Raw genomic sequence first — 52,052 nt, forward strand, 5'->3', positions numbered from 1 at the left:
CACCCCCGGCACCGCGCCCACGCTCGGCACAAATTACCGCCAGCCCTACGGCACCACGGCGCAGGCCGCGCCGGCGCCCGGTTATGACGCCGATGCCGCCGCCGTTCTGGCCGGCACGCCGGCCACCAGCCGGGGCCCCGGCAGCTTCGGCACCATGAAGGGCGCGCGCACCACCATCGGCGAAACCAATGTCCGCTCCGGGCCGGGCGTCGAATATTCCGTCATCAAGACCCTGCCGGACTTCACCAAGGTCGAGGTGCAGTCCTGCGCCAATACCTGGTGCCAGACCGACGAGGGTTATATCAGCCTGTTCCACCTTTCGCGTGGCCCGGTGCAGCAGATCCTGAGCTCGGCCGCGCAGCCGCTGCTCCCGGGCTCGGGCTCGCGGGATTCGGCCTATTACGCCGACAATCTCGCCGCACAGGCCACGATGGGCTATGGCGCCGCCGGGCAGGGTGTCGCGATCGGCGGCGTGCCCACCGGCGTTCCCGGCATCGCGGCGCCCTATGCTGCCTCGAACACCAATTACCGCGTTCCGGTGGCCCAGCGGCTGGCGGCGCAGCCGGTGGCGAACCTTGCGCCGGGCTACGCGCCCAACGCCTACGGCGCCACGCCCTATGGCGTCGCCGGCGGCCAGGCCACCGTGCGCGCCAATGTGAATGTCCGCTCCGGCCCCGGCACGCGCTTCAATGTGGTCGGCTCGCTGCCGGCCGGGGCGCCGGTCGACATCATGAGCTGCACCGGCAGCTGGTGCCAGACGCAATACGGCTATGTCAGCGCCCGCCTCGTGTCGCAGGGCACGCTGTATGCCGGCGCGCAGCCGGCCGCCGCCCGCGCCTATGGCGCGCCGAACTACGCGCTGGCCTCGCCCGGCACCAATTACCGCCAGCCGGTGGCGCCCCAGCTCATCGCGCAGCCGGCCGTGCAGCAGCGCCCGTTCCTCCCGGCCCAGCCCGGCGTGACACCCGGCATCACCCCCGGCACCGCGCCCACGCTCGGCACAAATTACCGCCAGCCCTACGGCACCACGGCGCAGGCCGCGCCGGCGCTTCCGCAGGCCTCCGGCTATCCGGCCGCCGGCTATCAGGATCCGCGCCGCTACGGCGTGGCCGGCGTTGCGGCCGGGCAGGGCTATTCCGCCGTCACCGTCGCCGCACTCAATGTGCGCAGCGGCCCCGGCATCGGTTACGACATTCTCGGCACGCTGGCCGCCGGCTCGCCGGTGAACGTCGTTTCCTGCGCGGGAAGCTGGTGCCAGACGCAATATGGCTATGTCAGCGCCCGCCACATCTCGACCGGCTCCGCTGGCGCGAGCTACCAGGCACCGGCCGCACAGCCCGCCACCTATGCCCGCGCCAGCTACAGCGCGCCGGCCACGGCGCCCGTCTATGCGCAGCCGACCTACTCGCAACCCGCCTACGTCCAGCCCGCCTATGCGCAGTCGTCCTATGGCAATGCCTACGCGCCGGATCCGACCTTCGGAGGCGCCTATACCGGCTCGCGCTACATTCCCGGCGCGACCTACCCGACCTATACGCCCTCGCTCGGCAATCTGGCGGCCGACATCGCGGCGCCGTTCGAGGCTCTGGCCACCGCCGCCACCTACAGCTTCGGCGAAGGTGGCTGGGGCGGCGGCTGGTACAACGCGCCCGCCGAACCGCTCGGCAATAACTGGCGCGTGAGCCGTGGGCCGCAATTTTCTTACGGCACCCGCGACCGGGGGCCGGGCTATTGGGGGCCTTCGCTCTACGGCCGCAACATTCCCAGCAACTGGGGCGCACGGCCGAGCTACTGGGGCGGGCGTCCGACCTATTGGAACGCGCATCCTGGCTACCCGGTGCAGGCGTATCGCGGTGATCGGCGCGGGAACTATTACTGGTCGACCCGCAATGCCGGCCTGCGGCCGCAACCGGCGCGCTGGTACACCGGCGGATCCAGCGGGCTCGGCCCGCGCTGGCAGGGTCCGTATGATGCCGGACCCCGTTACAACGGCCGTCCTGTAGTCTGGCGTCCGCGTGCGGGTCTGTTCTGAGTGCTGGCCAGCTGTCGCAGGGGAAGCTGCAACAAATTTCGCCTGAAATAGTTGCCATGCTTATCAGACGCATGCGTCGACGCGTCCCGATCCGGGACGCGGGGGCGTCGCGGCGCGCGCCGCGCTGGTGAGGAGAGTGCAATGCGGTTTCCCAGATCCCTTTTGCTGGTGGCGGGCTTCCTGCTCGCCGGCAGCCTTGCCGCCTCGGCGCGGCCGGCGGTTGTCACCACCGATCTCAACGTGCGTGCCGGCCCAGGCACCGGCTATCGCGTCATCGGCTCGCTCCCGGCGGGCTCGTCGGTGGATGTCGGCTCCTGCACCGGAAGCTGGTGCCGCGTCGCGGGCGGCTTCGCCAGCGCGCGCTTCCTCGCCTTCGGCGCGGGCACCCGTGTCGTGGTGCAGCCGGCACCGGTCTATTACGACGATTATTACGATAACGACCTCGCCCTAGGCGTCGGTGCCTTCGCGCTTGGCGTCGGCGTCGGCAATGCCTGGGGACCGGGCTATTGGGGCCCCGGCTGGGGCGGGCCGGGCTGGCGCGGCAATTACTGGGGTCCGCCACCGCGTGGCTGGCGCGGCCCTGGCTGGCGCGGTCCGCGCGGGGGCTGGAATCGCCCCGGCTGGAATGGCCCGCGTCGCGTGTGGAACAACAATCCCGGCTGGCGGGGACGTCCGGCGTGGAACGGCAATCGCGGCCCCGGATGGCGCGGCCCGCGCATGGGTCCCGGCCCGCGCATGGTCGGTGGCCCCCGCATGGGAGGCCGGCCTCCGATGATGCGGGGCGGCTATGGCGGAGGCATGCGGATGCGCCCGGTTGGCATGGGCGGCGGACGCGGCTGGCGCGCACGCTGACAGCGACTTCCGCAGAATTCACACGATTTCTGCGGAAGTCCGTCTAACGCATTGATCGATCACGCCCGGCCGAAGACCCGTGTGAAGATCGTATCGACATGCTTGAGGTGATAGCCGAGATCGAACTTCTCGGCGATCTCCTCCGGCGTCAGATATTGCCGAACCTCGGAATCGTTGGTCAGCAGGTTCTGGAACTCGCCTTCGCCGCGCCACACCGGCATGGCGTTACGCTGCACGAGCCGGTAGGCATCCTCGCGGCTCGCGCCCTTCTGGGTCAGGGCCAGCAGCACGCGCTGCGAATGAACGAGGCCGCCGAGACGGTCGAGATTCTTCTGCATGGTCTGCGGGTAGACCAGCAGCTTCTCGACCACGCCCGCGAGGCGGTTCAGCGCGAAGTCGAGCGTCACCGTCGCGTCCGGGCCGATGCCGCGCTCGACGGAGGAGTGCGAGATATCGCGCTCATGCCACAGCGCGACATTCTCCAGCGCCGGCGTGACCATGCCGCGCACGAGGCGGGCGAGGCCGGTCACGTTCTCGGTCAGCACCGGATTGCGCTTGTGCGGCATGGCGGAGGAGCCCTTCTGCCCTTCGGAGAAGAACTCCTCGGCCTCCAGCACTTCGGTGCGCTGGAGATGGCGAATCTCGATCGCTACGCGCTCCATGGAGGAGGCGACCACGCCCAGCGCGGCGAAATAGGCGGCGTGGCGGTCGCGCGGGATGACCTGCGTCGAGACCGGCTCGACCTTCAGCCCGAGCTTTTCGGCGACATATTCCTCCACGCGCGGATCGATCTGCGCGAAGGTGCCGACGGCACCCGAAATGGCGCAGGTCGCCACTTCCTCGCGGGCGGCGACGAGGCGCGCGCGGTTGCGCTGGAACTCGGCATGGGCCTGCGCGAGCTTGAGCCCGAAGGTGGTGGGCTCGGCGTGGATGCCGTGCGAGCGGCCGATGGTCGGGGTGAGCTTGTGCTCGAAGGCGCGGGCCTCCAGCGCGGCGAGCAGGCGATCCACATCCTTGATGAGAATGTCGGCGGCGCGCACGAGCTGCACGTTGAGGCAGGTGTCTAGCACGTCGGAAGAGGTCATGCCCTGATGCACGAAGCGCGCTTCCGGCCCGACGATCTCGGCGAGATGCGTCAGGAAGGCGATGACGTCATGCTTGGTGACCGCCTCGATCTCGTCGATGCGGGCGACGTCGAAGGTCGCGTCCTTCGCCATCTCCCAGATCTTCGCCGCCGCCTCCTTCGGCACCACGCCGAGTTCGGCGAGCGCGTCGGTCGCGTGCGCCTCGATCTCGAACCAGATGCGGAAGCGGGTCTGCGGCTCCCAGATGGCAGCCATTTCGGGACGGGTATAGCGCGGGATCACGGGCGGCTCTTTCGACTGTCGAGGGACAGCCGCGCTCTAGCAGATTAGGCCAGATCCCACAAATACCGGCCTCAGACCAACTCGCCCCGCGCGCGCGCCGCTGCCTCGCGGATGGCCTTGATGTTGGCGGCGTAAGCGTCGGGGCCGCCCTTGAACACGGCGGAACCGGCCACCAGCGCATTGGCGCCGGCATGGGCGCAGATGCCGGAATTTGACGGGACGACGCCGCCGTCGATCTCGATGTCGATCGGGCGGTCGCCGATCATCGCGGAAAGCTGGCGCACCTTGTCCATCACCGGCGCGATGAAGGCCTGCCCGCCGAAGCCGGGATTGACCGTCATCACCACCACGAGGTCGATCACGTCGAGCACATGCTCGATCGCCGTCGCCGGGGTCGCGGGATTGAGCGCGACGCCGGCCTTCTTGCCGAGCGCACGGATCGCCTGAAGCGAGCGGTGCAAATGCGGGCCGGCCTCGGCGTGGATCGAGATATGATCGGCGCCCGCCTTGGCGAAAGCCTCCAGATAGGGGTCGACCGGCGCGATCATCAGGTGCACGTCGAACGGCTTGTCGCTGTAGGGGCGGATCGCCTTCACCACATCCGGGCCGAACGAGATGTTCGGCACGAAATGCCCGTCCATGACGTCGATATGGATCCAGTCCGCACCGGCGGCATCGACCGCGCGGACTTCCTCGCCGAAGCGGGCGAAGTCGCTGGCAAGGATCGAGGGAGCGATGATCAGCGGGCGAGGGGGCATGGCAGGTTCTCCGAATTGCCGCGCCCGTAACATGACGGAACCCCGGCGGCAAGAAAGCCGACAAATCCGAGCGAGACCAGATGCGCCGGTATTGAGGGAGGACTAAGCTGCTGCGAGTCGCGTCGATCAAGGATACTGCGCCGGCGGGCGCGGGCGGCGCGACGGACGAGGGGAGCCTGCTATGAAGAATGTTCGATATCTGGCGGCGGGTGCCGTCGTCGCAGTCGCCGGCCTGCTGGCGACCATGCCTGAGGCCAATGCCTGGCGCGCCGGCGCCTGCGGTGCGCGCGGCTGCGTAGGCGCCGCCGGCAATCCGGGCCACTACTACGGCGCCGGCCGCTATTACGGCCCGGTGCCGCGCGGCGGCGGCGTGGTCGTCGTCAATCCGCGCCGCTACTGGCCGCCGGGCGGTGCCGTGGCCGCGGGCGCGGCGCTCGGCTTCCTGACCGGCGTCGCGGCCGCCAATCTGGTCGGTCCGCCGCCCCAGCCCAATTACTGCTGGTACTACACCAACCCGCAGCGGACCCAGGGCTTCTGGGAGCCGTGCCCCTGAGGCACGCAGCTCTCGCCGGGTGAAAACAGGACGCGGCCGGGAGCTTTCCGGCCGCGTTTCAGTTTCAGGAGCTGGTATCGGCGGAGGTCACTTCGACCAGGCGTCGACCTTGGCCTTGTTGGCGGCGACCCAGGCCTTGGCGGTGGCCGCCGGATCGGCGCCGGGCTTCTCGTTCTCCACCATGAGCGCCTGCTCATCGGCGAGGGACAGGTTGAAACCGTCGAGGATCTTGTAGGCCTCCGGGGACTCTTCCTTGAGCTTGGTCGAGACGATGGTGTTCACGGTTTCCTCGCCGCCGAACACACCCTTGGGATCGTCGAGATATTTCAGGTCCCAGGTCGCGAACATCCAGTGCGGCGTCCAGGTGGTGATGACGATCGGCTCCTTCTTGGCGTAGGCGTCCTTGAGCGCGGCGACCATGGTGGCGTCCGAGCCCTCGACCAGCTTCACCGGCAGGCCGTATTCCTTGATCGCCTTCTCCGACGCCTTCATCAGGCCTGCGCCGGGATCGATGCCGATCACCTTGCCGCCGAACTTGGCGGGGTCCTTCTTGATGTCCTCGATGGTGGTGATGTCGACATAGGTCGGCACCGCCCAGCCGATCTTGGCGCCGGTGACGTTCGGCCCGAGATTGTCGACCTTGGCTTTGAGCTTGTCGTAATAGGCCGCGTGCGTGCCCGGCAGCCACGCCGCGACCATGGCGTCGGCCTCATCGGTGGCGACCGCCTGCCACATCGCCGCGCCCGAAAGCGGGACGATCTTGACCTTGTAGCCCTTATCCTCCAGCGCCGCCTTGATGACGTTGGTGGCGACCACGGCGTCGGACCATTCGACATAGGCGATGGTCAGGTCCTTCTTCTCCGCCTGCGCCGCGCTGAGCGTGAGACCGAGGGCGGTGGCGGCAACCGCCGTGCCCTTGAGGAATTTCGAGAGGATCGACATTGACGGATACTCCGGTTCTGAAAGGATAAGGTTGTCAGCGGAAGTCTTGTGCTTCCTTTGGGAGGTTCGGAGGCCTAGCCGGCGCCCCGGTCCGTGCGCATGCGCCGGGCGATGTGCTGGGTGATGCGGTCGAGAATGACGGCGAGCACCACGATGGCGATGCCGGCCTGGAATCCCTGTCCGGCCTCCAGCCGCTGGATCGCCTTCCACACCTCGCCGCCGAGCCCGCCGGCGCCGATCATTGCCGCGATCACCACCATGGAGAGCGCGAGCATGATGGTCTGGTTGATGCCGGCCATGATGGTCGGGATAGCCAGCGGGAGCTGGAGCTTGAACAGCTTCTGCCAGCGCGAGGAGCCGAAGGAATCCGCCGCCTCCACCAGTTCCGGCGGCGTCTGCATGATGCCGAGCGCGGTGAGGCGGATGGTGGGCGGCATGGCGAACACGATGGTGGCGAAGCACGCCGACACCGCGCCCAGCCCGAAGAACGGGATGGCCGGGATCAGGTACACGAAGCTCGGCATGGTCTGCATCATGTCGAGCCCCGGACCCACCACGCGCCAGAACCGGCGGCTGAGCGCGGCGGCGATGCCGATGGGAATGCCGATCATCAGCGCGAACAGCGTGGAGACCAGCACCAGCACAAGCGATTGCAGCGTCGCGCGCCAGAGTTCGAGATTCCACAGGAAGGCGAAGCCCAGCATGGTGAACAGCGCGATCCGCGCCGTGGTCAGCCGCCACACCAGCAGGCCGAAGGCAAGGATCACCAGCCATGGCGGCAGGTCGACGAGGAAATCCGTGGTGGCCTCGATGCCGGTGCCGATCACCGCGCTTATGGCGCGGGTCACGCCGGAGAAATGCTCGGTCGCCCAGTCCAGCGCGGCGTCGCACATTTCCGCGAGAGGGATTCGGGGGATCTCGAAGTCCATCGCCGGCGCCCTCAGTGCATCGGTTCGCCGCGGCGACGCGCGAGCGCGGCCACGAGGTCGGTATTGCTGATCACGCCGCGCAACTCGCGCCCGGCGCCGATCACCGCGATCTCGCCACGCCCGGCGGCCAGTCGCGACACCGCGTCGTTGAGCGTCGCGGTGTCGGAGACGCAGGCGTCGCGGTCGCTGGCCAGCAGGCGGATTTCCGTCGCCCCGGCACCGCGCAGCACGCCGGCATCGACCGTGCCCTGAAACAGCCCGTCCTGACAGACCACGGTGGCGGCGGGATCGCCGGACTGTTCAAGCCGCACCAACGCCTCGGCGGCGGGAACATGCCACGGCACCACGCAGGCCGGCGCGCGCATCGCGGCGCCCGCCGTCACCACGCCGAGCACGTCGATATGCTCGACGAAGCGGCGCACATAATCATCGGCCGGATTGGCGAGGAAGTCGGAGGCATAGCCCTGCTGGACGACCGCGCCGTCCTTCATCAGCACGATCCGCCCGCCAAGCGCGATGGCCTCGTCGAGATCATGGCTGACGAAGACGATGGTCTTCTTCAGCCGCTTCTGCAGCGCCACCAGTTCCTGCTGCATGTCGCGGCGGATCAGCGGGTCGAGCGCGCTGAACGCCTCGTCCATCAGCAGGACGTCGGGCTCCAGCGCCAGAGCGCGGGCAAGGCCGGCGCGCTGCTGCATGCCGCCGGAAAGCTGCGAGGGCAGGTGAGCCTCCCAGCCCTTCAGCCCCACGGTCTCCAGCGCGGCCATCGCGCGCTCGCGGCGCAGCGTCGGGGCGACGCCCTGCACCTCCAGCCCGTATTCGACATTGCGCAGGATGGTCCGGTGCGGGAACAGCGCAAATTGCTGGAACACCATGCCGAAGCGGGTGCGGCGCACCGCCATCAACTCGCTTTCGGAGAGCTTCGTAAGGTCGGTGTCGTCCAGCAGCACCGACCCGGCGGTCGGCTCGACGAGGCGGTTGATGCAGCGCAGGCAGGTCGACTTGCCGGAGCCGGAAAGCCCCATCACCACGAGAATCTCGCCCTCGGCAATGTCGAAGCTGACATCGTGCAGGCCTACGACCGCGCCGGTCTGCTTGAAGATAGCCTCGCGGCCGAGGCCACCCTGCAGAAGCGGCAGGGCTTTTCCGGCGTCGTCGCCGAAAATCTTGGTCAGTCCGCGAACCCTGATGCGAGGCCGTTTCTCGGTCATGAACTCCCCCGTGCCAGGAGAGTGTCAGGCGCATGGCAGCCATGCCGATTGCACAGATGCGACGGCACGGGCTGCAAACGCGACAATCACATGACGGCGGTCAGCTCAGCGGCGGCCCGCCCCACAGGTCGCGCCAGCTCGGCTGCGCACCGCGCTGGGGAAGGGCGCTCGCCTCATAGACCGCGCGGGCGCAGGCTCGCGCCAGCGTCGCCACCGTCGCGGCCCCGATCAGCGCGAGGTCGAACACCGGATCGGCGAGTTCGCGTTTTCCCGTCGCCGCGGCGAAGATGGTGTCGCCGTCGAGCGGGGTATGCACCGGCCAGATGGCGCGGGCAAAGCCGTCATGCGCCATCACCGCGAGCCGCTTGGCCTGCGCCTTGGTCAGCACCGCATCGGTGGCGACCAGCGCGATGGTGGTGTTGGCGCCGGGCGGCAGGCCCTTCAGCGCCGGCGGATCGGGCAGGAGGGGGAGGGGATTGGGCAGGCCGAGCCCGCCGAATTCGCCGCCGAGTTCAAAAGGCGCGGACCAGAAATGCGGCATGCCGGGCAGGTTGGTCGCCCCGCAGGCGTTCACCGCCACCAGCGCGCCGATGGTGTGGCCGGTGGAGCAGACCATCGAGGCCGAGCCGAGGCCGCCCTTCATGCTGACCGTCGTCGCCCCGGTGCCGGCGCCGATCGTGCCGAGCGGGAAATCCAGACCCGCGCCATTGGCCGCCTGATATCCAAGGTCGCGATAGGGAGCAAAGCGGCCCCACTCCTTGTTGCCACCATTGATGAGGTCGAACAGCACCGCGCCGGGGACGATCGGCACACGGGCGTCGCCCACGGGGAAGCCGATACCGCGCTCGGCGAGCGCCGACATGACGCCCGCGGCGGCGTCCAGCCCGAAGGCCGAGCCGCCGGACAGGGTGATGGCGTGGATCGCCCCCACCGTTTCGTCCGGGGCCAGCAGGTCGGTTTCCCGCGTGCCGGGCCCGCCGCCGCGCACATCGACGGAGGCGACGGCCGGCTCGTCGAACAGGATGGCGGTGACGCCGGAGCCGAGCGTCAGGTCCGTGGCGTTGCCGACCTTCAACCCGGCGACATCGGTGATCAGATTGCGTGCGAGGGTGGCGCGCATTGGCGTCTCTCCATCTTGCCGCCGCGCCATCACATCACGGAGAGAGGCGGGCTGGTCTCATTGCTAAAGGGGCGCGGGAGGTGCATTGGGAGGGTAACGGAACGATGCAGGTTGCCAAAATTCATGGCCGACGTCACGCTCCCGGCGGCCTTTGTCGCCGGTATTGCCAGCTTTGCCTCTCCCTGCGTGTTGCCGCTGGTACCGCCTTATCTGTGTTATCTGGCGGGCACCAGCCTTGACCAGATCACCCACAAGGCCCCCACCGACGCCGCCGCCCGGCGCACGCTCGGCGCGGCCCTGCTGTTCGTCGCCGGCTTTTCCACGGTGTTCGTGGCGCTCGGCGCCGGGGCGTCGGTGATCGGGGGCTATCTCCGGCTCTATTCACAGGAATTGTCGATCATCGCCGGCATCGCGATCCTGGTCATGGGTCTGCATTTTCTCGGCATCCTGAAATTCGGCTGGCTGAGCCAAACCAAGCGGGTGCATGTCGATGCGCCCACCGGCCTGTTCGGCGCCTATGTGATGGGCCTCGCCTTTGCCTTCGGCTGGACGCCCTGCATCGGCCCGGTTCTGGCTGCCATCCTTGCGGTCGCGGCGAGCGAGCAGACGCTGACCCAGGGCGCGCTGCTGCTGGGCATCTATTCCGCCGGGCTGGGTGTCCCGTTCCTTCTGGTCGCGGCGATGGCGCGGCCGGCATTGGGATTGCTCACCCGCGCGCGGCGCTGGCTGCCGGCGGTGGAAAAGGGCATGGGCGCGCTCCTCGTCCTCACCGGCATCGGCTTCCTCTCCGGCTGGATGGCGCAGATGAGCTACTGGCTGCTGGAGACCTTCCCGGCGCTGGCGAGCTTCGGCTGAGCCGCCAAGACGCTTCAGGAAGCGGCGAGCGGCTTGCGCATGCGTATGCAGGCCATGCGCAGACCACCCGGCAGGACATGCTCGCCCGTATTCTCGGTAACGAAGCCGTGGCGGTGGTAGAAGGCTTCCGCATTGAGGCTGGCATCCATGACCAACTCGCGAAGCCCATATTTGCGGGCCCTGCGCTCCAGCGCCGCCAGCATGGCGGCCCCGATGCCCCTCCGCCCGTAATCGGGGTGCACATAGACCGCCCGCAACTCCCGCCGGCCCGGAACGAACGAGCCGAAACCGACGACCCCCGCCCCCTTCGCACGCGCCACAACCGCTTCCTCGATGCCGTTATCGAGGCGCAAGGCGAGGGCGTCGACATGCTCCGGCGGTATCGGCAGCGGTGCCCAGGCGGCGATGATCTCGGGTGAATAGAACCCCGCGGCCGTGCTGCGGATCGCGGCGCGGTGGACCCGTAACAGGTCCGCGGCATCGTCGGGGCGGGCGTCATACAGGCGGATATTGGAAAGCATCGGCGTGTCTTCAAACTGCGGGGCGGCGTGTCAGGCGCCGCCGATCGTCTCGCAGGCGATACACGGATGGCAATGACTTGCGCAAAGAAAAACCCGCCGGATCGCTCCGGCGGGTTCGTCATTTCAGCGCTGGCGCCACCGGCGCCCGCCGATCACAGCTCGGAATAGCCGCCGTCCTTCCAGACGTAGACGACGTAGTCGCCGCTGGTGCGGTCACCCTTCTTGTCGAAGGAGAGCGTGCCGAGCACGGTGTCGAACTTGGCGCCGGAGTGGATGTACTCGGCGATCTTCGTCGGGTCGAGCGACTTGGTGGCGTCGGCCGCCTGCTGCAGCATCTGGCCCGCCGCATAGGTGTAGAGCACGTAGCCTTCCGGATCGATGCCCTTCTTCTTGAACTCCTCGACAACCGCAGCGGCGGCCGGGATCTTGCGGGGGTCGGAACCGAAGGTCATCAGCGTGCCTTCGGCGCCCGGACCGGCGATGGTCCAGTATTCCTTGTCGGTGATGCCGTCACCCGAGAACAGGACGGTCTTCATGCCCTGGTCGCGCATCTGGCGAACCAGAAGACCGGCTTCGGTGTGCAGCCCGCCGAAATAAAGCACGTCGACATTGGCCGCCTTCAGCTTGGAGACGAGCGCGGTGTAGTCCTTCTCACCCGGGTTGATACCCTCGTAGATGACTTCCGTCACGCCACCGGCATTGATCGCCTTCTTGGTCTCGTCAGCCAGACCCTTGCCGTAGGGGGTCTTGTCGTGAACGACGGCGATCTTCTTGTCCTTCAGGTTCTGAAGGATGTATTCGCCGGCGGTCGCGCCCTGCTGGTCATCGCGGCCGCAGGTGCGGAACACGTTGGTCAGGCCACGCTCGGTAAGGGTCGGGTTGGTCGACGCGGGAGAAATCGCGAGCACACCGGCTTCGGCATACTGCTCCGAGGCCGGGATCGAGACGCCCGAGTTGAAGTGGCCGAGCACGAACTTCACGCCGTCCGCGATGAACTTGTTGGCCACCGACACGCCCTGCTCGGGCTTGGAGGCGTCGTCGCCGATGATGATCTCGACCTTCTCGCCAAGCAGGCCGCCCTTGGCATTGACATCGACCGCCCACTGCTCGGCACCATTCTTCAGCTGCGCGCCGAAGGTGGCGTTCGCGCCAGTGATGGGGCCGCCAACGCCGACCTTGACCTGCGCCGACGCCGGCATGGCCATCGCCACCATCGCGCCGAGCGCGATACCGGCCAACAGAAGCTTCTTCATGAACTTCTCTCCTGATTCTCTGGGAGGATTAGAACTTTCGCGGCCATTTCCTGTCGCGTCATCGCCCCTGGGCGCCATCATGACCGTTTCCGTGCCGGTGTCGACGGCGAAGACGAAGCACGAACGCGCAAGCATCAAATCCGAGCCACGTTCGGCGCTCAAGGGAAATTCTCAAGAAACTCTATCCGTTGCTCTTCTCGCGCCAGCCAAACGGGCCTGCCTGACGATAGAGCCAACTATACCGGGTGGCCATCTGCTTGGCGCGTTCGGCGCGGAAGCCGAGCGTGGTGACGGCGATCAGGAAAGCGGTGTCGGTAATGAAATAGTGCCACGACAGCAGCGTTCCGTTGAACAACGCGAAATGGAAGAAACGCACCACGCAGCCCAGCAGTACGGCATAGAGCACCGCCTGCCTGTAGCCGCGCCAGGTCGAGGCGATGGCCCGGCCGGACAGCCACGCCGCCCCGCCGCCGAGAAAGATGGTCACCAGCAGGAAATCGCCGCGCGAGACTTCGACGACGAGGTCCGGCGCAACCATGAAGGCGCAGATCACCGCGCCGATCACGGCAATCGGGACACTCACGGCGAGACTGGTCGGCGCGCCCTGCGAGATGACGGTTCCGGAGAATTCGGCTGCCATGATCAGTGCCTCCCGCCTTCGAGATAGGCTGCGCGGACTTCAGGGCGCTCCAGCAACTCGCGGCCCTGGCCCGACATGGTGACGGTGCCGTTCACCAGCACATAGCCGCGATGGGCGAGCTTGAGCGCGTGGAACGCGTTCTGCTCCACCAGAAACACGGTGAGGCCCTCGGTACGATTGAGCTCGCGGATCGCGTCGAAGATCTGCTTCACGATCAGCGGCGCGAGGCCGAGCGAGGGCTCATCGAGCATCAGCAGGCGCGGGCGGCTCATCAGCGCACGGCCGATCGCCAGCATCTGTTGCTCGCCGCCCGAGAGCGTGCCGCCGCGCTGGTTGATGCGCTCTTTCAGGCGCGGGAACAGCGTGTAGACCTTCTGCAGGTCGCTGTCGAAATGGGCGAAACCGTCGACCGAGGCGCCCATCTGCAGGTTCTCGTAGACCGTCATGCGCGGGAAGATGCGCCGGCCCTCGGGCGACTGCGCGATCTTGAGCTGGGCGATCTCGTGGGTCGGCATCTTGGTAATGTCGCGGCCCTCATAGACGATCTGTCCCTCGCGGGCGCGGGGCTGGCCGAAGATGGTCATCATCAGGGTCGACTTGCCGGCACCGTTGGAGCCGATCAGCGTGACGATCTCGCCGCGATGAACGTCCACGTCGACGCCCTTAAGGGCCATGATGTTGCCGTAGAAGGTCTTGACGCCGCGGACGGCCAGCATCGGGGCGTCGGTCGGGGAAGAGGTGTCGGTCACGAGGACGCTCCCGTTGCAATCGTCGCGTCGATCTCCGCCTCGACCTCCTCGACCGCATCCTCGTCGACGCCGAGATAGGCCGCGATAACGCGCGGGTCGTTCTTCACCGCGTCGGGCGTCCCGTCGGAAATCTTCGTGCCGTAGTCGAGCACGACGACGTGGTCGGAAATCTCCATCACCACGCTCATGTCATGCTCGATCAGGAGGATCGAGGTGCCGTGATCGGCGCGGATCGAGCGCAGCAGCGCGTTGAGTTCGAGGCTCTCACGCGGATTGAGGCCGGCGGCCGGCTCGTCGAGGCAGAGCAGGATCGGGTCCGAGCACATGGCGCGGGCGATCTCCAGCCGACGCTGGGCGCCATAGGGCAGATCGCCCGCCGGATCGTCGGCACGGTCGAGCAGATTGACCTGCTCAAGCCAATACACCGCCTTCTCGCGCGCCGCCTTCTGCGCGGCGTTCCAGCTCGGCAGGCCGAGCAGACCCTTGATGGAGAACACCGACGCCTTCATCAGCGCGTTGTGCTGCGCCACCATCAGGTTTTCCAGCACGGTCATGCCGGTGAACAGGCGGATGTTCTGGAAGGTGCGCGCCACCTTGGCGTCGCCGGAGACGCGGTAATCCGGCAGGCGCTCCAGCAGGTAGACCGAACTCGACGCACCGGCGAGACCGCGTTCACCGTTCAGCGTCACGGCCGTCAGTTCGGGATCGGTGGGCGGGCGCTGGTGCGCCAGCACGAGCCGCCCCTCGCTCGGCTTGTAGAAGCCCGTGATGCAGTTGAACACCGTGGTCTTGCCGGCGCCATTGGGCCCGATCAGCGCGGTGATGTCGCCGCGTCCGACCTTGAAGGACAGGTCGTTGACCGCGACCAGCCCGCCAAAGCGCATGAACAGGTGCTCGACGCTCAGTATGGGATCGATATCCCACCTGTGGGCGGCAGTATCCGTGGGGAGCGACATCAGCCGTGCCCTTCCTTGACGAGATCGCCCGAGACCGACTTCTTCTCCTTGAGATAGATCGTGGGGTCGCGGGTCGAAACGAGGCCGCGCGGCTTCCACACCATGATGACCACCATGGCGAGGCCGAACAGCAGCATGCGATAGAGGCTGGGGTCGAATTCGTTGCCGAAGAACTGCTTGAGGAAGCCGAGATTGCGCAGCATCTCCATGCCGCCCAGCATCACCGCCGCCGCGACCGCGACGCCGATCTGAGACCCCATGCCGCCGAGCACCACGATGGCGAGGATCATCGCGGAAATGTCGAAGGTGAAGCTCTCCGGGCTGACGAAGCCGGCGCGCACCGCGAAGAAACAGCCGGCGAACCCGCCGAACATCGCGCCGGTTGCGAAGGCCGACAGCTTGACATTGGTGGTGTTGAGGCCGAGCGAGCGGCAGGCGATCTCGTCCTCGCGCAACGCTTCCCAGGCCCGGCCGACCGGCAGCTTGCGCAGCCGGACCGTGACGAAGGCAGTGAGCAGCGCGAGCGCCAGGATCACGAAGTACAGGAAGATGATGCGATGCATCGGGTCGAATTTCAGCCCGAACAGCGCCGCGAACCCGTGCTCGCTGGCATTGAAGGGAATGCCGAAAAAGGTCACGCGCGGGATCGAGGCGATGCCGGCGCCGCCGCCCGTGAAGTCCACCCAGTTGATCAGCACGAGGCGAATGATCTCGCCGAAGGCCAGCGTGACGATCGCGAGATAGTCGCCGCGCAGGCGCAGCACGGGAAAACCGAGGATCATGCCCCACACGCCGGCGAAGATGCCGGCGGCCGGCAGGCAGATCCAGAACGCCCAGTCGGCCCAGAACTTTTCACCGATCAGGGCGGCGAAGAAATCATTGACCGGCGCCGAGGTGGCGAGCAGCGCGTAGGTGTAGGCGCCGACCGCGTAGAACGCGACATAGCCGAGATCGAGCAGGCCGGCGAGACCGACCACGATGTTCAGGCCCCAGCCCAGCATCACATAGGTGAGGATGAGGATGCCGAGATCGATCAGGTAGCGGCTCTCGTTGAGACCGCCCTGGCTGAGCACCGCGATGAGCGGGAAGGCGACGGCGAAGGCCAGCAGCGCCGGCTTGAACGCCGGGCCGGCGGCCGTGACGGCCCGCGCCATCGGGCTCGGGCCGGTGCGGGTCTTGACCACGCGATTGGGCGACCAGACCGTGAGATTGAGGATCAGCCGGCCGACGAACACGATGGCGACCATGACCGCCACCGTGAGGGGCCGGTAGTCGAGCCCGAGCGCACCGTCGCGGATCACGGTCTCGAAGCCGACCAGCGGGCCGACCAGGCCCAGCATGATCAGGCCGGCGAAGAACGCGTCCTTCAGGGCATGCGAGAACGCGGAGGGGGATGCCGGGGCCGCGTTCTCGGCGGAGGCACTTTCAGCAGTATGCGCTGCCATGATCGGGAACCTTACACCTTCTCGACTTCAGGCCGGCCCAGCAGGCCCTGCGGCATGAAGATAAGGGTGATGGCGAGAATGGAGAACGCCGCGACGTCCTTGTATTCGATCGAGAAATAGGCCGACCAGAACACTTCGATGAGGCCGATCAGCAGCCCGCCAAGCACCGCGCCGGGCAGCGAGCCGATGCCGCCCAGCACCGCCGCGGTGAACGCCTTCACGCCGGGAACGAAGCCGTCCGCGAAATGGGCGACACCATAATACATCAGGTACATGGTGCCGGCGACGGCGGCGAGGGCGGCGCCGATGACGAAGGTCAGCGAGATGGTGTGGTCGACATTGATGCCGAGCAGGGCGGCCATCTTGCGGTCCTGCTCGCAGGCGCGCTGCGCCCGGCCGAGCGAGGTCTTCTGCACGAGATACCAGAAGCCGGTAAGCAACACGGCGGTCACCGCCATGATGATGACCTGCTTCCACGCCAGCGTGACCTGATAGCTGCCATTGTCCATCAGCACGATCACGTCGGTGATCATCGGGGGCACCGGCTTGTTACGCGGGCCCTGCGCGACCTGGACGAAATTCGACAGGAAGATCGACATGCCGATGGCCGAGATCATCGGCGCGAGGCGGAACGAGCCGCGCAGCGGCCGATAGGCGACACGCTCGATCGCCCAGCTTGTCAGCGACGTGAAGAACATCGCGACCACCAGAACGATGGCCAGCGCCAGGAAGATTGAGGTGATCCCCAACACCGTGGTGAGCAGCAGGAAGCAGATCAGCGAAATGAACGCCGACACCATGAAGACATCGCCATGGGCGAAGTTCACCATGCCGATGATGCCGAATACCATGGTGTAACCGATCGCGATCAGACCGTAGATCGATCCGAGCGTCAGCCCGTTGATGAGTTGCTGAACAAAGACGTCCATTACGAACTGGCTCCCCTCGGCCGCCCGGCGCATCTGTCGGCGCCCGCAGCCTGTGCCCAGATTGTGGTCATGCTCATATGAGCGCCGTTTACTCTTAGCGCGGGCCTTGAAAGGATACAATTCGATCGAAAGGCGAAATGCAATCGATCGAAAGAAATGATGTTTCGGTATCCTAGTAAAGCGAAACACCTCAATTTTTGAGGTGCGGGTTGCTTGCCCGGCGGGTTGCACCTGCCGGATGCCAAGGATCGCCTGTGTTTTTCGCGGTCAGGTGTCCGGGTGTGTTACGTCCAAGGTTCGAGCCGTTAAGCGGTTTCCAATCACCCCGCTTCGGAGTTATGCACAGGATGCTTTCCGACCGTCGTCGGGGCGTCACGGAGGTCCCTTTGGACGACATTACCCGGCACAAGGCCGAGCCCGCACTTTACCGCGAGGCGATGAGCCGCCTCGTCGCGGCCGTCCATGTGGTTACCACACGAGGCGAGGCCGGGCGCGCCGGCTTCACCGCGACCGCCGTCGTCTCCGTCTCCGATTCCCCGCCGACCCTGCTGGTGTGCCTCAACCGCTCGATCAACGCCGCGCCCGCCTTTCGGCAGTCCGGCCTGTTCGCCGTCAATATGCTGAGCGGCGAGCAGCAGGCGGTGGCCGACAGCTTCGGCGGCCGGCTCGGAATGAGCGGCGAGCAGCGTTTCTCCGTCGGGCAATGGCATGAGGGAACGCACGGCTTGCCGTGCCTCATCGGTGCGCTCGCCGTGTTCGAGTGCCGGCTGGCCGAGGTGCGCACCATCGCGACCCATAACGTGCTGGTCGGCCATGTCGAGGCGGTGACGCTGGGACCGGCGGGGCCGGGTCTCGCTTATCTGGACCGCACCTACCGGGTGCTGTGAGGCGCGACTAGACCGCCTGTCCCGCGCACCAGCCCGACGACCAGGCCCATTGGAAATTGTAACCTCCAAGCCAGCCGGTAACGTCCACCACCTCACCGATGAAGAAGAGGCCCGGCACGTCCTTCGCCTGCATGGTGCGCTGGTCGAGAGCCGTGGTGTCGATCCCGCCCAGCGTCACCTCGGCGGTGCGGTAGCCCTCCGATGCCGTCGGCTTCAGCCGCCAGCCATTCACCGCCGAATCGATTTGCCGGAGATGGCGATCGGACAGGTCGGCGAGGTTTCGGCCTCCCGCCTCTCTGTCGGCGACGAGCTGCGCCAGCCGGCGCGGCAGCAGGGCGGAAAGCGCGGAGACCGGCGCCTGCCGGCCATTTGAGGCGCGCGCTTCACGTAGCTGCGCGAACACGTCGATGCCGGGCGCCAGCGCGATCTCGATGTCGTCGCCCTCGCGCCAGTAGGAGGAAATCTGGAGGATCGCCGGGCCGGAGAGGCCGCGATGGGTGAACAGGAGCCCCTCGTCGAAGTGCGTCTTGCCATGGCGAACGCTCGCCTCCACGGCCACGCCGGCGAGCGGGGCCAGCCGCTCCAGCAGGCCCGGCTCCAGCGTCAGCGGCACGAGGCCGGGACGCGTCCGCACGATCTTCAGGCCAAAACGCTCGGCGATGTCATAGCCGAGCCCGGTGGCTCCCATTTTCGGGATCGACTTGCCCCCGGTCGCCACCACCAGCGCGCGGCAGGCGAGGGGGCCGGCGCTGGTGCGCAGATGGAAACCGTCGGCGGTGCGCGTGACCTCCTCGATCGAGGTCGACAGGGCCAACTGGCCGCCGGCATCCCTCAGTTCGCGTAGCAGCATGTCGACGATCTGCCGCGCCGAGCCGTCGCAGAACAACTGCCCGAGCGTCTTCTCGTGCCAGGCGATGGCGTGGCGTTCGACGAGCGCGATGAAATCCTGCTGGGTGTAGCGCTTGAGCGCGGAGATGCAGAAACGCGGATTGGTGGAGAGATAGGCGCGCGGATTGGCATCGAGATTGGTGAAATTGCAGCGCCCGCCGCCGGAAATGCGGATCTTCTCGCCCGGCGCGCGGGCATGGTCGATCACCCGCACCGAGCGCCCGCGCTTTCCCGCCTCGATGGCGCACATCAGGCCCGCCGCGCCGGCGCCCAGCACGACAACATCGACCGTTCGAGCCTCGGGCATCACACCGGCACTCCGGCGTCGTAATCATGCACGCCGCCGCAATAATCGGTGACCCGCCAGCCCTCCGGCGTCGCGTCCAGATAGGAGGGGCCGACCGGGACCTTGCCGTAGCCGCCGGGAATGTCGAGCACATAGGTCGGCAAAGCGAGGCCGGAAAGCCGCCCGCGCAGCGACGCCATCAGTTCCTGTCCACGCTCTATGGTGAGCCGGAAATGCGCGGTGCCGGGGGCGAGGTCGGGGTGGTGGAGGTAATAAGGTTTCACCCGGCACTCGACCAAAGCGCGGAACAGGGCGGCCAGCACCTCGGCCTCGTCATTGACGCCGCGCAGCAGCACGCTCTGGCTCACCAGCGCGATGCCGGCATCCGCCAGCCGCGCCAGCGCCGCCCGGGCCTCTGGCCCAAGCTCGCGAGCATGGTTGGCGTGAACCGCAATATACGTTGTGAGGTTCGGCACGCGCAGGGCCGTCACCAGCGCCGCCGTCACCCGCTCCGGCGCGGCGACCGGGACGCGGGTGTGGAAACGCACGATCTTCACATGGTCGATGGCGGACAGCCGCGCCATCAGCTCGGCCAACCGGCGCGGCGACGCCACCAGCGGATCGCCGCCGGTGACGACGACCTCCCAGATTTCAGGGTGCGCGGAAACATAGGCGAGCGCCGCGTCCAACGCCGCATCGGAAAGGTTGGATTCCGCGCCCGGCCCCACCATCTCGCGGCGGAAGCAGAACCGGCAATAAACCGCGCAGACGCCGACCAGCTTCAGCAGCACCCGGTCGGGATAACGGTGCACGATCCCCGGCACCGGGCTGTGCGCCTCGTCGCCGATCGGGTCGGCAAGCTCGTCCGGCCTTGTCTCCAGTTCGCGCGCATCCGGCAGGAACTGCGCGGCGATCGGATCGCCCGCCTCGCCCGGCGCCATCAAACCGGCAAGTGTCGGCGTCACCGCAACCGCATAGCGCGCGGCCACCGCCTCCAGCGCCGGGTCGCGCGCCACCAATCCGGCCTCGGCGAGCTCCGGCACGCCGCGCAGGGTGCGGGGCAAAAGGGCAGGGTTGCTCGACGGGCGGGCGCTGGTCGCGCGGGCTTGTGAAGGACGGGCTTGGCTCATGCGCGCTCTTGTGATCGGTTCCGGGCATCTGGGCAAGGCATGTCGCGCATGGCTGGGCTATGCTGGAAGCACGGTTCGGAGAGACGATGATGAACGTGCGTGAAGATGATGTGCTGGAAGCGGCCGCGCGCTGGAGCCGGGAGGGGCGGGGAGTCGCGCTCGCTACCGTGGTCGAGACCTGGGGCTCGGCGCCCCGGCCGGTCGGCAGCCATCTCGTCATCGACGATCGGGGCGACTTTCTCGGCTCCGTATCCGGCGGCTGCGTCGAGGGCGCCGTAGTGGCGGAAGCGACCGAAGTGATCGCCGACGGTCAGCCGCGCCTCGTCTCCTTCGGCGTGGCGGACGAGACCGCCTGGCGGGTCGGCCTGTCCTGCGGCGGGCGCATTTCGGTCTATGTCGAGAAGGTCGGCTGATGGACCTCGCCGTGCTGGAAGCCCTGAATGCCGAACGCGCCTCGCGCCGTGCCGTGCTGCTGGTGACCGAGCTTGCGAGCGGCCGACAGCGGCTGGTGACGCCTGAGCAGGCCCCCGCCGATCCGCTCGCGGACCCGATGGCCGAGGCCTTGCGGACCGGGCGCAGCGCAATGGTGGAGCAGGGCGGCGAGCGCCTGTTCCTCTCGGTGCAACTGCCGGCGCCGCGCCTCGTCATTACCGGAGCGGTTCATATCTCGCAGGCGCTGGCGCCGATGGCGGCACTGACCGGGCTCGATGTGGTGATCATTGATCCCCGCAGCGCTTTCGCCACGCCCGAGCGCTTTCCCGCCGTCGACCTCCGCGCGCAATGGCCGGACGAGGCGCTTCCAGGCCTCGCGCTCGACGCCTTCACCGCCTTCGCCGCGCTGACCCACGATCCGAAGATCGACGATCCCGCCTTGGAGGAAGCGCTGCGGCGGGGCTGCTTCTATGTCGGCGCGCTGGGGTCGCGGAAGACCCATGCCGCGCGGCTGGAGCGGCTCGCCGCGCGCGGGCTGGCGGGCGAGACGCTGGCGCGCATCCATGCTCCGATCGGCCTCGATATCGGGGCGGCGACGCCGGCGGAGATCGCGGTGTCGATCCTCGCACAGGTGGTCGGCACGCTGCGCCAGCGCCCCGCGGCGCGGGAACGCGCGGCATGAAGTTCGGCCCCGTGGCACTGGATGATGCCGAAGGCGCGGTGACCGTCCATGCGCTGAGCCTTCCCGACCTCATGGTGCGAAAGGGCACACGGCTCGATGCCGGGCTGATCGAGCGGCTGCGCGCAGCGGGCCATGGCGAGATCATTGCCGTGCGCGCCGAGCCTGGCGATGTGTGGGAGGACGAGGCGGCCTCACGGGTCGCGGCCTCCGTGCTCGGTCCCCATGCTGTGGCGGATGCGGCTTTCACCGGCCGCGTCAACATCAGGGCGGCCGTGTCCGGCCTGCTGACGGTCGATCGCGCGGGTATCGACGCGCTGAACATGGTGGACGAGGCGGTGACGCTCGCCACCCTGCCGGCCTTCCGTGCGGTGCGCGCCGGCGAGATGATCGCTACGGTGAAGATCATCCCCTTCGCCGTACCCGGCAACGTGCTGGAGCGCATCGCCGCGCTCGCCGGGCCGCTGGTACGGATTGCCCCCTATCGGTTGCGCAAGGTCGCGCTGGTCTCGACGCTTCTGCCGGGCCTCGGCGAGAAGGTGCTGGCCAAGACGGCGAGGACCACGGCGGCGCGACTTGCGCCGACCGGTGCGTCGCTGATCGGCGAGCAGCGCGTGCCACATGCGCCGGCGGCCGTCGCGCAGGCGGTGCGCGCGGCGATCGGGCAGGGCGCGGAACTGGTGCTGGTGTTCGGCGCCTCGGCGATCGCCGACCGGCGCGACGTGATTCCTGCCGGCATCGAAGCGGCCGGCGGCATGATCGAGCATTTCGGCATGCCGGTCGACCCCGGCAATCTGCTGCTGCTTGGCCGTGTCGGCTCCGTTCGGGTGCTGGGGGCGCCGGGCTGCGCGCGCAGCCCGAAGGAAAACGGCTTCGACTGGGTACTCAGACGTCTGCTGGCGGGACTGGATGTTTCGCGATCTGATATCATGTCCATGGGTGTAGGAGGATTGCTCATGGAAATTCCGACACGTCCCCAGCCGCGCGAGGAAGAGATGGCGGGTTCCGGCAGCACCGGCGTGGTGCTGCTGGCCGCCGGGCGCGGCACGCGGATGAACGGCGTCAACAAGATGTCGGCGCTGCTCGACGGCGAGCCACTGGTGCGCCGTGCGGCCTGCTCGGCTTTGGCTGCCAGGACCGGACCGGTCGTGGTGGTCACCGGCCATGAGGCGGAGCCGGTGACGGCGGCACTGGAAGGACTGGACGTCATTGTCGTCCATAACCCCACCTTCGCCGACGGACTCTCGACCTCGCTGAAGGCCGGAATCGCCGCGCTGCCGGAAGATGTCGCCTCGGTGGTGGTGATGCTTGGCGACATGCCGAAAGTCGGCGCGGAGCTGATCGAAAAGCTGGCCGCCGCGCTCGACCCCGAGGCTGGCCTGCTGGTCGCGGTGCCGGTGCGCGAGGGCAAGCGCGGCAATCCGGTCGCCCTGTCACGTCGCCTGTTCCCCGCCATTCTGGCGCTGTCCGGCGATATCGGCGCGCGCCAGATCATCGCCGAGAATCCGGACGCGGTGATCGAGGTCGCGGTCGAGGATGAGGGCGCCTTCACCGATATCGACACGCGCGAGGAACTGGAGGCGCTGCAGATCCACACCATCGCCGCGCGGGCCGATGTCGATGCGTCGGCCGCGCTCGATGGCATGGAGGCCGAAGACGCCTGACGGCGTCCGGGCGCATCAGAACGGCGCGTAATAGGAGAGCGTGCCGTAGGGGCCGTTGTCGCTGTCGCTGCTCCAGCGCCAGCCGCCGGCCACGCGCCATTGCCGATCCGCGAATGGCACGTCCAGGAACAGGCCGGCACCGGCATTCTGTTCCAGCCAGTCGGTCGACGCCTGTGCCTCGGCCCCCAGCGAAAAGCGCGCATCCACGCGCCGACTGAGGCTGGCCCGAGCCACGGCGGTTCCGTCCGCCGTCGAGCCGCCCAGCGATGTCGTCCCTATCCAGTTGTCGTCGATCCGGTAGAACCACTCCGCGACACCCTTGATACCGAACTGCGTGCCCTGATCCCGGTTGTACGGGTCGGGCTGGTCGAGCCGGTTCTCGGTGACGTTGACACCGCCATAAAGTGCGAGCGCGTGCGGCCCGCGCAGGAATTGCCAGCCCGCGAGCACCTCGCCCTCGATCTTGGTCGCACTGTTCCAGCCGCCCGGAACGGCGCTGGTCCGGTAGCGATAACCGCCGCCGCCCGCTATAGGGGGCCTGTTCATTCTGCAGTGGGGCAATGGTGGCTGGACGGGAGAAAATGGCGACCGTTCAACGCGTTGTGGGGAGGTTGGCCAGCAGTCACCTTTTGCAGCGGTGGCGCCATTCGCGGTCGAAATCGTCGCAATCTTTTGCAGTGTTGATCAAAAAAGATGGCGGCTCCGACCATTTTTGACCGAAACCGCCGCTGAAACGGCTCGAATTGAACGCTGGCGGGCTATTCGGGGCGAATGATGCCGTCTGCGCCCATCACGCCGAGGCTTTCAGCCGGGGCGGTCGATTCCGGCGGCGCCGGCGGCTTCGGCTCGCAATACGCCTTGGCGATTACGTCCATCGCGGGAAATGTGCGCCAGTCGAGGTAGGAAATGGCGACGAAGGCGTCATGCGGCTTGCCGGCTGCGGCGAGTGCATTGCAGATCATCGGCGTGGCGGCTGTCCAGTCGGTCTTGTCACGATCAACGGCCAGCCAGAGGCTGATGGACTGCGACCAGTGGGCTTTCTTGATCTTTCCGAATGTCGTCGGAAGTTGCTGGGCAGCCTTCCCTTGCCACGGCTGAGGTTGATAATCCTGCGCTGCGACGGGCAAGGCCGTAGTTGCCAAAATGGCAGAGATAACAATAAGAAGCTTCACAGTTCTCGCTCTCCCCACATCACGCGTCCCACGATCCTGAACGGCTCTTCCGCTGGCACGACACGCTCAGGAAAGTTCTCGCGATTGTCGCTGATCATGACAAGCCGGCCGGGCTCACGCCGCAAGCGCTTGAGATATGCCTCGTCTCCGATGGTGAAAACATACACCTTGTTGTCTATCGGGCTTGACCTGGCCGTTTTCGAAACGTCGATAATCAACGGATCGTCGTGATGAATTGTCGGCAGCATCGAGTCGCCATTCGCCTTCACGAGTCGAGCAAACTCCGGCCGTAAATTCAGGCGTTCAAGTACGTCACGCCTCACCGTTGCTTTCTTGCCCGTTTCGTTGATGGCCAATGCGCCATAACCTGCTGAAGCGCTGAACGCCAAGCATTCAACTTCAACCGCATCCGGCGCAACGCCAGGAGAATGGGTCTGGACTTGTGATTGTGCCGCCTGCGAACCCAGGAGGAGCACGACGGGATCACAGCCCAAACGGACTAGGGCCTCTAGGAAGGCGGAATCCGGAAGGCGCTCCCCACGTTCATAGCGCCCGACAGATTGGGCAGATACGCCCTCTATCCGGTCAGCGAGATCGGGAATGGTCCAGCCGTTCGTCTCTCGCCATGTCCTGATTCGCTTGCCAATCGTCACTGCCGCACCTCTTCGCGGAAATGGATGCCTTTTGCGAAAAAATATCCACTGCAAGCGCAAGGGGTTCGCAAAGAAAATTTCCGTATGGATATCAAATAATTAGACCAATTGGAGATAAAGCGGTGCTGCCGCCGCTTCGCGAAGCACCCAATTGGGTTTGACATACCCGTTTGGGTATCTACTTTGCTTCCCATGACAATCGTAACCGCAACGTCAGACATTCCAAAAAAACCCGCCGAACGGCGGGAGTGGATTCGCATGCAACTGCGACTGCGCGGGCTTTCCTGGCTGGCGGTGTCCCGATCCCTCGGTGTTTCTCCACAGGCCATTCAGCAGGCTGCCGCAGGGCGGCCCTCGATCCCGATCGAGCGGGCTCTAGCCGACCTGCTGGGCGTCAATGCTCAAGAGCTTTTCGCCGAGCATTGGACCTCAAAGGGGCTCCGAATCCCGCACGAGCGATCATCGCTGCACAAAGCAAAGCATAGCGACTCCCATCCCATCCGCCATGTCCAAAAGCGCGAGGTCGCCTGACATGACACTCACTCCGGGCCTCCGCACACGCCGCCACTGCCGCCGCCGTACCCCGGTGGGTGACGCGATCTCTCAAGCGCTGGTCGTCGCCGCGCTGGTGATCGGCTCGGCGACCGTCCTCGCCGACCTTTGCCGCCACGGAATCGGGTGGTGAGCATGATGTACGTCGTCGGTCGCCTTGAGCCCGATCACCGCTCCGGCTGCATCTACTGGAGCGGGTCCGTGACCATCGATCCCGGCCCGGCTGACAGCGCCACCCTGCTGATCGGGGAGGCCGTCACGCGCCACAACGTGCTCGTGCTCGGCGACGCTGATGTCGCGTCCGGGCTCGCGCTCTGGCTCAACACATCGCCAGCTCTCAAGCGCCATCCGGGCGCGGCGCTCTGGCGCGCGATGCCACTGCCGGATTTCGGGGGGAAGGCGTGACATGCGCGTCGCCCTGGCACAGCAGATCGAGGAAGTCGGCACCACGCTCGAAGAGCGGCGGGTCGAGTACAGCAGCAAGATTGCGCGCCGGCAGCTCGGCGTGTCGCTCGCCGATTTCCGCGTGCGCCGCCTCACGGCCGCGCAGCGGACGCTCGAATGGCTCCAGCGCAACGAGATGCTGATCCGCCAGCGGTGCCCCGAACTGTTCGGAGGCGAGGAATGAACCGGCGCCGCGACACCCGCACCCTCGACCTGTTTGCCGACTGGACGCCGCCGCCGGTCACCGACCGGCCGGACGAGCGCGTTCTGCGCGCCCGTACCCTTCGCGAGCGCATCGCGCTGGCGGTCGCCGAGGTACTGGAGGGTCAGCAACGCAGCCGCGAAGAGATCGCTGATGAAATGAGCACGTATCTCGGCGGCGAGGCTGTCTCCAAGGCCATGCTCGACAACTATGCCTCTCAGGCCAAGGACGAACACACCATTTCGTTCGCCCGCCTCGTCGCGCTGTGCGCGGTCACCGGCGACCATCGTCCGCTCCAGCTCGCGCTGGACCCGCTCGACCGGGTCAGCATCGAAAGCCGCTATGTCGGCGCTATCCAGGAGGCGATGGCGCGCGAGCAGATGGAGCGCCTTGAGCGCCTCGCCCGTGCCGGCCGCCGCCAGTGGCGGGGTGCGCGCTGATGACCATTGCGTCGGGCCGTGATCTCAACATCGGCGACATCGCCGCTCAGCTCGGCATCTCGCTGCGCGTGGCGCAGCAGCGCGCCAAGGAGGATGGCTGGCCGTATCGGATCGGCACAGGCACCGGGCGTCCGAAGGTGTACGACCTCGACACCCTGCCGGCCTCGGTCCGCAGCCAGATAGAGGCGCGGGCGGCGATTGAGGCCGCGAAGGTCGACACCTCGCGTCAGATTGCGATGGTGGAGACGTCAAATCTGACGGCTCGTCAGCGCGCGGTTATGGAGGCGCGGGCCGCGCTGCTGCTCGATATCGACCGCCGCGTGCTGATCGAGGGCTCGTCTGTGACGGCGGCGGTGCGTGGGCTCGCAGCCGACAGCGCCGCCGGTAGGCTCGACCCTGCGCTCGCAGCGGCATGCGCCGTCGCCAATGACCGCTCCGGCGGCAAGGCCGTCGTCAAGGAACGCATCCTCTTCGCCTGGCGCGCCGCGAAAGCGGCGGGCGGGGTGCCCGCCCTTGCGCCAATTCCGACAAAGACCGCTCAGGATATGCCGGGCTGGTTCCGGGATTTCCTTCCACGCTACGCCAAGCCGACAAAGCCCAAGGTCGCCCGCGTGTTGGCTGAGTGGCAGCGAGCCGAGCCCGGTCGCGACCTGCCCTCCTATCAGCAGGTCCGCCGCGTGCTCGACAAGCTCGGCGCTATCGACAAGATGCGCGGCCGGGAAGGCGCGCAGGCACTCAAAGCGCGGCAAGCGTACACCGCGCGCGACGCTTCCGACCTGCTGCCGACATCAGTCTATGTTGCTGACGGCAAGACCTTCGACGCGGAGATCGCGCACCCGTTCCATGGCCGGCCGTTCCGGCCCGAGCTGACCACGATCATTGACGCGCACACCCGCCGCATTGTCGGGTTTTCGGCAGCATTGGACGAGTCCGCCGTTGCGGTGACCGATGCGCTCCGCGTTGCGTGCATGGGCTCGGGCATCCCGGCGATTTTCTACACCGATCGTGGCTCCGGCTATGTCAACGACACGATGGATGCCTCGCTAACCGGCCTGCTCGGTCGGCTCGGCATCACACCAATGCGGGCACTGCCCTACAACTCGCAGGCGAAAGGCATCGTCGAGCGGCTCAATCACGAATGGAGCCACCTCGCGCGTGATTATGACACCTACATCTCGCGGGACATGGACCGCGAAGCGAAGAAAACGGCCCATCACGCGACCCGCCGCGAGATTGCCGTCGCCGGCACCTCCCGCCTGCTGCCGCGCTGGCCCGACTTTATCTCGGCCTGCATGCGCGCCATCGAAATTTACAACGCCCGGCCGCACCGTACGCTCGCATGGACCGTCGACGCCATCACAGGCAAGCGCCGGCACATGACGCCCGACGAGGCGTGGCAGGCCGGGTTGGAAAGGGGTTTCGAGCCGATCACGGTCTCCGCCGAGGAGGCAAACGACCTGTTCCGGCCGTGGACCACCCGCAAGGTGTCCCGCTGCGAGATCGAGATTTTCACGAACACCTACTTCGCGCTGGAACTGGAGCCGTTCCACGGCGACGAGGTGATCGTGGCTTACGACCTCCAGGATGCGACCCGCATCTGGGTCCGTGAGATCGGGCTTAATGCCGATGGAGAGCGCGTTCCCGGCAAGCTGATCGCGGTCGCGCAATTCGAGGGCAACAAGACCCGCTACGTTCCGGTCTCGGCCGAGCAGGCGGCGATGGAAAAGCGCGCCGCTTCGCGCGAGCGCCGCCTCATGGGCCATGTCGAGACCGTGCGCGAGGAGCTGCGGCCGACGCTGTTGCTCGAAAGCCAGACGCCGATCGACCACCTCTCAAAGCTGCATCCGCTGGCGCAGGACGATCGGGAGATTGTCGCGATGCCAGTGACCGTGCCGACGAACGGCCGGCCGACCTTCATCGACGACGTGCAGTACGCGCGCTGGCTGGTCGCCAATCCTGGCGCCGTCACCTCTGCCGACATCGCCTTCGTGCGCGACGAACTGCTCGGGTCCACTGCGGCCCGCGACGAGCTGCGCATTGCCGGCATCGACCTCGACACGCTGCGCGACGTCGCGCAGCGCGCAGCCTAACCGCCGCCTAAACCGTGAAAGGAGCGCAAACGACCATGCGCAACGTCTTTGTCGAAACTGAAAATGTCGGCCGGTTCAACGGCGCCTTGAAGGTGCTGGAGCGTCGCGGCGCTGCTGAAAGCTGCCTGATGGTGGTGGACGGCCTGCCGGGGCTCGGCAAGACCACGGCCCTGCACCGCTGGGCCGCGCAGAACCAGGCGCTGTTCCTGCGCGCAAAGCGCGAATGGGATGCCGGCTGGTTCATCGACGACCTGCTCGCCCAGCTCAATGTCGCCAAGCGCCATTCCTTCAAGGATCGTTTCCGGCAGGCAACGGAAGCGCTTGCCACCCGCCAGAGCGACTTCGCGATCCAGAAGCGCACCTTTGCGCTCGTCATCGACGAGGCCGACCATTTTTCCCGGTCGCAGCGGATCATGGAGACGATCCGCGACCTCAGCGACAGCATGGACCTGATCACCATCCTCGTCGGCATGGGCCGTATCCGCCACAACCTCACCGCCTTCCCGCAGATTTCCTCGCGCGTCGGGCAACGGGTCGAATTTGCGCCGGCTAGTCGCGACGACGTGGTCAAGCTGATCGCCGAGCTGTCGGACGTGCCGGTCGCCGACGATCTTGCCGGCTTCGTGCAGCAGGTCTCCGGCGGCTTCACCCGTGAGATCAAGGAGTCGATCACGCTGATCGAGCGGTTCGGAAAGCGCAATGGTTATGGCGCCGACAACCCGCTGCCGCTCGGCGCCATGCGTGGCCAGGTTATCGGAACCAATCGCGCCAACGGCCATGCCGTCATCGTGCCGGAGGGCGTGTGATGGCAGGCACCGCAACCCTGCTTGCCGCCGTGCTCGGGGCGATCGGCCGAGGCGCGCGGAGCATCGATGATCTCGACGCGCACCTGCCTATCCGCCGCTCCGACATCCACAGGACGGTACATCGGCTTGTCCTGCGCAAGTTGATCGCGCGGGAAGAGGCCGGCACCTATCAGCTCACGGCGCAAGGCGTGAGTGTGCTCGAAGAGGGCAGGGTGCTGCGCAGCGGCAACTATCGCCCCTTGACGGGTCGACGGGCGCCGAACCGCGACAGCTTCCGACAGCGCGCGTGGAATGCCATGCGCCTGCAACCTCGTTTCGAGGTCGACGATATCGTCATGCTCGCGCGCCGGGCCGACGACGGCAATGCGATCCGCAGCGCCTATCGCTTCGTCGATCTACTCAAACGATCGGGGTATGTCGCCGTGCTGCCGGCGCGTGCAGAGCGGATCGGCAGCACATCGGGCGCCCGCGTCTTCCGCCTCGTGCGCGACACCGGCGAGATCGCGCCGATGCACCGTGAAAAGCTCGGCGTGATGTCCGATCTCAACACCGGCGAGGACTTCCCATGCCGGTGAAAACCTATCCGCAACTCGATGACCGCTGCCTCGCGCTGCTGCGCGAGGCGCTGGAGCGGTACGGCACCCGCGACGCCGTCGCCGAGCAGCTTGGCGTGTCTCGCACCGCCGTCTCGCAGGCGCTCAATGGCCGCTATCCGGCCGATGTCCGCCGGCTCGCGGCGAAGATCGTCGAGCGATTTGCCGATCACATCGCGTGCCCTCACCTCGCCCGCGAAATTCGCTCGGCCGAGTGCGTCGAGCTGCGCGAGCGTCCGCTCACGCCGACCAGCCGCGAGGCTGTGAAGCAATGGCAGGCGTGCCGCGCCTGTCCCCTCAATCCCAACAAATCGGAGATCCGCAATGTCGGATGAAAGAGCGGCCGTCGACACGGCGGCCGTGACGCGGGCGGTGCGCACCGCGCGGCTGCTGTGCAGCTCGCGGCGGATGCAGACCGGGCTCAGCGTCGAGGAAGCGCAGAACCTCGGCCGTGTGCTGCTTGCGATGAATCTCGCAGCGAATTCCGCTGCCGACCTGCTGCTCGCATTCGACCAGACCTATGACCCCGCCAATGACGAACAGACGGCCGCCTACGACGTCCGCGTGGCGGAGACACAGCAGAATCTTGCCGGCGTCCTGCTGACGCTCGGTTTCATCCAGTTCCCGAAAGAGGAGGCCACCGATGGCCAAGAAGGCTAAGACGCTCGCCGTCAACCTGCCGGTGCCGCAGTGCACAGAGGATGCGACCACGGCCATCGCCGATATCGGCGGGCTGAACCGTGAGATCGGTCGGCTCTCCGCCGATGCCAACGACCAGATCGCCGATATCAACAGGGCGCTGGCCGACAAGGTGCTGCCGCTACAGGAGCGCGTCACTGCGCTGACTGAGGGGCTGAAGGTGTGGGCGGAGGCCAACCGGGCCGCGCTCACCAACGGCGGCAAGGTCAAGACCGCCAACCTCGTCACCGGAATCCTGTCCTGGCGAAACCTGCCGCCGAAGGTGGGGCTGCGCAAGGTCGAGGACGTCATTGCCGCCATCACGCGCATGGGGCTCGGCAAGAAGTTCCTGCGGACGAAGCAGGAGGTCGACAAGGAGGCGATGCTCAAGGACCCGGAAAAGGCACGCACCGTGCCCGGCGTGACCGTCGGCTCGGCCGGCGAAGAATTCATCGTCGAGCCTTTCGAGGTCGACGCTCCCGGCGTCCAGGCTTGACGGGGCGGAGCACGGTCATGAGCAAACGCCCCGCACTCCCGAAAGTCTACGTCGCCACTTCATTCGGTCGCGCTCCGCAAGGCGCGCTTCTCGGTGCGGTTAAGACGCGGTCTGGCCGCTCGCGCCTTCGCGTACATCTGCAGGGTGCGACGCGCGCCATCGTCGTCGACCCCGGCCGGGTCTACCTCGACCGCGCCTCCGCGCTCGCCTCGCTCGGCGAGGTGCGGTCATGACGATAGGTCACGATCCCAGTCACTACGACGCCATGGCGCGTGAAGCGTTCTACGACAACGAAATCGCCCCTGTGCTCGCCGCGCTCGGGCAGAAGTGCGAGGCACATGGCCTCAGCTTCCTTGCTGTTGCCGAGTGGAAGGCCGGTGAAACCGGCCATACCGGCACGGTCGCGGCCTCGGCCGGCTATGGCGTGCGACTGGTTCATGCAGAGATGCAGGCGCGTGGCAACGTCGACGTGCTGATCTTCGCCATCATGCGCGCCGCGCGCGAAAGCGGGCACTCGTCCGTGTGCCTCTCCATGTTGGGCGTGCCCCCGTGCGCCGGAGAGACGGAGGTGCGCCAATGACCGCGCACCCCTTCGGCGCCGGCGCCGCCATTCCTGCCGAGCTGCGCCGCCTGGTCGGCGTGGTCGACGTCATCCTCGCCAGCCTGCCGGCGGTCGACCACAGCCGCCGCGACAGCCATGCCGAGCATCGGAAAGCGGCGGTGGCCGCGCTCGATGACCTCGCCCGAACCGAGGGCGCACGCTGGCGCGACAAGGGCTCGGAACTGTCTGTCACGCTCGGCGGCATCCGCGCCTCGTCGACGCGTGGTGCAGCAGCCGCGCTCCAGAACTGGCGGACGGCCGTCGCTCAGAAGATCGGGGGTGTGGGATGAGGCGGACCCGCTTGTTTCGCTATGCGCCGATGTCGCGGTGGACGGTCCCAATCGCCCTGCGGCGGATGGAATGCCGGATCGAGGACGCGAAGGCTGCTCTGGCCGACATCGCCGGCATCTGGGGCGATGTAGACCAGGGCGCTGTCGACACCGCCGACCAGATCATCGTCGATCTAGATCGGTTCCTCGCGGATCAGAAGGCCATGGTCGCCGAGAAGATCGCTGCCGGGGAGGACGTCGGACCATGAGCCGGCTTTTCCCTTCGACCGCCCTCGTCGCGGTCCTGCTGATCTCCACCAGCGCCGGCGCCGGGATCTACGTCACCGATGGCGACACGATCATCGTCGACCGCGAGCGCATCCGCATCGTCGGGATCGACGCGCCGGAGACGCGCCGCTCCCGCTGCGACGACGAGTTGCGCCGGGGCCTTGAGGCCAAGGCGCGCGTCGTTGAGCTGCTGACGGCCGCCTGCGGGGCGCTGCCGGCGGCTCAAGCCTCGTGCATCGACATCGAGCGCCAGCCGAAGCGCGACCGCTACGGCCGCACGCTGGCGCGCATCCGGGTCGACGGCCGGGATCTCGGGGAGCGCCTCATCAGCGAGGGGTTGGTGCGGCCGTATATCTGCCCGAAGGGGCGGTGTCCGGCGCGCCAGCCGTGGTGCATGGCGGGGGATTGGCCATGACGCGCGATCTCTCCCGTCTGAAAGCCCGCCTCGACGCCCTGCGCCGCATGACCACGGCGAACGGCTGCACCGAGGCCGAGGCGCTGAACGCGGCCGAGAAGGCCGCAACTCTCCTGGCCGAACTCGGCATGTCGGATGTCGAGATCGACGCTCACCTTATGGGTGAACTGGAGATCGGCATCGGCAGCCGGCGCACGCCGATGGTCAGGGTGTACAACGCCATCGCCACCTTCTCGGGGTGCAAGGGCTGGCTGCTGCGCCGAGAGCGCCGGCTCACCTATGTGTATTTCGGCGCTCCGGCGAACATCCTCATCGCGGAGTACGTGCATGAGGTCTGCCGCCGCGCCGCCGATACCGCGACGCGCGGGTTCAAGCGGAGTGACGTCTATCTCCGCCGCCGTACCTCCAAGACCCGTGCCCACGCGTTGCGGGCTTTTCAAGACGGCTTTGCCATCGGCCTCGCCGGTCAGATCATGCTCGGCCTCTGGCGCCGGCATGGCGTCGCCGATCGCCCGCACGATGAACGGCAGGCCGTGGTGACGGTCGCGATGGCGCCGGTCGAGGCCGAGCTGGCGCGGCGCGGCGTCGCATTTCGGAACCTGCCGGCCTTGAAGGTGCCGGGCCGACCATTCCGCGACGCGGCGCGCGGCGATGGCTATGGCGCTGGCCGGTCCGTCGACATCGATGCGCCGCTCGCCGGCGGTCGCGCTGGCGTCAGTCTCTTGACCTCGGGAGGCCGGCGATGATCCCGTCGCTCGATGCTCCGCTCACCACCAGGACACTCGTCGGGCTGCGCCAGCGCGCCCGCGAGGCCGCGCGCATGGCGCGACTCCTGAATGCGGCCGGTCATCGGGCGGCGGCGCTTGAAATGACCGAGGCGGCGATCCTGCTCGGCAGCGTCGTCAACATCCTGCGCAAGGATTTCGACCGGGCCGGGGGATGCAAATGACCGCCATGCTCCCCTTCGGCGCCCGCGCCATCATGTCCAGCCGGCAGGAGCCGCCGGACAGCCTCGATTTTTTCCCGACGCCGCCATGGGCGACGCGAGCGTTTGTCAAATTCGTGGCGCTGCCGATCCTCGGCGTAAATCCCGATCTGGACATCATCGACGAGCCGGCCTGTGGCGAGGGCCATATGGCCGAACCGCTGCGAGAGACTTTCCAGTTCGTCAGCGCCAGCGACATTCATCCCTACGGGTACGGAGAGGTCTCCGACTTCCTGTTCTCAAATGATGCATGTGATTGGGTTTTCACCAATCCGCCTTTCAATCTCGCCGTCGAGTTCGTTCGCAAGTCGCTCTCGGTCGCGTCTCGTGGCTGCGCCTTTCTTGTGCGGACGGCTTGGCTTCACACGGACGAGCGCCACCACCTCTTCACCGAGCACCCTCCGCACGTCGTCGCCTATTACACCGAGCGCGTCCCGATGCATCGGGGCCGCTGGAAGCCGAAGGGCTCGACCGCCACGGATTATTGCTGGGTTTGCTGGGTGCGCGACGCCGCTCCGCGCCCTCCCATGTGGATACCGCCCGGCCAGCGCAAGCTGCTCACGCGCCCCGAAGATATCAGCCGCTGGTGCAAGCCGGCCGACCTGCCGCTGTTCGGGGAGGTCTCGCCGTGAAATGCACCTGCTGCCGCGACACGCGCACCGTGCTCGACATCGAGGGTCAGCCTCGTCCGTGCAGCCGTTGCAATGGCGACGCATGGGATCGCTGGGCCGCATCGCGCCGTCCGAAGGCCCGCGTCTCCGTTCCGGTCCGGGATGCCGGCGAGGAGCGCAATTGATGCCCCGCGCTCCCGCCCCGCACTCCGATCTACCGCCGCTCCTCGCTCTGGAAGTGCGAGGCCGGCTGTCGGTGCTGGCGCGCGAGCACCACGAATTGCGCCGCCGCCTCGTGCACATGGCGCCACGCTCGCTGCGGCGGCTGCGCGCCGAGGCCGACCTTGCCGCTCTCACCCGCTGGAACTCGGCCGAAAGGTCCGCTCATGACATCCCCGACCCAGCTCAAGCAGATCCACATGTATCGTAGGCGCGGTGATCTTGACGATGGTGCTTACCGCGCGCTGCTGGAGCGGCTGACCGGCAAGCGATCGGCGAAGGCCCTGTCCGACGCTGAGGCCGCGCGGGTGATCGCGCACCTCAAGGGTGGCGGATCGCGTCCGGCCGACACAGCGACCGGGCCGTATGCAGCGATCCTCAAGGCGCTATGGTTCGATGCGTGGCAGCTCGGCATCGTGCGCTCCTCGGCCGACAAGGCGATGATCGCGTGGGTTCAGCGTCAGACGGGGGTCGATCACACCCGATTTCTGACGGAGCCCGAACATGCCCGTCCCGCGATCGAGGGGCTCAAGGCGTGGATTTCGCGCGAGGCGGGCGTGGAATGGCCGAAGGCGCGTGGCGACGTTGCCGGGGCCAAGCGCGCCATCGCCCTCGCACAGTTTGAAAGGCTGGTTGCGATCGGCGCGTGGCCTCCTTTCGGAGCGCAGGCGCGGCCGGACCACCTCGACCTCGCAGCCTACGCTTATCGGCGCGGCGTCGCCGTCTCACGGCTGGAGGATTACGAAGAGCGCCACTGGGACTGGCTGATCAACAAGCTCGGCGTCTGGCTGCGCGGCGCGCTCAAGGCGAGGGCTGCGGCATGAAGGAGCTGACCCTCGAAGACCTGTCGCGGGAGGAACTGCTCGCGTGGATCAAAATGGTCGCCCTCTTTCGAGTCCGACAGGCCGATCTCCTGTCTGTTCGGCATTCGACCCTCAGCGACAAGTACCTTGCCGCAATGAGGAAGTATCACGACGCCTTAGATGCCGAAGGCCGCGCGATGATGGCGTGGCATGCCTGGAAAGGCGATGCCCGGCAGAAAAACCTCCTCGATCGCATTTATCTCGACCAGAAGGACGCCACTGAAAGGGCCCGCCGCGCCATGGACCGCGCGGACCGTGAGCAAGACCAGTGCTGGGCTGCGATTGACGCTGAATGGTCCAGGGAGCGCAGCTCATGAGCCGCCGCCGCGTCCCTCACGTCACCGACCACGCGGTCATCCGCTATCTGGAGCGCTCGCGCGGCTTCGACATCGAGGCCGTCCGTCGTGAGATCGGCCGCAAGGTCGCGCGAGGTGTCGAGGCCGGCGCCTGCGGCGTCGTCGTCGACGGCGTGCGGTTCATTTTGCGTGATGCGCTTGTCGTCACCGTCATGGACAGCGGGTCGCCGCGCGGACATAGCCCGGCCGATGAGGGCGAGCCATGAGCGAGGCGCGCTACAAGATCGTCCGTTCGGCCATGTACAAGACCCTGCGCGAGGTCGCGGAATATTGCGGCATGGACGCGGCGCAGGATCTCGTGCGGGTATTCGGCGGCACGCGACTCTGGGTGCCGCTCCGCTGGACGGCCGAGCACGATCTCAACCGCATCGGTGAGGCTCATGCGCGACGCCTCATTGACTGCTTTGGCAACTCCGTGCTCGATGTCCCACGCCGGCTACTCACTGCGGACGGCCTCGCCAACGTTATTGACGAGTTGTTGGCAGATGGGCTGGAGCATAACGAGATCGCCCGCCTCGTCGGTTGTTCACAGCGCACGGTGAGCCGGCGCCAGCACGCGCCCCGCGTTCCAGGCGCCGCACATTTGAGGCGCAAGGTCGATCCACGCCAGATCGACATCGACGATCTGCTCAAGTAGCGCCAACTGCGACGTTGTCGCGTCATTTAATACCCCCGACGCACGCCAAGGTCAGCTCCGAACCCTGCTTCGGAGCCCCATCATGCTGTTCCTGCTCGCTTGGGCGTGTTTTGGCGCGATCGCCGCGACGCTCATCATCTTCGTGCTCAATGTCTGGGATGGCGTCCCGGTCGCGAAAGCTGCCAATGGCGCCGCCTTGTGCGGATCTGCCGTCTTCGGGCTGGCAGTGCTCGCCGGTGGCGGTTCGTACGCGCTTTATCTTGCGGGCAACGGCCTCACCCAGATGGGCAGGTTCCACTATTTGACCGCAACGGCCCTCGGCCTCGCAGTCACCGGCGTGTTTCTGTCCTTCGGTCGCACCCGATGGCGTGCGGCGCTGTGCGGAGCGTCGACCGTCGCCGGTTTCCTGTCCGTCCTCGCGATCGTCCACGGCGCGGGGGTCTGAGCTATGCGGAACGCTCTCTCCATCATCCGCGAGATCGCGCCCGGCGCCGCGCCGGCCATTGTCTCCGCGCTTGCCCGTCAGTCTGCGATCGAGGACGCGAAGATCACCACACCGTTGCGCCTCGCACACTTCCTCGCCCAGGTCGCCGTCGAGACGGCGGGCTTCACCCGCCTGCGCGAGAGTGGTCGCTACTCCGCCAAGCGCATCGTCGAGGTGTTCGGCGTCGGCAAGCACTCGGCCGCCGTCACCCCGGCCGAGGCGAAGAAGCTCGCTGGAAATGAATACGCTCTCTTCGAGCGGGTCTATGGCCTCGGCAACCCGAAAAAGGCCCGCGAGCTTGGCAACATCAAGGTCGGCGACGGCTATCGGTTTCGTGGTGGCGGCGCGATGCACACGACCGGCCGCAACGGCTATGACCTTGTCGGCCTCGCTGATGATCCCGACCTGATCGAGACCGCAGACCATTGCCTGCGTCCGGCGTTGGACTACTGGGAGCGCAACGGCTGCAATGGCCTTGCCGACCAGAACGATATCCGTGCGGTCACCCGGCGCATCAATGGCGGATACAACGGCTATGCCGAGCGCGTCGCGTGGTTCAATCGCCTCTGGCCGCTGCTCCGTTCCGATCGCGAGCCGGAGCAGAGCTGGAAGGTAGCGCATCCCTCGGAGATGACCAAGCTGCTCCAGGGCCAGCTTGTCCAGCTCGGTTACGACCTGAAGGTCGACGGCCGCTATGGCCCCGCGACCACGGCGGCCGTGGTGGCCTTCCAGCGGGCGAACGGCCTCAAACCGGACGGCATCGCGGGCGACCTGACCAAATCCGCCCTGGCATCCCGCCTGTCGATCACGGCGGCCGCGCCGGGCTCCGAGGCCGTGGCGGAGCCGCCCCGCGCCGCGCCCCCGGTGGCGACGGGCTTCAGCCTCGCCGCGATCGGCGAGGGTGGTCAGAGGCTGATCGACCAAGCCGGCGTGCTCCAGGCTTATGCCGGCCTGTCGGACTGGGTCGGTTATGGCGCCCTGATGCTCACCGGCGCGGGCGTCGGCATCATCGCGATCGGGGTGGTCCGCTCCTACGTCATCCCGGCGATCTGGCCGGCGACTGCGCCGGTGCCGGCATGAACATCGTCGCTCTGCTTGCCACCACACGCGTCGGCCAAATCATCCTGTGGGTGGGTGGCGCCGCTGTCGCTCTCGGCGCGCTGGCCTTGCGCCTGCTCGCTGCCGGCCGCGCCCAGGAGCGGGCGAAACAGGACACCGCCGCCCTTAACAATCTTCGCAGCCGTCAGGAAACCGACGATGAAATTGCTCGCCTTGATGATCGTGCTCGCCGCGAGCGTCTGTCTCGCTGGGTGCGCGACGACAAGTTGTGACGGCTGGCGCCCGATCCGGCCCAGCTCGGCCGACATCGAGGTGATGTCGCCGTCGCTCGCCGGCCAAATCCTCGCCCATGACGAGCATGGCGAGAAAACATGCGGCTGGAAGCCGTAAGGAGACCAGCCATGAGTGACGAACTACGCGGGATCCACGAGCGCCTTGCGCGGATGGAAACCACTCAGGAGCACCAGGGCAAGCTGCTGGAGAAGATCGACAGCAAGCTCGACCGCCAGGATGCGCGCCTCGACGAGATCGAGAAACGCAGCGCCGGCTTTGCCGTCATTGCGGGCGGCGTCGTCTCCGTCGGCGTCAGTCTCATCACCGCAAAGCTGATGGGAAAGGCCTGACCTTGCCATGGCGCATGACGATGGCAAGAAGCGCGATGTGCGCCGGAAATATGTGACCGAGCGCCAGTCGCTCGCCACCATCGCCCTGCTGGTCGACGTGCCGGAGTCCACGCTACGCCGATGGAAGCGCGACGCGCGAACCGAGGGCGACGATTGGGACGCGGCCCGTGCCGCCTCGACGCTCTCCGGCGACGGCCGCGACGCGCTGATCGCCGGCCTGCTGGACGATTATGTCATCCAGCACCAGGCGGCGATTGATGACCTCAAGGCCGCGACCGACCTCGGGCCGGGTGAAAAGGCGAAAGTCCTCGCCAGCCTCGCCGACAGCTTCAGCAAGACGCTTGCCGCCTCGGGCCGACTGTCTCCTCAGATCTCGCAGCTCGGCGTGGCCATGAAGGTACTTGAATTGCTCGGCGATTACATCGCGCAGCACCACCGCGATCACGTCGCCGCTTTCATCGAGATCATCGAGCCCTTTGGTGAGACCCTGCAGGATTCGCTGACGTGAAGCGCACGCCAAGGATCAAGGCCGATCTGTCGGCGAAGCAGTTTCGCGACGAGCTGGCGAAATTCGCCGCGAACTACCGCACCCGCGTCGAGCTGGAGTGTGAGGCTTTCGCGGTCGACGAGTCCGCGCGGAAGGATCGCCGGGCGAAGGCGCTTGATCCGATCACCGGCTTTCGGTTCTTCGCGGAGACCTATTTCCCGCACTACCTCACCAAAGCACCGTCGCTGCTCCACCTGCACCTGTTCGAGGATCTGCCGCGCATCGCGGCGGCGGGCGGCGGTGCGCGCGAGGTCAAGATCGCCCCGCGCGGCGCGGCGAAATCCACCCTGATCTCGCTGATCTACCCGGTCTGGCGGGCGCTGATCGGACGCTCGCGCTACGCCATCATCGTGATGGACAGCTATGCGCAAGCGGCTCTCCAGGTTGAGGCGATCAAAGGCGAGCTGGAGCAAAACCCTCGCCTCGCGATGGATTTCCCTGAAATCGTCGGTCAGGGCCGGGTCTGGCGCGAGGGCGAGATCGTCCTCAAGAACAACGTCATGATCCAGGGCGTCGGCGGCGGCATGAAGCTGCGCGGCCGTCGCCATGGTCCATACCGGCCCGACCTGGTCGTCCTCGACGACATCGAGAACGACGAGAACGTGCGCTCACCAGAGCAGCGCGACAAGCTGGAATCGTGGGTGCTCAAGGCTGTGCTGAAGCTCGGCCCGGCGGATGGCTCGCTCGACCTGCTGCATATCGGCACCGTGGTGCACTGGGACGCGGTGATCCTGCGCAACAAGAATCGGCCGGGCTGGACGACGCACCACTTCAAGGCGCTGATGAGCATGCCCGGCGACATGAAATTGTGGGATCATTTCGAGGAGCTTTTCCGCAATGAGGGCGAAGCCCCGGCGCGTGAGTTCTACGAGCAGAACCGCGACTGGATGGATGCTGGCGCCTTGCTGAACTGGCCGGCGATGCAGACGCTGTTCCAGCTCATGAAAGAGCGGATCGAGAGCTCTAGCGCCTTCGCCAGCGAGCAGCAGGGCGAGCCGACGCCTGAGAACGCCCCATTTCAGAAGCTGTATTTCTTCGTCAACGCCAGCCGTCAGTGGTTGCATTTCGGGGCGGTCGATCCGTCACTGGGGAAGCAGGGCAAGAGCCGCGACCCGTCTGCCATCCTGGTCGGCGCGCTCGATCGCACCGGCTCCTCGCCGGTGCTCTGCGTGGTCGAGGCCTCGATCCGCAAGCGCCTGCCAGACACGATCATAGCGGACACCATCGCGCTCCAGCGCGAGTACAACTGCCAGCTATGGGCGGTTGAGAGCGTGCAGTTTCAGGAGTTTCTGCGCACCACGCTGATGGTCGAGGCGCTACGCCAGGGCGTCACGTTGCCGGCGTTGCCGGTCGACAACATCGCCGACAAGACCCTGCGCATCGAGCGGCTCCAGCCCTACACCTCGGTCGGGTCGATCCTCTTCCACGCTTCGCACGCGACCCTGCTCCAGCAGCTCCAGCAGTGGCCGTCCGCCGATCACGATGACGGCCCGGATTGCCTGGAGATGCTCTGGAACCTCGCCATCCGCTATGGCGGCGGGGCGGCCGGGGCGATCGGCTCGATGCAGGGCGCGTCCGCCGGCAACCGCAACACCATGGGAGGCTACCGGCTATCATGAGCAAGCGATCCCGCCGCGCGGCCGCCAAAGCCGTCACCTTCGCCGCAACCAGCTCGCCGCCGGCGCTGGCGCCCGATATGCGCCGCATGCTGGCGACACCGGTCAACGACATCACCATCCCGAACTACACGAATGTCCTGCGTTCCGAGGACGAGACGCTGCTGACGAAAGGTGGCGCCCGTGGCGTCCGCCTCTATGACGAGGTGCGGCGCGACGGCCATGCACTGGCGGTCCTCACAAAGCGCACGCTCAAGGTGGTTTCGCGGCCGTGGATTGTGGAGCCCGCCTCCAAGCGCGCGATCGACCGCAAGGCGGCCGAGGTGGTGGAGCGGCAGATCAATCGCGTGGCCTTCGATCGCCTGTGCCGCGAGCTTCTCGGCGCGGTGCTGTACGGCTATTCGGTCGCCGAGATCGAATGGGCCGTGGGTGGCGGCGAGGTCTATCCCGCGCGCATCGTCAACCACCAGCGCGCCCGCTTCGTGTTCGATCTCGATTGGCGTCCGCGACTTCTCACACGCGAGAACAGCTTCGAGGGCATGGAGCTGCCGGAGCGAAAGTTCATCGTGCACCGTCACGATGCCGAGGGCTCGGACCCGTACGGCCGCGGCCTCGGGCGGGTGCTGTTCTGGCATGTGCTTTTCAAGCGCGAGGGCATCGGCTTCTGGTCGCATTTCCTCGAAAAATATGCCTCGCCGACGCCCGTCGCGAAGTACCCCATGGGCACGCCCCCGACCGAGCAGGACCGGCTGCTGAGCCATCTGCTCGACCTGGTGCAAAAGGGTGCCCTGGTCGTTCCTCTCGGCACCGACGTCGAATTCCTGGAGGCCGCGCGATCTGGCGCGGCGACCTATGAGGAGTGGTGCCGGTTCTGGGACGAGCAGACGAGCGTCGCCGTGCTCGGGGAGACGCTCTCGACCAATATTCAGGGCGCCGGCTCCCGCGCGGCCAGCGAGACTCATGACGATGTTTCCAGCGGCATCGCCGATGCCGATGCGGATCTGCTTTCGGCGACGCTCAATGAGACGCTCTGTCGCTGGATCACAGAATTTAATGTGCCTGGCGCGCAGTCGCCGACCATCTGGCGGCCTCGGCCCAAGAACGAAACGGCCGAGGAAGATCACAAGACCAAGCGCGCCGCGCGTCAGAAAAGCGAGATGGACAATCTGTTCGCGCTGGCGGCGAAGGGCTATCGGCCCGCCGAGGGGCTGGAGAAATCGCTGTCCGATATCACCGGGACCTCGGTGATCCTGGACGAGGAGCTGAAGCAGCAGTTCGGCCCGCCGCCGGCGCTCGATCCGGCGCAGGCAGCGCTGTCGTCGACCGCGCTCAATCCGGCCTTCGCCGCGCATGACGATCACGAGATCGGCGATATCCTCGACCAGCTCGGGCTGGAGGCCGAGACCGTGATCCATCTGTGGGTCGATCGCGTGCGCCAGGTGCTAGCAGATGCCGATCGGCGCGGCCTCGCGCTCTCCGACGTCAAGGACCTGCTGCTGCCGCTCGCCGCCGAGCTGGACGCGTCGCCGCTCGGCGAGATTATCACTCTGCCGCTGATCCTTGCCGAGCTGACGGGCCGTGCCGACGTGATTGACGAGATCGGCAGCGAAGCATGAGCGTCGCCGCGCGCATCCTCGCTTCGATCCGGCCGCGCGCTCCGGTGTCGTTCGCGCGCCGCCGGATGGTTCGGCCGGTGCGCTACGCCGAGGACGGGTTTCGGGTCGCCTTTCAGGATGCGATCGACTTCCACCGGCAGAAGGTCCGTCTGCCCTCGCGCAGCTATCGCGATCTTGCCGGCAATGCGCATGACCGCGCCTTCGTCGTCGCCGGCGCGACCCGTGACGCGCTGCTTGCCGACCTGCACGGTGCGGTCGACAAGGCACTCACGGATGGGCTGACCCTCGCGCAATTCACCGAGCGCTTCGAGGAGATCGTCCAGCGCAACGGCTGGACCGGCTGGACCGGCGAGGACACCGCCGCCGGCCGCGCGTGGCGTGCGCGGGTGATCTATCAGACCAATCTGACCACCGCGCACGCCGCCGGCCGCTACAAGCAGATGACGCACCCTGATGTCCTCAAGGTGCGGCCGTTCTGGATGTACCGCCATGGCGAGCGGCGCAAACCGGCTAATCCTCGCCTTCAGCACCTCGCCTGGGACGGCAAGATCTGGCGCGCCAACGATCCGGTATGGCGCCGCATCTATCCGCCGAATGGCTGGTTCTGTTCCTGCGGTGTGCGCCCGCTCTCCCCGCGCGATCTCAAGCGCATGGGCCGGGAAGGGCCGGACCCGTCGCCGGAGCTAACGATGCGCCGGGTGCGTGACCCTGCCACGGGCGAGTTGGTCGATGTGCCGGAAGGTATCGGCTTCGGCTGGGACCATGCGCCTGGCCGGGACTGGGCCGAGGGACTGGTGCCGCAGGAAATGCAAAAGCCGCTCGACATTCTGCCGCCCGAGCTGCCGCGTTCCGAGCGGCCGCCGGTGCCGCCGGCACCGCCCGGACGCCCCTTTTCGGCTCCGAGCCTACCCGGCGGTGACGATCCCGCCGAGTATGCGCGGGCATTCATGACCGAGTTCGGAGGTGATGTTGGGAAGGGGGTCGCGTGGCGCGATCCCGCCGGCCACGTATTGGCACTGTCGGATGAATTGTTTCGGGCGGCATCGGGTGCATGGAAGGCGACGAAGCGAGGCCGCGATACCGAGGTACTCAAGCTCGCCGAGACGCTCAAGGACCCTGATGAAATATGGGTGAACTGGGCGCACGACGAAAATGGCCGGCCGTTTCTGCTGCGCTCTTATCTCCGCTGGGCTCCGGGTGGACAGGGATTCGCGTTGTTCGAGTGGGCGGCGCGCGCCTGGCGCGGAGTCACCGCGTTCCCACCGGACCGGCCCGGCTATCTCGACAAGGAGAGGCGAGGCGCATTGCTTTGGCGCCGACCGGAAGAAAAGCCGTGAGCGATATGGCGACCACCCCACCAATCGCACCGGTCGCAGCCTACTAGCGCGGGTGGCGCGTCGGCGGGCGATCGACGGATCACGACCGCCGGCAAAATAGCACAGGGGAGTGAGCTGCACCATGCTGGACCTGAGGATCAAGCTGGACGAGAAGGAACAGGCACGGGCTGACAGCGTGCTCGGCGAGCTGGCCGACCGCGCCGAGAACATCGAAGGCGGCCTGCGTAATGTCGGTGAGGCGATCCTCCAGGTCACCGACGTGCTGTTCGAGACGCAGACCGATCCGCAGGGTCGGCCATGGGCACCGCTGGCGCTCACCACGATTATGCTGCGCGGCGGTTCCGGCCACATCCTCCAGGTTTCCGGCCGGCTGCGCAGATCGGCTAGCTACAACGTCGCCGGCAACGTGCTGCGCGTCGGGCTCAATGCCCCGCCCTATGACACGGTGCATCAGTTTGGCTCGACCCACGAAATCAACGCAAAGCCAGGCGGCGCGCTCAAGGTGCCTGTTGTCGGCAATGCGGGCTTCGGCTTCGTGCTCCGCGCCTCGGTGATCGTGTCGATCCCGGCGCGACCCATCATCGGCTTCGGGCCGCGTCACGAGGAGGCGTCCCGCGACGCGATCGAGGATTGGCTCGCGGTCGACGGACTGGGCGAATAGAGCTACCCATGAGGATGGCCCAGGAGGCCCATGGACAGGCCAGAGGGTGGCGAGATAGCCTGAAGCGGCGCGAGGGGCGTCAGATGGGCGTCAGAAACGCCGCAATCGCCCTTGCGCGCTTCAGGTAGACTTCGTCGCCGCCACTGAGCGGCTGACCGGTCGCGGGTCCGCCGATTTTTCGGCGCGGCTGCGACATCGTCGCGTCATGTACTGAGGACGGCCTCGCTAGCGTCGCGATCATGACGAGAGCGACCCCGCCTGCCACCCGCACCATCGAAGTGTTCCGGCCCGGCACCCATGTCACCATGGGCGGCGAGGCGATCACCTTTTCGGCCGAGGACCTGCGCCAGCTCGCCGCGAACTACGACGCGGATGGCTCCCCGGCGCCGGTGGTGGTCGGCCATCCTTCCGTGGACGCGCCGGCCTATGCCTGGGCGCGCTCCTTCAGCTACGACGACCAGGCGGAGCGTCTTACCGCCGAAATCGGCGACATCGCGCCGGCCTTCGCCGAGGCGGTGCAGGCCAAGCGCTATCGCAAAGTGTCGCTCGCCTTCTTTCGCCCCACCGAGGCCGCCAATCCCAAGCCCGGCTCCTGGTATCCGCGTCATGTCGGTTTCCTCGGTGGCGCGGCGCCGGCCGTCACGGGGCTCAAAACCGTGTCGTTCGCCGGTGTCGCCGATCCGGTCACCGTCGAATTCGGCGGCGCCCGCGAGAGCGCCGGCCTGTTCCGCCGCATGCGCGAATTTCTGATCGAGAAATTCGGCGCGGAAGACGCCGATCGCGTGCTGCCGGACTACGAAATCCGCTGGCTTGACGATCTCGACACGCCGCCGGCTCTGCCTGCTCCCGCGCCGGCCTATGCCGCGCCTCCCGTGAAGGACCCGACCATGTCACACCCGACCGCGCCGGCCCCCAATCCGCCGGCCCCGCAGCCTCCCGTCGACTTCGCGGCCCGCGAGTCCCAGCTTGCCGCCCGCGAAAAAGCCATCGCCGATGCCGAGCGCGCGGCGCTCCACGGCGCCAACGTCGCCTTCGCGGCCGAACTGGCGCAGGCGGGCCGTGTGCTGCCGGCGCAGCAGGGTCGGCTGGTCGCCGCGCTCGATGCGCTGGCCGGCGGCAGCAATGCGCCGGTGAGCTTCGCCGCCGGTGAGGCGGCCGTCGCGCCGGTCGAGGCGCTCAAGACCATCCTCCGCGAGTTGCCGAAGGTGGTGCCGCTTGGCGGCACGCTGCCCAACGGCGACGCGCCGGCGGCCGAGCCGACCTTCGCCGCGCCGGATGGGCTCGCAGTCGACAGCGACCGCTCGGCGACGCACGCCAAGGCGCTGGCTTATCAGCGCCAGCACCCCGGCACCGCCTATATCGACGCCGTGCGCGCCGTCGACCCGCGCGCCTAACCGCGCTTCATCCTCTCACTTGGAGTCGCCGCCATGCACATGGGCAGCATCAGCACCCTCAAGACCACGGCCGTCGCGACCGGCGCCATCGACGAACGGCGTTTCGTGACCTTCGCCGACGCGCAGGCGGGCCTTGATGGCATCGTGAAGGGCGTCTCGGAGATGGCTGGCATTCCCGGCGACGCCATCCCGCTGACCCTTATCGGCGTCATCGACATGGTCGCGGGCGGTGTCATCGCCCTCGGCGCCGAGGTGGTGTCCGATGCCAATGGCCGGCCGATCGCCAAGGGTGCCAACGTCAACGTCGCCGGCCGTGCGCTCAATGCCGCCGCTGCCGCCGGCGCCCGCGTCTCGATCCTCATCCGCTGATCCCGCCGGCCTGACGCCGCGCAACCCGGAGACTTTCCATGCCCGCCATGAACAGCCGTCAGGCCCAGGTGATCGATCCCATCCTGTCGACCCAGGCGCGCGGCTACACCAATCAGGAATTCATCGGTCACCGCATCCTGCCTTTCGCGGATATCCCGAACCGCTCGATGAAGGTAATCCGGTTCGGCAAGGATGCCTTCCGCCGCTACATGAACACGCGGCGTGCCCCCGGCGCCGAGACGATGCGCCTCCAGTTCGGCTATGCCAGCGATCCCGTCGCTCTTACGCAGGAAGCGCTCGAAGCGCTGGTGCCGGACGAAATCAGCGGCGATGCGCAACGCGTGCCCGGCATCGATCTCGCCAGCGTGTCGATCAATGCGGTGCAGGACATCATCGGGCTCGGCCGTGAAGTCGAGATCGCCGGCATGGTCCGTAACGCGGCGAATTATGACGCCAATCACAAGGTTGCGCTCGCCGGCGCCGATAAGTGGTCCGACCCGGACAGCGATCCGGCGAAGGATGTGCGCGAGGCCCGCGAGGCCGTGCGCCGCTCGATCGGGCGTTATCCGAACGTTCTGGCCATCGGCCCGGATGTCTTCAATGCGCTGAGCGAGCACCCGAAGATCACGGCGCGCTTCGTCCACACCAGCTCCGACAGCGTGACGGAGGCCATGCTGGCGAAGTACTTCAACCTCGACGAAGTCATCGTCGGCAAGGCGGTGGCCCTACCGGATACGGCGGCTGACACTGATTTGGCGGATGATGTGTGGGGCAATGACGCCCTGCTCTTCTACCGTGCCGGCTCCAACTTCCTCGTCCCCGCCTTCGGCTACACCTACCGCCTGTCCGGTTATCCGCTGGTCGAGCAGCCCTATTACGAGCGCAACCGTAAGAGCTGGGCCTATCCGGTCACGGAAGAGTACCGGCCTTATGTGACCGGCGCCGAGGGCGGCTTCCTGTTCCAGGGCGCGGCCTGACCATGTCCAAGCCCGCCACCAAATCCACGCGGGCGCCGGCCAAGGCCGCGCCCGCCACCGATACCCCCCCGAGCGAAAAGTCCGGGCCGGTGGACGAGACTTTGTCGTCCACCGGCCGGGGCGAAGGCTCCGGGGAGGGTTCCGTGGCCCCGCAGCCGGCGAAGGTCGACGCCGTGGGCGAACAGGCACAGCCGGAGGCCGGTGCGGTCGCCCCGGTGTCGGATGCGACGGGCGGCAGTCACGCTGATGGTGACGGCCACGAGCAGTCGGCGCCGGAAACCGGTCAGGCACCGGAGGACGGCTCGGCTGCGGCCGCCACCGATGCCGACACCCATCCCGCCGGCGCGCTGATCGAGGAGGCGCGCGTCGCGCGCGGTCCGACCGATGTCGAAGCGGAAGCCGGCAAGCCGGACGCCCCGATCCGGCTCACCTATCAGGTGCGCTCGCCGCTCCGTCACGATCGCCGGCGCTACAGTCCCGACGATCCCGACAGCAACACCATCGAGCTGACCGAGGCCGAGGCGGAGACGCTGATCGCCATCGGCGTGCTCGGCGATCCGATCAACTGAGCGTCAGAACATGCCCGCCACCCCGAAATATCTGACGGTCGCCGATTTCGTCGCTCGCCTCGGCGAGCGCGAGGCCGACGATCTCGCCGGCACCGGCCTTCGCGATGCGCGCGAGCTGAATCTCGACCTGCTGTCCGCGCACCTGGTGCACGCGGACGGGGTGATCGAGGGCTATGTCCGCGCCCGCTATCCGGCCGACTTCCTCGTGGTGCCGGAAATTCTGGCGGGCATCGCTCATGACATCGCGCGGTGGCGGCTGCGCGCCAAGGGTGGGCAGCAGACCGCCATGGCCGATACCGTCAAGGCACAGTACGACGCCGCCATGGCGCTGCTGCGCGATATCTCGGCCGGCCGCGTGACCCTGGACGTCAATGGCGACGGCACCAATCCCGAGCTCGGCGCCCACGCCGAGACCATGGGCGGCCGGATGCCGCCGGCCCGCATGGGCCGCGTTCTGGAGGGCTGGTGATGTCCAACGTCATCACGGCGATCGAGGACGCGATGGTCGCGCGGCTGATGGCCAAGCTGCCGCGCACATTCCGGCCCGCCGAATCCTTTCCCGACCAGGCCGAGAATTTCGACTTCCCCGTCTCGAATGAGGCGGCCTGCTATGTCCGCTATGACCGCTCGACATATGCCGGCCCGGATGCCGAACCTCGGCGCGCCTATGCGCCGATGCGCACGCTGTCCTTCGAGGTCATCGTCCTGGTCCGCTCACTTCGCGGTGCGCAGGACGGGCGGGTCAGCTCCTATGACGCGCTTGAGGCCGTCCGCCTCGCGCTCCAGGGCCAGTCCTTCGGCGGCGCGACCGCGATGGCGCCGGCTGGCGACCAGCTCCAGGCACGCGATGCCGGCGTCTGGCGCTGGGCCATCCGCTTCACCTGCCGCGCCCCGGCCGTCGCGGTCGCCGATGCCGGCGAGCGTTCCACCATGCTCCAGCGCGCGGAGGCGTCATGAGCCAGCAGGCATTCATCTGGCGCGGGCCGCATCAGGCCGCGTCGCTCCAGGACGCCCAGGGCGTCGTGCTCTGGGAGGGCCAGCTCGTGCCGGGCCGCAAGGTGACCGGCCTGCCGGTCGACCATCCGCATGTCGCGCAATGGGTCGGCGCGCGCCTGCTGGAGCCGGTCGCCATCGATGCGCCGGCCGAGCCGGCCGCCGAACCCGCCATCCGCCGCCGCGCCACCAAGGAGGGCTGATCCATGGCCGAGAATTTTCACCACGGTCCCGAGATCATCGAGCACCTTGAGGGCAACAGCGTCGTCCGCGAGGTCAAGTCGGCGGTCACCTTCATCGTCGGCACGGCGCCGATTCAGGAGGTCCATGACACCGCTGAGAAGCGAGCGGCCGTCACCAACGAGTTGGTCGTCATCCGCAGGCGCGAGCAGATCGAGGAGTTGCTCGGGCCGCGCATGGCCGGCTACTCGCTGCCGGAGGCCCTCGACGTCCACTTCAACAAGATCCAGTCCGGCAAGGGCGGCGGCACGATCGTCGCGGTCAACATCTTCAATCCCGACCTTGCCGCGCACCAGGACGAGGGCGATCCCGACCCCAGCAAGGTGACGGCCGCCGATGCGATCGGCACCTACACTGCAGGGAAACCGAGCGGCTTCAAGCTGGCGCGCACGATGTTCAACCGGCTCGGCTTCTTCCCCAAGATCCTGGAAGCGCCGCGTCTGTCCGGCCTCGTCGGCGTGCGCGCCGAGATGGAGGTGCAGGCCAACGACCTGTCGGCGGTCTATCTCGCCGACCTGCCGGCCGGGCTGACCGTTCAGCAGGCGGTCGAGACGCGCGGCGCGACGGGAGCCTACAACACCAGCTCGTCGCGCGGCATCCTGCTCTATCCGCACCTCAAGGCCTATGATCCCGTCATCGACGACGTGGCGCTCCAGCCCTACAGCCAGCATTTCGCCGGCATGATGGTCGCGAGCGATCTGAGCTACGGCTACCACTATTCGCCGTCCAACCGGGCGATGTCCGACGTGCTCGGCCTGGAGCGAGATTTGGAGTTCGTGCCCGGTCGCTATGACAGCGACCAGAACGCGCTGAACGAGGCCGGCATCGTCACCGCGATGAACTATTTCGGCTCGGGCTACCGGACGTGGGGCAACCGTAGCGCCGGTTTCCCGACCATGACCACGGCGCACCAGTTTATCCATGTGCGCCGCACGCTCGATATGATCCATGAGGCGGCGCTGTACTACCTCATGGACAAGATCGACCGGCCGGCTACCAAGAACTTCCTCAACGACATCGAAGAGGACGTCGACGCTTTCCTGCGCAAGAAGGAAGGCGAAGGCGCGCTCTATGGCGGCACGTTCCGCTTCGATCGGACCAAGACCACCTCGGCCGACGCCACGGACGGGCGGTTCTACTACCGGCTGGACTGCATGCCAGTCGGCGTCACCGAGCGGATGACCGTCGACAGCTACCTCGACGCCTCGCTCGCCGCCTCCGCCCTCGGCCTCGCCGCCTGAAACCTCTGACGAGCGGCGAGCCTCAGGCCGCCGGATGGAGTGACCCATGGACCCGATCAAGATCGGTCATGTCAGCAATGCCGACATGTACCTCGCCAACAACAAGCTTACCGGCCGCGTCAAGGAGTTCGATCCCGGCGACTTCTCGACCAAGGTCATCAGCCACGAGGCGCTCGGCATGATCGGCGTTATCGAGATCCCGGCGCGCGGCGTCGAGGCGATCGAGAGCTCGATCACTTTCGACTGGCTTGATCACGAGGTGGAGCGCCTGGTCATCAACCCGACCAAGGTCCATCGCTGGGCCATGCATTCCTATGTGGACGTGCACGGGCCGGAAGGGGTGATCGCGGATGCGGGTCACCGTCTCATCACCACTGTCGGGCTCCAGTTCGTCGGTCGGTCGAGCTTCGGGCACACGCTGGGCGAGATGCTCAATCATGAGCTGGAGTGCCGGACCCAGTTCATTTCGCAGCGCATCAGCACGTCCGACGTGCCGATCCTCGAATATGACCCGTTCTCGGGAGTCTATCGCATCAACGGCGAAAACGTCTGGTCGGAGTACTGATCGAGATGTCGGACATCCCGAACGACCAACCGCTTTCCGACGCCGCCGCCGGCTTCGCCAAGGAGCAGCTCAAATCCTTCATCGAGCGTATCGAGCGCCTGGAGGAGGAGAAGAAGAGCATCGTCGAGGACATCAAGGATGTCTTCAGCGAAGCGAAGGGCACCGGCTTCGACACCACAGCGCTGCGCGAGATCCTGCGCATCCGCAAACAGGACGCCGACCAGCGCGCCGAGCAAGAGGCGATCCTCGATCTCTATCTCCAGGCGCTCGGCATGGTGGGCTGACGCCATGCGCGCGGTCTCTACCGTCTACCTGTCCGAACCGGTCGCCCCGCGCGGCGGGTCCCACCATTCCGGCTACGTCACACGACACGACGAGCGCGGGATCTGGATCGAAGACCGCGAAGACGGTCGGGGCGGGCAGGTGTTCTTCCCGACCCATCTCCTCCTTCGCGTTGAGCACAACACGGGCTGGCGCTGACCGGCCTCAACAGGAGTTCCCTCATGGCCTTCCCGACCCGCAAGCACACGCTCACCCGCTCCAAGATCGAGGTCACCATCCCCGAGGACTGGCACGTCTCCGACACCCAGGCGGCGCAGCGTTACGGCAAGGGCGACGTGCCCAAGACGCAGATGGCGCTGATCCAGCGGGTCTGCCGGTTCAACGGCGAGACCTGGACCGCCGCCGACATCGCCGAGAAGATCACCGGCAAGGACTACAACGAGCTGATCGGCGAGCTTTACGGCGACGATGACGACGAGGACGAGGCGGGAAACGCCTGATCCCGCACCAGCGGGACATTCACTTCCTGGTCGGCCGGGGCTGGCCCCCGTCCGACCTGATGGCGATGACGCCCGACGAATTCGACCAGGTGCTGCGCACCGCCATCGACATCGTGAAAGACGAGGACAAGGCCCAGAAGGAGGCCGCGCGGGCCGCGAGGACGCGTAAATAGGAGGGTCAAGGCCATGCGCGTCTCCATGACCCTCGAAGCGCAGGACAAGGCCAGCCGGGCCATCCGCGCCGCGCAGAAAACCGTCGCTGGCTTCAATAAGGTCGCGACCGCTGGCGCCAACACGACGGCAAGGGCGACTGCCAAGGCCGCAAACGCCTACAGCAAAACCGAGAAAGCCGCCCGCGCGGCGGGCAAGGCCGCTGCCGCAGGCGCTGCCCAGGGCGCGGCCGGACATAGCCGCGCGCAGCGTGCGCTTGCGATGGTGGCTCGTGCGCAGGACCGCGTCGCCGCCGGGGCTCGCCGTGTTGGCGATTTCAGTGCCGCCGCAGGCCGCGCGGCCGAGCGCGCTTATGATCGT

General features: G+C 67.1%; 72 protein-coding genes (1 of these 72 running past the window's edge). 52 read left to right on the forward strand and 20 right to left on the reverse strand.

Annotated features, from left to right (window positions below):
* Together MKI84_RS08225 and MKI84_RS08230 are read left to right on the forward strand one after the other, a co-directional pair.
* Positions 1-2,032 (forward strand): SH3 domain-containing protein (locus MKI84_RS08225; RefSeq protein WP_241618419.1); only part of this gene is annotated, 2,032 nt, incomplete at its 5' end.
* A 141-nt stretch (positions 2,033-2,173) separates the two neighbouring features.
* Positions 2,174-2,884 carry an SH3 domain-containing protein gene (locus MKI84_RS08230; RefSeq protein WP_241618421.1) on the forward strand — a complete coding sequence of 237 codons (711 nt, stop codon included), beginning with the start codon at positions 2,174-2,176 and terminating at the stop codon, positions 2,882-2,884.
* Between the two features lie 59 nt (positions 2,885-2,943).
* Here the strand turns inward: MKI84_RS08230 and purB are convergent, their stop codons facing one another.
* Positions 2,944-4,251 (reverse strand): adenylosuccinate lyase, encoded by a 1,308-nt coding sequence (gene purB, locus MKI84_RS08235; protein WP_241618423.1) that lies wholly within the window; start codon positions 4,249-4,251, stop codon positions 2,944-2,946.
* 71 nt (positions 4,252-4,322) lie between these two features.
* Positions 4,323-5,009, reverse strand: a complete 687-nt coding sequence (rpe, locus tag MKI84_RS08240; protein ID WP_241618425.1) for a ribulose-phosphate 3-epimerase — start codon at positions 5,007-5,009, stop codon at positions 4,323-4,325.
* Between the two features lie 181 nt (positions 5,010-5,190).
* Here rpe and MKI84_RS08245 point away from each other — a divergent pair, with 181 nt between their 5' ends.
* On the forward strand, positions 5,191-5,562 hold the full coding sequence (locus tag MKI84_RS08245; protein WP_241618427.1) for a hypothetical protein: 372 nt from the start codon (positions 5,191-5,193) through the stop codon (positions 5,560-5,562).
* Between the two features lie 87 nt (positions 5,563-5,649).
* Here MKI84_RS08245 and MKI84_RS08250 read toward each other — a convergent pair whose 3' ends face one another.
* The 4 genes from MKI84_RS08250 to MKI84_RS08265 all read right to left on the reverse strand — a co-directional run bounded on the left by MKI84_RS08250 (position 5,650) and on the right by MKI84_RS08265 (position 9,764).
* Entirely contained in the window at positions 5,650-6,504 is an 855-nt protein-coding gene (locus MKI84_RS08250; RefSeq protein WP_241618430.1) for a glycine betaine ABC transporter substrate-binding protein, read from the reverse strand.
* Between the two features lie 74 nt (positions 6,505-6,578).
* Positions 6,579-7,433, reverse strand: coding sequence for an ABC transporter permease (locus MKI84_RS08255; RefSeq protein WP_241618432.1), 855 nt, complete (start codon positions 7,431-7,433; stop codon positions 6,579-6,581).
* Between the two features lie 11 nt (positions 7,434-7,444).
* Positions 7,445-8,644, reverse strand: a complete 1,200-nt coding sequence (locus MKI84_RS08260; RefSeq protein WP_241618433.1) for a quaternary amine ABC transporter ATP-binding protein — start codon at positions 8,642-8,644, stop codon at positions 7,445-7,447.
* A gap of 100 nt (positions 8,645-8,744) precedes the next feature.
* Complete coding sequence (locus tag MKI84_RS08265; protein ID WP_241618435.1) at positions 8,745-9,764, reverse strand: P1 family peptidase; 1,020 nt, start codon at positions 9,762-9,764, stop codon at positions 8,745-8,747.
* 123 nt (positions 9,765-9,887) lie between these two features.
* Here MKI84_RS08265 and MKI84_RS08270 point away from each other — a divergent pair, with 123 nt between their 5' ends.
* The gene (locus tag MKI84_RS08270; protein WP_241618437.1) at positions 9,888-10,619 is read left to right on the forward strand and encodes a cytochrome c biogenesis CcdA family protein; all 732 of its coding nucleotides are present in this window, start codon (positions 9,888-9,890) and stop codon (positions 10,617-10,619) included.
* A gap of 14 nt (positions 10,620-10,633) precedes the next feature.
* Here MKI84_RS08270 and MKI84_RS08275 read toward each other — a convergent pair whose 3' ends face one another.
* The 7 genes from MKI84_RS08275 to MKI84_RS08305 form a co-directional block, all read right to left on the reverse strand.
* The gene (locus MKI84_RS08275; RefSeq protein WP_241618439.1) at positions 10,634-11,140 is read right to left on the reverse strand and encodes a GNAT family N-acetyltransferase; all 507 of its coding nucleotides are present in this window, start codon (positions 11,138-11,140) and stop codon (positions 10,634-10,636) included.
* A 152-nt stretch (positions 11,141-11,292) separates the two neighbouring features.
* Entirely contained in the window at positions 11,293-12,393 is a 1,101-nt protein-coding gene (locus tag MKI84_RS08280) for a branched-chain amino acid ABC transporter substrate-binding protein (RefSeq protein WP_241618440.1), read from the reverse strand.
* Between the two features lie 181 nt (positions 12,394-12,574).
* Positions 12,575-12,931 carry a DUF6867 family protein gene (locus MKI84_RS08285; RefSeq protein ID WP_241619196.1) on the reverse strand — a complete coding sequence of 119 codons (357 nt, stop codon included), beginning with the start codon at positions 12,929-12,931 and terminating at the stop codon, positions 12,575-12,577.
* Between the two features lie 104 nt (positions 12,932-13,035).
* A complete protein-coding gene (locus MKI84_RS08290) occupies positions 13,036-13,749 on the reverse strand; it encodes an ABC transporter ATP-binding protein (RefSeq protein ID WP_241619197.1) in 714 nt (237 codons plus the stop codon).
* Between the two features lie 29 nt (positions 13,750-13,778).
* On the reverse strand, positions 13,779-14,738 hold the full coding sequence (locus tag MKI84_RS08295; RefSeq protein WP_241618441.1) for an ABC transporter ATP-binding protein: 960 nt from the start codon (positions 14,736-14,738) through the stop codon (positions 13,779-13,781).
* The gene (gene livM / locus MKI84_RS08300; protein ID WP_241618443.1) at positions 14,738-16,183 is read right to left on the reverse strand and encodes a high-affinity branched-chain amino acid ABC transporter permease LivM; all 1,446 of its coding nucleotides are present in this window, start codon (positions 16,181-16,183) and stop codon (positions 14,738-14,740) included. Before livM ends, MKI84_RS08295 begins: the two co-directional genes overlap by 1 nt.
* A gap of 11 nt (positions 16,184-16,194) precedes the next feature.
* Entirely contained in the window at positions 16,195-17,112 is a 918-nt protein-coding gene (locus MKI84_RS08305; protein ID WP_241618444.1) for a branched-chain amino acid ABC transporter permease, read from the reverse strand.
* A gap of 386 nt (positions 17,113-17,498) precedes the next feature.
* On the opposite strand from MKI84_RS08305, the gene MKI84_RS08310 reads away from it, so the two are divergent.
* Complete coding sequence (locus tag MKI84_RS08310) at positions 17,499-17,999, forward strand: flavin reductase (RefSeq protein ID WP_241618446.1); 501 nt, start codon at positions 17,499-17,501, stop codon at positions 17,997-17,999.
* 7 nt (positions 18,000-18,006) lie between these two features.
* Here the strand turns inward: MKI84_RS08310 and MKI84_RS08315 are convergent, their stop codons facing one another.
* Both MKI84_RS08315 and MKI84_RS08320 read right to left on the reverse strand, forming a co-directional pair.
* Positions 18,007-19,194 (reverse strand): BaiN/RdsA family NAD(P)/FAD-dependent oxidoreductase, encoded by a 1,188-nt coding sequence (locus tag MKI84_RS08315; protein WP_241618448.1) that lies wholly within the window; start codon positions 19,192-19,194, stop codon positions 18,007-18,009.
* Positions 19,194-20,303, reverse strand: a complete 1,110-nt coding sequence (locus MKI84_RS08320; RefSeq protein WP_241618450.1) for a lysine-2,3-aminomutase-like protein — start codon at positions 20,301-20,303, stop codon at positions 19,194-19,196. Before MKI84_RS08320 ends, MKI84_RS08315 begins: the two co-directional genes overlap by 1 nt.
* Before the next feature lie 86 nt (positions 20,304-20,389).
* On the opposite strand from MKI84_RS08320, the gene MKI84_RS08325 reads away from it, so the two are divergent.
* The 3 genes from MKI84_RS08325 to MKI84_RS08335 are packed head-to-tail and all read left to right on the forward strand — an operon-like array spanning position 20,390 to position 23,078.
* Positions 20,390-20,716: an XdhC family protein gene (locus tag MKI84_RS08325; protein WP_241618453.1), complete on the forward strand. Its 327-nt coding sequence runs from the start codon at positions 20,390-20,392 to the stop codon at positions 20,714-20,716.
* Positions 20,716-21,417, forward strand: a complete 702-nt coding sequence (locus MKI84_RS08330; protein WP_241618455.1) for an XdhC family protein — start codon at positions 20,716-20,718, stop codon at positions 21,415-21,417. The genes MKI84_RS08325 and MKI84_RS08330 overlap by 1 nt, the downstream gene beginning before the upstream one ends.
* Positions 21,414-23,078, forward strand: a complete 1,665-nt coding sequence (locus tag MKI84_RS08335) for an NTP transferase domain-containing protein (protein WP_241618456.1) — start codon at positions 21,414-21,416, stop codon at positions 23,076-23,078. Before MKI84_RS08330 ends, MKI84_RS08335 begins: the two co-directional genes overlap by 4 nt.
* A gap of 15 nt (positions 23,079-23,093) precedes the next feature.
* On the opposite strand, the gene bcsS is transcribed toward MKI84_RS08335, so the two are convergent.
* From bcsS to MKI84_RS08350, 3 genes are all read right to left on the reverse strand, one after another.
* The gene (bcsS, locus tag MKI84_RS08340; protein ID WP_241618458.1) at positions 23,094-23,624 is read right to left on the reverse strand and encodes a cellulose biosynthesis protein BcsS; all 531 of its coding nucleotides are present in this window, start codon (positions 23,622-23,624) and stop codon (positions 23,094-23,096) included.
* 212 nt (positions 23,625-23,836) lie between these two features.
* Positions 23,837-24,250, reverse strand: coding sequence for a hypothetical protein (locus tag MKI84_RS08345; protein WP_241618460.1), 414 nt, complete (start codon positions 24,248-24,250; stop codon positions 23,837-23,839).
* A complete protein-coding gene (locus MKI84_RS08350) occupies positions 24,247-24,903 on the reverse strand; it encodes an XRE family transcriptional regulator (RefSeq protein WP_241618462.1) in 657 nt (218 codons plus the stop codon). The genes MKI84_RS08345 and MKI84_RS08350 overlap by 4 nt, the downstream gene beginning before the upstream one ends.
* Positions 24,904-25,161: 258 nt before the next feature.
* On the opposite strand from MKI84_RS08350, the gene MKI84_RS08355 reads away from it, so the two are divergent.
* Genes MKI84_RS08355 through MKI84_RS08445 form a run of 19 tightly spaced genes read left to right on the forward strand, consistent with a single transcriptional unit; the run spans position 25,162 to position 34,394 of the window.
* Positions 25,162-25,434, forward strand: a complete 273-nt coding sequence (locus tag MKI84_RS08355) for a helix-turn-helix domain-containing protein (protein WP_241618464.1) — start codon at positions 25,162-25,164, stop codon at positions 25,432-25,434.
* A gap of 1 nt (position 25,435) precedes the next feature.
* Positions 25,436-25,588: a hypothetical protein gene (locus MKI84_RS08360; protein ID WP_241618466.1), complete on the forward strand. Its 153-nt coding sequence runs from the start codon at positions 25,436-25,438 to the stop codon at positions 25,586-25,588.
* A gap of 2 nt (positions 25,589-25,590) precedes the next feature.
* Entirely contained in the window at positions 25,591-25,860 is a 270-nt protein-coding gene (locus MKI84_RS08365) for a hypothetical protein (protein ID WP_241618467.1), read from the forward strand.
* 1 nt (position 25,861) lies between these two features.
* Positions 25,862-26,083, forward strand: coding sequence for a hypothetical protein (locus tag MKI84_RS08370; protein WP_241618469.1), 222 nt, complete (start codon positions 25,862-25,864; stop codon positions 26,081-26,083).
* Complete coding sequence (locus tag MKI84_RS08375) at positions 26,080-26,541, forward strand: hypothetical protein (RefSeq protein ID WP_241618471.1); 462 nt, start codon at positions 26,080-26,082, stop codon at positions 26,539-26,541. The genes MKI84_RS08370 and MKI84_RS08375 overlap by 4 nt, the downstream gene beginning before the upstream one ends.
* Positions 26,541-28,631 (forward strand): Mu transposase C-terminal domain-containing protein, encoded by a 2,091-nt coding sequence (locus MKI84_RS08380; protein ID WP_241618473.1) that lies wholly within the window; start codon positions 26,541-26,543, stop codon positions 28,629-28,631. The genes MKI84_RS08375 and MKI84_RS08380 overlap by 1 nt, the downstream gene beginning before the upstream one ends.
* A gap of 35 nt (positions 28,632-28,666) precedes the next feature.
* Entirely contained in the window at positions 28,667-29,437 is a 771-nt protein-coding gene (locus MKI84_RS08385) for an AAA family ATPase (RefSeq protein ID WP_241618476.1), read from the forward strand.
* Entirely contained in the window at positions 29,437-30,012 is a 576-nt protein-coding gene (locus tag MKI84_RS08390) for a hypothetical protein (RefSeq protein ID WP_241618478.1), read from the forward strand. The genes MKI84_RS08385 and MKI84_RS08390 overlap by 1 nt, the downstream gene beginning before the upstream one ends.
* The gene (locus MKI84_RS08395) at positions 30,003-30,365 is read left to right on the forward strand and encodes a helix-turn-helix domain-containing protein (RefSeq protein ID WP_241618479.1); all 363 of its coding nucleotides are present in this window, start codon (positions 30,003-30,005) and stop codon (positions 30,363-30,365) included. The genes MKI84_RS08390 and MKI84_RS08395 overlap by 10 nt, the downstream gene beginning before the upstream one ends.
* Positions 30,355-30,690: a hypothetical protein gene (locus MKI84_RS08400; RefSeq protein WP_241618481.1), complete on the forward strand. Its 336-nt coding sequence runs from the start codon at positions 30,355-30,357 to the stop codon at positions 30,688-30,690. The genes MKI84_RS08395 and MKI84_RS08400 overlap by 11 nt, the downstream gene beginning before the upstream one ends.
* Positions 30,674-31,204 (forward strand): host-nuclease inhibitor Gam family protein, encoded by a 531-nt coding sequence (locus tag MKI84_RS08405; protein ID WP_241618482.1) that lies wholly within the window; start codon positions 30,674-30,676, stop codon positions 31,202-31,204. Before MKI84_RS08400 ends, MKI84_RS08405 begins: the two co-directional genes overlap by 17 nt.
* A gap of 17 nt (positions 31,205-31,221) precedes the next feature.
* On the forward strand, positions 31,222-31,437 hold the full coding sequence (locus MKI84_RS08410; RefSeq protein ID WP_241618484.1) for a hypothetical protein: 216 nt from the start codon (positions 31,222-31,224) through the stop codon (positions 31,435-31,437).
* Complete coding sequence (locus MKI84_RS08415; protein WP_241618486.1) at positions 31,434-31,784, forward strand: hypothetical protein; 351 nt, start codon at positions 31,434-31,436, stop codon at positions 31,782-31,784. The genes MKI84_RS08410 and MKI84_RS08415 overlap by 4 nt, the downstream gene beginning before the upstream one ends.
* Entirely contained in the window at positions 31,781-32,095 is a 315-nt protein-coding gene (locus tag MKI84_RS08420; protein ID WP_241618488.1) for a hypothetical protein, read from the forward strand. The genes MKI84_RS08415 and MKI84_RS08420 overlap by 4 nt, the downstream gene beginning before the upstream one ends.
* 11 nt (positions 32,096-32,106) lie before the next feature.
* Positions 32,107-32,343 (forward strand): hypothetical protein, encoded by a 237-nt coding sequence (locus tag MKI84_RS08425; RefSeq protein WP_241618490.1) that lies wholly within the window; start codon positions 32,107-32,109, stop codon positions 32,341-32,343.
* Positions 32,340-32,777: a thermonuclease family protein gene (locus tag MKI84_RS08430; protein ID WP_241618492.1), complete on the forward strand. Its 438-nt coding sequence runs from the start codon at positions 32,340-32,342 to the stop codon at positions 32,775-32,777. Before MKI84_RS08425 ends, MKI84_RS08430 begins: the two co-directional genes overlap by 4 nt.
* Positions 32,774-33,523: a DUF7168 domain-containing protein gene (locus tag MKI84_RS08435; protein WP_241618494.1), complete on the forward strand. Its 750-nt coding sequence runs from the start codon at positions 32,774-32,776 to the stop codon at positions 33,521-33,523. The genes MKI84_RS08430 and MKI84_RS08435 overlap by 4 nt, the downstream gene beginning before the upstream one ends.
* A complete protein-coding gene (locus tag MKI84_RS08440; RefSeq protein WP_241618495.1) occupies positions 33,520-33,726 on the forward strand; it encodes a hypothetical protein in 207 nt (68 codons plus the stop codon). Before MKI84_RS08435 ends, MKI84_RS08440 begins: the two co-directional genes overlap by 4 nt.
* The gene (locus MKI84_RS08445; RefSeq protein ID WP_241618498.1) at positions 33,723-34,394 is read left to right on the forward strand and encodes a hypothetical protein; all 672 of its coding nucleotides are present in this window, start codon (positions 33,723-33,725) and stop codon (positions 34,392-34,394) included. The genes MKI84_RS08440 and MKI84_RS08445 overlap by 4 nt, the downstream gene beginning before the upstream one ends.
* A 193-nt stretch (positions 34,395-34,587) precedes the next feature.
* On the opposite strand, the gene MKI84_RS08450 is transcribed toward MKI84_RS08445, so the two are convergent.
* Positions 34,588-34,761, reverse strand: coding sequence for a hypothetical protein (locus MKI84_RS08450; protein WP_241618500.1), 174 nt, complete (start codon positions 34,759-34,761; stop codon positions 34,588-34,590).
* On the opposite strand from MKI84_RS08450, the gene MKI84_RS08455 reads away from it, so the two are divergent.
* From MKI84_RS08455 to MKI84_RS08480, 6 genes are all read left to right on the forward strand, one after another.
* A complete protein-coding gene (locus MKI84_RS08455) occupies positions 34,760-35,416 on the forward strand; it encodes a regulatory protein GemA (protein WP_241618501.1) in 657 nt (218 codons plus the stop codon). The genes MKI84_RS08450 and MKI84_RS08455 overlap by 2 nt on opposite strands.
* Positions 35,413-35,772 (forward strand): hypothetical protein, encoded by a 360-nt coding sequence (locus MKI84_RS08460; protein WP_241618503.1) that lies wholly within the window; start codon positions 35,413-35,415, stop codon positions 35,770-35,772. Before MKI84_RS08455 ends, MKI84_RS08460 begins: the two co-directional genes overlap by 4 nt.
* Positions 35,769-36,017: a hypothetical protein gene (locus MKI84_RS08465; protein ID WP_241618505.1), complete on the forward strand. Its 249-nt coding sequence runs from the start codon at positions 35,769-35,771 to the stop codon at positions 36,015-36,017. The genes MKI84_RS08460 and MKI84_RS08465 overlap by 4 nt, the downstream gene beginning before the upstream one ends.
* Positions 36,014-36,448, forward strand: coding sequence for a hypothetical protein (locus tag MKI84_RS08470; protein ID WP_241618507.1), 435 nt, complete (start codon positions 36,014-36,016; stop codon positions 36,446-36,448). Before MKI84_RS08465 ends, MKI84_RS08470 begins: the two co-directional genes overlap by 4 nt.
* An 82-nt stretch (positions 36,449-36,530) precedes the next feature.
* On the forward strand, positions 36,531-36,893 hold the full coding sequence (locus MKI84_RS08475) for a hypothetical protein (RefSeq protein WP_241618509.1): 363 nt from the start codon (positions 36,531-36,533) through the stop codon (positions 36,891-36,893).
* 3 nt (positions 36,894-36,896) lie between these two features.
* Positions 36,897-38,012: a peptidoglycan-binding protein gene (locus tag MKI84_RS08480; RefSeq protein WP_241618511.1), complete on the forward strand. Its 1,116-nt coding sequence runs from the start codon at positions 36,897-36,899 to the stop codon at positions 38,010-38,012.
* Here the strand turns inward: MKI84_RS08480 and MKI84_RS08485 are convergent.
* Positions 37,964-38,299 carry a hypothetical protein gene (locus tag MKI84_RS08485; RefSeq protein ID WP_241618512.1) on the reverse strand — a complete coding sequence of 112 codons (336 nt, stop codon included), beginning with the start codon at positions 38,297-38,299 and terminating at the stop codon, positions 37,964-37,966. The two genes, MKI84_RS08480 and MKI84_RS08485, sit on opposite strands and share 49 nt — an antisense overlap.
* Positions 38,300-38,392: 93 nt before the next feature.
* Here MKI84_RS08485 and MKI84_RS08490 point away from each other — a divergent pair, with 93 nt between their 5' ends.
* The 19 genes from MKI84_RS08490 to MKI84_RS08580 all read left to right on the forward strand — a co-directional run.
* The gene (locus MKI84_RS08490; RefSeq protein WP_241618514.1) at positions 38,393-38,614 is read left to right on the forward strand and encodes a hypothetical protein; all 222 of its coding nucleotides are present in this window, start codon (positions 38,393-38,395) and stop codon (positions 38,612-38,614) included.
* Between the two features lie 7 nt (positions 38,615-38,621).
* A complete protein-coding gene (locus tag MKI84_RS08495; RefSeq protein ID WP_241618516.1) occupies positions 38,622-39,122 on the forward strand; it encodes a DUF1804 family protein in 501 nt (166 codons plus the stop codon).
* Complete coding sequence (gene terL, locus MKI84_RS08500) at positions 39,119-40,780, forward strand: phage terminase large subunit (RefSeq protein WP_241618517.1); 1,662 nt, start codon at positions 39,119-39,121, stop codon at positions 40,778-40,780. Before MKI84_RS08495 ends, terL begins: the two co-directional genes overlap by 4 nt.
* Positions 40,777-42,393, forward strand: coding sequence for a DUF935 domain-containing protein (locus tag MKI84_RS08505; RefSeq protein ID WP_241618519.1), 1,617 nt, complete (start codon positions 40,777-40,779; stop codon positions 42,391-42,393). Before terL ends, MKI84_RS08505 begins: the two co-directional genes overlap by 4 nt.
* The gene (locus MKI84_RS08510) at positions 42,390-43,730 is read left to right on the forward strand and encodes a PBECR2 nuclease fold domain-containing protein (RefSeq protein WP_241618520.1); all 1,341 of its coding nucleotides are present in this window, start codon (positions 42,390-42,392) and stop codon (positions 43,728-43,730) included. Before MKI84_RS08505 ends, MKI84_RS08510 begins: the two co-directional genes overlap by 4 nt.
* Positions 43,731-43,851: 121 nt before the next feature.
* Positions 43,852-44,391 (forward strand): phage virion morphogenesis protein, encoded by a 540-nt coding sequence (locus MKI84_RS08515; RefSeq protein WP_241618522.1) that lies wholly within the window; start codon positions 43,852-43,854, stop codon positions 44,389-44,391.
* A 239-nt stretch (positions 44,392-44,630) separates the two neighbouring features.
* Complete coding sequence (locus MKI84_RS08520; RefSeq protein WP_241618524.1) at positions 44,631-45,785, forward strand: hypothetical protein; 1,155 nt, start codon at positions 44,631-44,633, stop codon at positions 45,783-45,785.
* Positions 45,786-45,818: 33 nt separating this feature from the next.
* Positions 45,819-46,154, forward strand: a complete 336-nt coding sequence (locus MKI84_RS08525) for a capsid cement protein (protein ID WP_241618526.1) — start codon at positions 45,819-45,821, stop codon at positions 46,152-46,154.
* Between the two features lie 38 nt (positions 46,155-46,192).
* Complete coding sequence (locus tag MKI84_RS08530) at positions 46,193-47,131, forward strand: major capsid protein (RefSeq protein ID WP_241618528.1); 939 nt, start codon at positions 46,193-46,195, stop codon at positions 47,129-47,131.
* Positions 47,132-47,133: 2 nt separating this feature from the next.
* Complete coding sequence (locus tag MKI84_RS08535) at positions 47,134-47,700, forward strand: hypothetical protein (protein WP_241618529.1); 567 nt, start codon at positions 47,134-47,136, stop codon at positions 47,698-47,700.
* A gap of 10 nt (positions 47,701-47,710) precedes the next feature.
* Entirely contained in the window at positions 47,711-48,169 is a 459-nt protein-coding gene (locus MKI84_RS08540; RefSeq protein WP_241618531.1) for a DUF1320 domain-containing protein, read from the forward strand.
* On the forward strand, positions 48,169-48,657 hold the full coding sequence (locus MKI84_RS08545) for a Gp37 family protein (RefSeq protein ID WP_241618532.1): 489 nt from the start codon (positions 48,169-48,171) through the stop codon (positions 48,655-48,657). Before MKI84_RS08540 ends, MKI84_RS08545 begins: the two co-directional genes overlap by 1 nt.
* Entirely contained in the window at positions 48,654-48,896 is a 243-nt protein-coding gene (locus MKI84_RS08550; protein WP_241618534.1) for a hypothetical protein, read from the forward strand. Before MKI84_RS08545 ends, MKI84_RS08550 begins: the two co-directional genes overlap by 4 nt.
* A 3-nt stretch (positions 48,897-48,899) precedes the next feature.
* Positions 48,900-50,174, forward strand: coding sequence for a phage tail sheath family protein (locus tag MKI84_RS08555; RefSeq protein ID WP_241618536.1), 1,275 nt, complete (start codon positions 48,900-48,902; stop codon positions 50,172-50,174).
* Between the two features lie 46 nt (positions 50,175-50,220).
* Complete coding sequence (locus tag MKI84_RS08560) at positions 50,221-50,739, forward strand: phage major tail tube protein (protein WP_241618538.1); 519 nt, start codon at positions 50,221-50,223, stop codon at positions 50,737-50,739.
* A 5-nt stretch (positions 50,740-50,744) separates the two neighbouring features.
* Entirely contained in the window at positions 50,745-51,023 is a 279-nt protein-coding gene (locus MKI84_RS08565) for a DUF2312 domain-containing protein (RefSeq protein WP_241618540.1), read from the forward strand.
* A 4-nt stretch (positions 51,024-51,027) separates the two neighbouring features.
* A complete protein-coding gene (locus tag MKI84_RS08570; RefSeq protein WP_241618542.1) occupies positions 51,028-51,219 on the forward strand; it encodes a hypothetical protein in 192 nt (63 codons plus the stop codon).
* Positions 51,220-51,242: 23 nt separating this feature from the next.
* Positions 51,243-51,521, forward strand: a complete 279-nt coding sequence (locus MKI84_RS08575) for a hypothetical protein (RefSeq protein ID WP_241618544.1) — start codon at positions 51,243-51,245, stop codon at positions 51,519-51,521.
* Positions 51,522-51,707: 186 nt separating this feature from the next.
* Positions 51,708-52,052, forward strand: the beginning of a protein-coding gene (locus MKI84_RS08580; protein ID WP_241618546.1) for a tape measure protein. The gene runs 2,106 nt beyond the window's last position; the window shows 345 of its 2,451 coding nt (coding positions 1-345); the start codon lies at positions 51,708-51,710; the stop codon falls past the right edge of the window.

Source organism: Ancylobacter gelatini (genome assembly GCF_022601675.1).
Lineage (GTDB): Bacteria > Pseudomonadota > Alphaproteobacteria > Rhizobiales > Xanthobacteraceae > Ancylobacter > Ancylobacter gelatini.

Coding starts and splice junctions, on each gene's coding strand:
- MKI84_RS08530 (WP_241618528.1), top strand. CDS start 46,193: ATGCCCGCCATGAACAGCCGTCAGGCCCAGGTGATCGATCCCATCCTG.
- MKI84_RS08455 (WP_241618501.1), top strand. CDS start 34,760: ATGACATCCCCGACCCAGCTCAAGCAGATCCACATGTATCGTAGGCGC.
- MKI84_RS08475 (WP_241618509.1), top strand. CDS start 36,531: ATGCTGTTCCTGCTCGCTTGGGCGTGTTTTGGCGCGATCGCCGCGACG.
- MKI84_RS08380 (WP_241618473.1), top strand. CDS start 26,541: ATGACCATTGCGTCGGGCCGTGATCTCAACATCGGCGACATCGCCGCT.
- MKI84_RS08515 (WP_241618522.1), top strand. CDS start 43,852: ATGCTGGACCTGAGGATCAAGCTGGACGAGAAGGAACAGGCACGGGCT.
- MKI84_RS08525 (WP_241618526.1), top strand. CDS start 45,819: ATGCACATGGGCAGCATCAGCACCCTCAAGACCACGGCCGTCGCGACC.
- MKI84_RS08440 (WP_241618495.1), top strand. CDS start 33,520: ATGATCCCGTCGCTCGATGCTCCGCTCACCACCAGGACACTCGTCGGG.
- MKI84_RS08265 (WP_241618435.1), bottom strand. CDS start 9,764: ATGCGCGCCACCCTCGCACGCAATCTGATCACCGATGTCGCCGGGTTG.
- MKI84_RS08250 (WP_241618430.1), bottom strand. CDS start 6,504: ATGTCGATCCTCTCGAAATTCCTCAAGGGCACGGCGGTTGCCGCCACC.
- MKI84_RS08550 (WP_241618534.1), top strand. CDS start 48,654: ATGAGCCAGCAGGCATTCATCTGGCGCGGGCCGCATCAGGCCGCGTCG.
- MKI84_RS08335 (WP_241618456.1), top strand. CDS start 21,414: ATGAAGTTCGGCCCCGTGGCACTGGATGATGCCGAAGGCGCGGTGACC.
- MKI84_RS08390 (WP_241618478.1), top strand. CDS start 29,437: ATGGCAGGCACCGCAACCCTGCTTGCCGCCGTGCTCGGGGCGATCGGC.
- MKI84_RS08260 (WP_241618433.1), bottom strand. CDS start 8,644: ATGACCGAGAAACGGCCTCGCATCAGGGTTCGCGGACTGACCAAGATT.
- MKI84_RS08270 (WP_241618437.1), top strand. CDS start 9,888: ATGGCCGACGTCACGCTCCCGGCGGCCTTTGTCGCCGGTATTGCCAGC.
- MKI84_RS08305 (WP_241618444.1), bottom strand. CDS start 17,112: ATGGACGTCTTTGTTCAGCAACTCATCAACGGGCTGACGCTCGGATCG.
- MKI84_RS08555 (WP_241618536.1), top strand. CDS start 48,900: ATGGCCGAGAATTTTCACCACGGTCCCGAGATCATCGAGCACCTTGAG.
- MKI84_RS08465 (WP_241618505.1), top strand. CDS start 35,769: ATGAGCCGCCGCCGCGTCCCTCACGTCACCGACCACGCGGTCATCCGC.
- MKI84_RS08420 (WP_241618488.1), top strand. CDS start 31,781: ATGACCGCGCACCCCTTCGGCGCCGGCGCCGCCATTCCTGCCGAGCTG.
- MKI84_RS08565 (WP_241618540.1), top strand. CDS start 50,745: ATGTCGGACATCCCGAACGACCAACCGCTTTCCGACGCCGCCGCCGGC.
- MKI84_RS08470 (WP_241618507.1), top strand. CDS start 36,014: ATGAGCGAGGCGCGCTACAAGATCGTCCGTTCGGCCATGTACAAGACC.
- MKI84_RS08280 (WP_241618440.1), bottom strand. CDS start 12,393: ATGAAGAAGCTTCTGTTGGCCGGTATCGCGCTCGGCGCGATGGTGGCG.
- MKI84_RS08275 (WP_241618439.1), bottom strand. CDS start 11,140: ATGCTTTCCAATATCCGCCTGTATGACGCCCGCCCCGACGATGCCGCG.
- MKI84_RS08405 (WP_241618482.1), top strand. CDS start 30,674: ATGGCCAAGAAGGCTAAGACGCTCGCCGTCAACCTGCCGGTGCCGCAG.
- MKI84_RS08415 (WP_241618486.1), top strand. CDS start 31,434: ATGACGATAGGTCACGATCCCAGTCACTACGACGCCATGGCGCGTGAA.
- MKI84_RS08430 (WP_241618492.1), top strand. CDS start 32,340: ATGAGCCGGCTTTTCCCTTCGACCGCCCTCGTCGCGGTCCTGCTGATC.
- MKI84_RS08575 (WP_241618544.1), top strand. CDS start 51,243: ATGGCCTTCCCGACCCGCAAGCACACGCTCACCCGCTCCAAGATCGAG.
- MKI84_RS08315 (WP_241618448.1), bottom strand. CDS start 19,194: ATGCCCGAGGCTCGAACGGTCGATGTTGTCGTGCTGGGCGCCGGCGCG.
- MKI84_RS08460 (WP_241618503.1), top strand. CDS start 35,413: ATGAAGGAGCTGACCCTCGAAGACCTGTCGCGGGAGGAACTGCTCGCG.
- MKI84_RS08245 (WP_241618427.1), top strand. CDS start 5,191: ATGAAGAATGTTCGATATCTGGCGGCGGGTGCCGTCGTCGCAGTCGCC.
- livM (WP_241618443.1), bottom strand. CDS start 16,183: ATGGCAGCGCATACTGCTGAAAGTGCCTCCGCCGAGAACGCGGCCCCG.
- MKI84_RS08370 (WP_241618469.1), top strand. CDS start 25,862: ATGCGCGTCGCCCTGGCACAGCAGATCGAGGAAGTCGGCACCACGCTC.
- MKI84_RS08490 (WP_241618514.1), top strand. CDS start 38,393: ATGAGTGACGAACTACGCGGGATCCACGAGCGCCTTGCGCGGATGGAA.
- MKI84_RS08395 (WP_241618479.1), top strand. CDS start 30,003: ATGCCGGTGAAAACCTATCCGCAACTCGATGACCGCTGCCTCGCGCTG.
- MKI84_RS08295 (WP_241618441.1), bottom strand. CDS start 14,738: ATGTCGCTCCCCACGGATACTGCCGCCCACAGGTGGGATATCGATCCC.
- MKI84_RS08365 (WP_241618467.1), top strand. CDS start 25,591: ATGATGTACGTCGTCGGTCGCCTTGAGCCCGATCACCGCTCCGGCTGC.
- MKI84_RS08285 (WP_241619196.1), bottom strand. CDS start 12,931: ATGGTTGCGCCGGACCTCGTCGTCGAAGTCTCGCGCGGCGATTTCCTG.
- MKI84_RS08435 (WP_241618494.1), top strand. CDS start 32,774: ATGACGCGCGATCTCTCCCGTCTGAAAGCCCGCCTCGACGCCCTGCGC.
- bcsS (WP_241618458.1), bottom strand. CDS start 23,624: ATGAACAGGCCCCCTATAGCGGGCGGCGGCGGTTATCGCTACCGGACC.
- MKI84_RS08545 (WP_241618532.1), top strand. CDS start 48,169: ATGTCCAACGTCATCACGGCGATCGAGGACGCGATGGTCGCGCGGCTG.
- MKI84_RS08360 (WP_241618466.1), top strand. CDS start 25,436: ATGACACTCACTCCGGGCCTCCGCACACGCCGCCACTGCCGCCGCCGT.
- MKI84_RS08290 (WP_241619197.1), bottom strand. CDS start 13,749: ATGCTGGCCGTCCGCGGCGTCAAGACCTTCTACGGCAACATCATGGCC.
- MKI84_RS08385 (WP_241618476.1), top strand. CDS start 28,667: ATGCGCAACGTCTTTGTCGAAACTGAAAATGTCGGCCGGTTCAACGGC.
- MKI84_RS08445 (WP_241618498.1), top strand. CDS start 33,723: ATGACCGCCATGCTCCCCTTCGGCGCCCGCGCCATCATGTCCAGCCGG.
- MKI84_RS08520 (WP_241618524.1), top strand. CDS start 44,631: ATGACGAGAGCGACCCCGCCTGCCACCCGCACCATCGAAGTGTTCCGG.
- MKI84_RS08510 (WP_241618520.1), top strand. CDS start 42,390: ATGAGCGTCGCCGCGCGCATCCTCGCTTCGATCCGGCCGCGCGCTCCG.
- MKI84_RS08570 (WP_241618542.1), top strand. CDS start 51,028: ATGCGCGCGGTCTCTACCGTCTACCTGTCCGAACCGGTCGCCCCGCGC.
- MKI84_RS08505 (WP_241618519.1), top strand. CDS start 40,777: ATGAGCAAGCGATCCCGCCGCGCGGCCGCCAAAGCCGTCACCTTCGCC.
- MKI84_RS08535 (WP_241618529.1), top strand. CDS start 47,134: ATGTCCAAGCCCGCCACCAAATCCACGCGGGCGCCGGCCAAGGCCGCG.
- MKI84_RS08255 (WP_241618432.1), bottom strand. CDS start 7,433: ATGGACTTCGAGATCCCCCGAATCCCTCTCGCGGAAATGTGCGACGCC.
- MKI84_RS08355 (WP_241618464.1), top strand. CDS start 25,162: ATGCAACTGCGACTGCGCGGGCTTTCCTGGCTGGCGGTGTCCCGATCC.
- MKI84_RS08230 (WP_241618421.1), top strand. CDS start 2,174: ATGCGGTTTCCCAGATCCCTTTTGCTGGTGGCGGGCTTCCTGCTCGCC.
- MKI84_RS08375 (WP_241618471.1), top strand. CDS start 26,080: ATGAACCGGCGCCGCGACACCCGCACCCTCGACCTGTTTGCCGACTGG.
- MKI84_RS08495 (WP_241618516.1), top strand. CDS start 38,622: ATGGCGCATGACGATGGCAAGAAGCGCGATGTGCGCCGGAAATATGTG.
- rpe (WP_241618425.1), bottom strand. CDS start 5,009: ATGCCCCCTCGCCCGCTGATCATCGCTCCCTCGATCCTTGCCAGCGAC.
- MKI84_RS08410 (WP_241618484.1), top strand. CDS start 31,222: ATGAGCAAACGCCCCGCACTCCCGAAAGTCTACGTCGCCACTTCATTC.
- MKI84_RS08485 (WP_241618512.1), bottom strand. CDS start 38,299: ATGTCGGCCGAGCTGGGCCGGATCGGGCGCCAGCCGTCACAACTTGTC.
- MKI84_RS08330 (WP_241618455.1), top strand. CDS start 20,716: ATGGACCTCGCCGTGCTGGAAGCCCTGAATGCCGAACGCGCCTCGCGC.
- MKI84_RS08325 (WP_241618453.1), top strand. CDS start 20,390: ATGATGAACGTGCGTGAAGATGATGTGCTGGAAGCGGCCGCGCGCTGG.
- MKI84_RS08320 (WP_241618450.1), bottom strand. CDS start 20,303: ATGAGCCAAGCCCGTCCTTCACAAGCCCGCGCGACCAGCGCCCGCCCG.
- MKI84_RS08400 (WP_241618481.1), top strand. CDS start 30,355: ATGTCGGATGAAAGAGCGGCCGTCGACACGGCGGCCGTGACGCGGGCG.
- MKI84_RS08560 (WP_241618538.1), top strand. CDS start 50,221: ATGGACCCGATCAAGATCGGTCATGTCAGCAATGCCGACATGTACCTC.
- MKI84_RS08480 (WP_241618511.1), top strand. CDS start 36,897: ATGCGGAACGCTCTCTCCATCATCCGCGAGATCGCGCCCGGCGCCGCG.
- MKI84_RS08540 (WP_241618531.1), top strand. CDS start 47,711: ATGCCCGCCACCCCGAAATATCTGACGGTCGCCGATTTCGTCGCTCGC.
- MKI84_RS08450 (WP_241618500.1), bottom strand. CDS start 34,761: ATGAGCGGACCTTTCGGCCGAGTTCCAGCGGGTGAGAGCGGCAAGGTC.